Source organism: Brevibacterium sp. LS14 (genome assembly GCF_012027885.1).
GTDB classification, from domain to species: Bacteria; Actinomycetota; Actinomycetes; order Actinomycetales; family Brevibacteriaceae; genus Brevibacterium; species Brevibacterium casei.
The window spans coordinates 459,977-514,776 of the sequence record NZ_SJXG01000060.1 but is presented as its reverse complement, the minus strand read 5'-3'; the positions used below and the strand labels follow the sequence as shown (position 1 = coordinate 514,776).

At 68.2% G+C, this 54,800-nt stretch carries 54 protein-coding genes, 3 tRNA genes, 1 other RNA gene and 2 pseudogenes (1 of these 60 cut by a window edge); 35 read left to right on the top strand and 25 right to left on the bottom strand.

Features of this window, described 5'->3' with window-relative positions:
- Positions 1-180: 180 nt before the first annotated feature.
- From EZE58_RS16875 to EZE58_RS17775, 4 genes and pseudogenes are all read left to right on the top strand, one after another.
- Positions 181-1,602: a Rep family protein gene (locus EZE58_RS16875; RefSeq protein WP_040340996.1), complete on the top strand. Its 1,422-nt coding sequence runs from the start codon at positions 181-183 to the stop codon at positions 1,600-1,602.
- Positions 1,599-2,189: a hypothetical protein gene (locus tag EZE58_RS16870; protein ID WP_006358982.1), complete on the top strand. Its 591-nt coding sequence runs from the start codon at positions 1,599-1,601 to the stop codon at positions 2,187-2,189. The genes EZE58_RS16875 and EZE58_RS16870 overlap by 4 nt, the downstream gene beginning before the upstream one ends.
- Positions 2,186-2,734 (top strand): annotated as a pseudogene (locus tag EZE58_RS17780) (relaxase/mobilization nuclease domain-containing protein); the annotation flags it as partial. The gene EZE58_RS16870 and the pseudogene EZE58_RS17780, both read left to right, overlap by 4 nt.
- 325 nt (positions 2,735-3,059) lie before the next feature.
- On the top strand, positions 3,060-3,959 hold the full coding sequence (locus tag EZE58_RS17775) for a hypothetical protein (RefSeq protein ID WP_040340997.1): 900 nt from the start codon (positions 3,060-3,062) through the stop codon (positions 3,957-3,959).
- A gap of 370 nt (positions 3,960-4,329) precedes the next feature.
- Here the strand turns inward: EZE58_RS17775 and merA are convergent, their stop codons facing one another.
- Positions 4,330-5,751 carry a mercury(II) reductase gene (merA, locus tag EZE58_RS16850; protein WP_006215442.1) on the bottom strand — a complete coding sequence of 474 codons (1,422 nt, stop codon included), beginning with the start codon at positions 5,749-5,751 and terminating at the stop codon, positions 4,330-4,332.
- A 105-nt stretch (positions 5,752-5,856) separates the two neighbouring features.
- On the opposite strand from merA, the gene EZE58_RS16845 reads away from it, so the two are divergent.
- Entirely contained in the window at positions 5,857-6,246 is a 390-nt protein-coding gene (locus tag EZE58_RS16845) for a heavy metal-responsive transcriptional regulator (RefSeq protein WP_009375587.1), read from the top strand.
- A gap of 43 nt (positions 6,247-6,289) precedes the next feature.
- Here the strand turns inward: EZE58_RS16845 and EZE58_RS16840 are convergent, their stop codons facing one another.
- The 4 genes and pseudogenes from EZE58_RS16840 to EZE58_RS16830 form a co-directional block, all read right to left on the bottom strand.
- Positions 6,290-6,658, bottom strand: coding sequence for a hypothetical protein (locus EZE58_RS16840; RefSeq protein ID WP_009375588.1), 369 nt, complete (start codon positions 6,656-6,658; stop codon positions 6,290-6,292).
- Positions 6,655-6,978 carry a hypothetical protein gene (locus EZE58_RS17770; RefSeq protein WP_346773195.1) on the bottom strand — a complete coding sequence of 108 codons (324 nt, stop codon included), beginning with the start codon at positions 6,976-6,978 and terminating at the stop codon, positions 6,655-6,657. Before EZE58_RS17770 ends, EZE58_RS16840 begins: the two co-directional genes overlap by 4 nt.
- A gap of 355 nt (positions 6,979-7,333) precedes the next feature.
- Positions 7,334-7,477, bottom strand: a pseudogene (locus tag EZE58_RS17765) (MerR family DNA-binding transcriptional regulator); the annotation flags it as partial.
- A gap of 53 nt (positions 7,478-7,530) precedes the next feature.
- A complete protein-coding gene (locus EZE58_RS16830; protein WP_167560962.1) occupies positions 7,531-8,034 on the bottom strand; it encodes a GyrI-like domain-containing protein in 504 nt (167 codons plus the stop codon).
- A gap of 181 nt (positions 8,035-8,215) precedes the next feature.
- On the opposite strand from EZE58_RS16830, the gene EZE58_RS16825 reads away from it, so the two are divergent.
- The 10 genes from EZE58_RS16825 to EZE58_RS16780 all read left to right on the top strand — a co-directional run bounded on the left by EZE58_RS16825 (position 8,216) and on the right by EZE58_RS16780 (position 17,708).
- A complete protein-coding gene (locus EZE58_RS16825) occupies positions 8,216-9,025 on the top strand; it encodes an LLM class flavin-dependent oxidoreductase (RefSeq protein WP_009375595.1) in 810 nt (269 codons plus the stop codon).
- Positions 9,026-9,122: 97 nt separating this feature from the next.
- Positions 9,123-10,634, top strand: coding sequence for an MFS transporter (locus tag EZE58_RS16820; protein ID WP_308443540.1), 1,512 nt, complete (start codon positions 9,123-9,125; stop codon positions 10,632-10,634).
- A 90-nt stretch (positions 10,635-10,724) separates the two neighbouring features.
- Complete coding sequence (locus EZE58_RS16815) at positions 10,725-11,978, top strand: EAL domain-containing protein (RefSeq protein WP_009375599.1); 1,254 nt, start codon at positions 10,725-10,727, stop codon at positions 11,976-11,978.
- Positions 11,979-12,047: 69 nt separating this feature from the next.
- Positions 12,048-12,121, top strand: a tRNA-Ile gene (locus tag EZE58_RS16810).
- 134 nt (positions 12,122-12,255) lie between these two features.
- Positions 12,256-12,747: a DUF3145 domain-containing protein gene (locus tag EZE58_RS16805; protein WP_009375600.1), complete on the top strand. Its 492-nt coding sequence runs from the start codon at positions 12,256-12,258 to the stop codon at positions 12,745-12,747.
- 336 nt (positions 12,748-13,083) lie between these two features.
- Positions 13,084-14,043: an ABC transporter substrate-binding protein gene (locus tag EZE58_RS16800; RefSeq protein ID WP_009375601.1), complete on the top strand. Its 960-nt coding sequence runs from the start codon at positions 13,084-13,086 to the stop codon at positions 14,041-14,043.
- On the top strand, positions 14,040-15,071 hold the full coding sequence (locus EZE58_RS16795; RefSeq protein ID WP_009375602.1) for an iron ABC transporter permease: 1,032 nt from the start codon (positions 14,040-14,042) through the stop codon (positions 15,069-15,071). Before EZE58_RS16800 ends, EZE58_RS16795 begins: the two co-directional genes overlap by 4 nt.
- Positions 15,068-16,150: an iron chelate uptake ABC transporter family permease subunit gene (locus EZE58_RS16790; protein WP_009375603.1), complete on the top strand. Its 1,083-nt coding sequence runs from the start codon at positions 15,068-15,070 to the stop codon at positions 16,148-16,150. The genes EZE58_RS16795 and EZE58_RS16790 overlap by 4 nt, the downstream gene beginning before the upstream one ends.
- Positions 16,147-16,947, top strand: coding sequence for an ABC transporter ATP-binding protein (locus EZE58_RS16785; protein ID WP_009375604.1), 801 nt, complete (start codon positions 16,147-16,149; stop codon positions 16,945-16,947). The genes EZE58_RS16790 and EZE58_RS16785 overlap by 4 nt, the downstream gene beginning before the upstream one ends.
- Positions 16,944-17,708 (top strand): GntR family transcriptional regulator, encoded by a 765-nt coding sequence (locus EZE58_RS16780; RefSeq protein ID WP_009375608.1) that lies wholly within the window; start codon positions 16,944-16,946, stop codon positions 17,706-17,708. The genes EZE58_RS16785 and EZE58_RS16780 overlap by 4 nt, the downstream gene beginning before the upstream one ends.
- Positions 17,709-17,818: 110 nt before the next feature.
- On the opposite strand, the gene fabF is transcribed toward EZE58_RS16780, so the two are convergent.
- From fabF to aceE, 6 genes are all read right to left on the bottom strand, one after another.
- Positions 17,819-19,060 (bottom strand): beta-ketoacyl-ACP synthase II, encoded by a 1,242-nt coding sequence (gene fabF, locus EZE58_RS16775; RefSeq protein ID WP_040340998.1) that lies wholly within the window; start codon positions 19,058-19,060, stop codon positions 17,819-17,821.
- 68 nt (positions 19,061-19,128) lie between these two features.
- Positions 19,129-19,380, bottom strand: a complete 252-nt coding sequence (locus EZE58_RS16770) for an acyl carrier protein (protein ID WP_009375612.1) — start codon at positions 19,378-19,380, stop codon at positions 19,129-19,131.
- Between the two features lie 118 nt (positions 19,381-19,498).
- Complete coding sequence (locus EZE58_RS16765; protein WP_009375613.1) at positions 19,499-20,500, bottom strand: beta-ketoacyl-ACP synthase III; 1,002 nt, start codon at positions 20,498-20,500, stop codon at positions 19,499-19,501.
- Positions 20,501-20,505: 5 nt separating this feature from the next.
- Complete coding sequence (locus tag EZE58_RS16760; protein WP_009375619.1) at positions 20,506-21,423, bottom strand: ACP S-malonyltransferase; 918 nt, start codon at positions 21,421-21,423, stop codon at positions 20,506-20,508.
- A 55-nt stretch (positions 21,424-21,478) separates the two neighbouring features.
- On the bottom strand, positions 21,479-22,678 hold the full coding sequence (locus EZE58_RS16755) for a helix-turn-helix domain-containing protein (protein WP_063250479.1): 1,200 nt from the start codon (positions 22,676-22,678) through the stop codon (positions 21,479-21,481).
- Between the two features lie 119 nt (positions 22,679-22,797).
- Positions 22,798-25,560, bottom strand: a complete 2,763-nt coding sequence (gene aceE, locus EZE58_RS16750) for a pyruvate dehydrogenase (acetyl-transferring), homodimeric type (protein WP_009375622.1) — start codon at positions 25,558-25,560, stop codon at positions 22,798-22,800.
- A gap of 273 nt (positions 25,561-25,833) precedes the next feature.
- On the opposite strand from aceE, the gene EZE58_RS16745 reads away from it, so the two are divergent.
- The 3 genes from EZE58_RS16745 to EZE58_RS16735 are packed head-to-tail and all read left to right on the top strand — an operon-like array spanning position 25,834 to position 27,159.
- Entirely contained in the window at positions 25,834-26,277 is a 444-nt protein-coding gene (locus EZE58_RS16745; protein ID WP_009375624.1) for a DUF3052 domain-containing protein, read from the top strand.
- Complete coding sequence (locus EZE58_RS16740) at positions 26,274-26,741, top strand: redoxin domain-containing protein (RefSeq protein WP_009375626.1); 468 nt, start codon at positions 26,274-26,276, stop codon at positions 26,739-26,741. The genes EZE58_RS16745 and EZE58_RS16740 overlap by 4 nt, the downstream gene beginning before the upstream one ends.
- 13 nt (positions 26,742-26,754) lie before the next feature.
- Positions 26,755-27,159, top strand: a complete 405-nt coding sequence (locus tag EZE58_RS16735) for an HIT family protein (protein WP_009375628.1) — start codon at positions 26,755-26,757, stop codon at positions 27,157-27,159.
- A 6-nt stretch (positions 27,160-27,165) separates the two neighbouring features.
- Here EZE58_RS16735 and EZE58_RS16730 read toward each other — a convergent pair whose 3' ends face one another.
- Positions 27,166-27,921, bottom strand: coding sequence for a MerR family transcriptional regulator (locus EZE58_RS16730; protein WP_009375630.1), 756 nt, complete (start codon positions 27,919-27,921; stop codon positions 27,166-27,168).
- Between the two features lie 114 nt (positions 27,922-28,035).
- Entirely contained in the window at positions 28,036-29,190 is a 1,155-nt protein-coding gene (locus EZE58_RS16725) for a PLP-dependent transferase (protein ID WP_227007072.1), read from the bottom strand.
- 154 nt (positions 29,191-29,344) lie between these two features.
- Here EZE58_RS16725 and EZE58_RS16720 point away from each other — a divergent pair, with 154 nt between their 5' ends.
- Positions 29,345-29,818 (top strand): Lrp/AsnC family transcriptional regulator, encoded by a 474-nt coding sequence (locus tag EZE58_RS16720; RefSeq protein ID WP_009375635.1) that lies wholly within the window; start codon positions 29,345-29,347, stop codon positions 29,816-29,818.
- Here the strand turns inward: EZE58_RS16720 and EZE58_RS16715 are convergent.
- A complete protein-coding gene (locus EZE58_RS16715) occupies positions 29,776-30,618 on the bottom strand; it encodes a helix-turn-helix domain-containing protein (RefSeq protein WP_100227349.1) in 843 nt (280 codons plus the stop codon). The two genes, EZE58_RS16720 and EZE58_RS16715, sit on opposite strands and share 43 nt — an antisense overlap.
- Positions 30,619-30,699: 81 nt before the next feature.
- On the opposite strand from EZE58_RS16715, the gene EZE58_RS16710 reads away from it, so the two are divergent.
- Both EZE58_RS16710 and EZE58_RS16705 read left to right on the top strand, forming a co-directional pair.
- Positions 30,700-31,704: an ABC transporter substrate-binding protein gene (locus EZE58_RS16710; RefSeq protein WP_040341002.1), complete on the top strand. Its 1,005-nt coding sequence runs from the start codon at positions 30,700-30,702 to the stop codon at positions 31,702-31,704.
- A gap of 47 nt (positions 31,705-31,751) precedes the next feature.
- The gene (locus EZE58_RS16705) at positions 31,752-32,186 is read left to right on the top strand and encodes a DUF1801 domain-containing protein (RefSeq protein WP_009375644.1); all 435 of its coding nucleotides are present in this window, start codon (positions 31,752-31,754) and stop codon (positions 32,184-32,186) included.
- 31 nt (positions 32,187-32,217) lie between these two features.
- Here the strand turns inward: EZE58_RS16705 and EZE58_RS16700 are convergent, their stop codons facing one another.
- Entirely contained in the window at positions 32,218-32,580 is a 363-nt protein-coding gene (locus EZE58_RS16700; RefSeq protein ID WP_009375645.1) for a cupin domain-containing protein, read from the bottom strand.
- 115 nt (positions 32,581-32,695) lie between these two features.
- A tRNA-Pro gene (locus EZE58_RS16695) sits at positions 32,696-32,772 on the bottom strand.
- Between the two features lie 82 nt (positions 32,773-32,854).
- Here EZE58_RS16695 and EZE58_RS16690 point away from each other — a divergent pair.
- The 7 genes from EZE58_RS16690 (at position 32,855) to EZE58_RS16660 (ending at position 37,747) form a co-directional block, all read left to right on the top strand.
- Entirely contained in the window at positions 32,855-33,343 is a 489-nt protein-coding gene (locus EZE58_RS16690) for a TetR family transcriptional regulator (RefSeq protein ID WP_009375646.1), read from the top strand.
- A gap of 111 nt (positions 33,344-33,454) precedes the next feature.
- Positions 33,455-33,531 (top strand) — tRNA-Val (locus tag EZE58_RS16685).
- 285 nt (positions 33,532-33,816) lie between these two features.
- Complete coding sequence (locus EZE58_RS16680; protein WP_040341004.1) at positions 33,817-34,446, top strand: hypothetical protein; 630 nt, start codon at positions 33,817-33,819, stop codon at positions 34,444-34,446.
- 81 nt (positions 34,447-34,527) lie between these two features.
- Entirely contained in the window at positions 34,528-35,496 is a 969-nt protein-coding gene (locus EZE58_RS16675) for a DUF5996 family protein (protein WP_040341006.1), read from the top strand.
- A 93-nt stretch (positions 35,497-35,589) separates the two neighbouring features.
- Positions 35,590-36,066 carry an ion channel gene (locus tag EZE58_RS16670; protein WP_009375652.1) on the top strand — a complete coding sequence of 159 codons (477 nt, stop codon included), beginning with the start codon at positions 35,590-35,592 and terminating at the stop codon, positions 36,064-36,066.
- On the top strand, positions 36,063-37,274 hold the full coding sequence (locus EZE58_RS16665) for a chloride channel protein (protein ID WP_131247606.1): 1,212 nt from the start codon (positions 36,063-36,065) through the stop codon (positions 37,272-37,274). Before EZE58_RS16670 ends, EZE58_RS16665 begins: the two co-directional genes overlap by 4 nt.
- Before the next feature lie 143 nt (positions 37,275-37,417).
- Positions 37,418-37,747 (top strand): nuclear transport factor 2 family protein, encoded by a 330-nt coding sequence (locus EZE58_RS16660; RefSeq protein WP_009375656.1) that lies wholly within the window; start codon positions 37,418-37,420, stop codon positions 37,745-37,747.
- Here EZE58_RS16660 and EZE58_RS16655 read toward each other — a convergent pair.
- Both EZE58_RS16655 and EZE58_RS16650 read right to left on the bottom strand, forming a co-directional pair.
- Positions 37,731-39,092, bottom strand: coding sequence for a solute carrier family 23 protein (locus EZE58_RS16655; protein ID WP_009375658.1), 1,362 nt, complete (start codon positions 39,090-39,092; stop codon positions 37,731-37,733). The two genes, EZE58_RS16660 and EZE58_RS16655, sit on opposite strands and share 17 nt — an antisense overlap.
- A 99-nt stretch (positions 39,093-39,191) precedes the next feature.
- Complete coding sequence (locus EZE58_RS16650) at positions 39,192-40,733, bottom strand: fatty acyl-CoA synthetase (protein WP_051995476.1); 1,542 nt, start codon at positions 40,731-40,733, stop codon at positions 39,192-39,194.
- Positions 40,734-40,812: 79 nt separating this feature from the next.
- Between EZE58_RS16650 and EZE58_RS16645 the strand changes: the two genes are divergently transcribed.
- Both EZE58_RS16645 and EZE58_RS16640 read left to right on the top strand, forming a co-directional pair.
- On the top strand, positions 40,813-41,646 hold the full coding sequence (locus EZE58_RS16645) for a Nif3-like dinuclear metal center hexameric protein (RefSeq protein WP_040341008.1): 834 nt from the start codon (positions 40,813-40,815) through the stop codon (positions 41,644-41,646).
- A gap of 13 nt (positions 41,647-41,659) precedes the next feature.
- Positions 41,660-42,388, top strand: a complete 729-nt coding sequence (locus tag EZE58_RS16640) for a hypothetical protein (protein ID WP_009375664.1) — start codon at positions 41,660-41,662, stop codon at positions 42,386-42,388.
- Positions 42,389-42,445: 57 nt separating this feature from the next.
- Here EZE58_RS16640 and yaaA read toward each other — a convergent pair whose 3' ends face one another.
- Positions 42,446-43,222, bottom strand: a complete 777-nt coding sequence (gene yaaA, locus EZE58_RS16635; protein WP_009375666.1) for a peroxide stress protein YaaA — start codon at positions 43,220-43,222, stop codon at positions 42,446-42,448.
- A gap of 116 nt (positions 43,223-43,338) precedes the next feature.
- Here yaaA and rnpB point away from each other — a divergent pair.
- Positions 43,339-43,705: RNase P RNA component class A (gene rnpB, locus EZE58_RS16630), an RNA gene on the top strand.
- A gap of 47 nt (positions 43,706-43,752) precedes the next feature.
- Here rnpB and EZE58_RS16625 read toward each other — a convergent pair.
- The 4 genes from EZE58_RS16625 to map all read right to left on the bottom strand — a co-directional run bounded on the left by EZE58_RS16625 (position 43,753) and on the right by map (position 46,543).
- Complete coding sequence (locus tag EZE58_RS16625; RefSeq protein WP_009375668.1) at positions 43,753-44,154, bottom strand: HEPN domain-containing protein; 402 nt, start codon at positions 44,152-44,154, stop codon at positions 43,753-43,755.
- A complete protein-coding gene (locus EZE58_RS17530; protein ID WP_346773194.1) occupies positions 44,154-44,609 on the bottom strand; it encodes a nucleotidyltransferase domain-containing protein in 456 nt (151 codons plus the stop codon). The genes EZE58_RS16625 and EZE58_RS17530 overlap by 1 nt, the downstream gene beginning before the upstream one ends.
- A gap of 193 nt (positions 44,610-44,802) precedes the next feature.
- The gene (gene ppgK, locus EZE58_RS16615; RefSeq protein ID WP_009375672.1) at positions 44,803-45,636 is read right to left on the bottom strand and encodes a polyphosphate--glucose phosphotransferase; all 834 of its coding nucleotides are present in this window, start codon (positions 45,634-45,636) and stop codon (positions 44,803-44,805) included.
- On the bottom strand, positions 45,629-46,543 hold the full coding sequence (map, locus tag EZE58_RS16610) for a type I methionyl aminopeptidase (protein ID WP_009375674.1): 915 nt from the start codon (positions 46,541-46,543) through the stop codon (positions 45,629-45,631). The genes ppgK and map overlap by 8 nt, the downstream gene beginning before the upstream one ends.
- 132 nt (positions 46,544-46,675) lie before the next feature.
- Here map and EZE58_RS16605 point away from each other — a divergent pair, with 132 nt between their 5' ends.
- Positions 46,676-47,401: an FCD domain-containing protein gene (locus EZE58_RS16605; RefSeq protein WP_009375676.1), complete on the top strand. Its 726-nt coding sequence runs from the start codon at positions 46,676-46,678 to the stop codon at positions 47,399-47,401.
- 353 nt (positions 47,402-47,754) lie between these two features.
- Here the strand turns inward: EZE58_RS16605 and ald are convergent, their stop codons facing one another.
- Positions 47,755-48,873 (bottom strand): alanine dehydrogenase, encoded by a 1,119-nt coding sequence (gene ald / locus EZE58_RS16600; RefSeq protein ID WP_009375678.1) that lies wholly within the window; start codon positions 48,871-48,873, stop codon positions 47,755-47,757.
- A gap of 374 nt (positions 48,874-49,247) precedes the next feature.
- Here ald and EZE58_RS16595 point away from each other — a divergent pair, with 374 nt between their 5' ends.
- The 3 genes from EZE58_RS16595 to EZE58_RS16585 are packed head-to-tail and all read left to right on the top strand — an operon-like array spanning position 49,248 to position 53,852.
- The gene (locus EZE58_RS16595; RefSeq protein WP_009375680.1) at positions 49,248-49,451 is read left to right on the top strand and encodes a hypothetical protein; all 204 of its coding nucleotides are present in this window, start codon (positions 49,248-49,250) and stop codon (positions 49,449-49,451) included.
- Positions 49,452-49,454: 3 nt separating this feature from the next.
- Positions 49,455-50,807 (top strand): type I glutamate--ammonia ligase, encoded by a 1,353-nt coding sequence (gene glnA / locus EZE58_RS16590; RefSeq protein ID WP_009375682.1) that lies wholly within the window; start codon positions 49,455-49,457, stop codon positions 50,805-50,807.
- A 3-nt stretch (positions 50,808-50,810) separates the two neighbouring features.
- Complete coding sequence (locus EZE58_RS16585; protein WP_009375683.1) at positions 50,811-53,852, top strand: bifunctional [glutamine synthetase] adenylyltransferase/[glutamine synthetase]-adenylyl-L-tyrosine phosphorylase; 3,042 nt, start codon at positions 50,811-50,813, stop codon at positions 53,850-53,852.
- A 4-nt stretch (positions 53,853-53,856) separates the two neighbouring features.
- Here EZE58_RS16585 and EZE58_RS16580 read toward each other — a convergent pair whose 3' ends face one another.
- Positions 53,857-54,800, bottom strand: the 3' portion of a protein-coding gene (locus EZE58_RS16580; RefSeq protein WP_009375684.1) for a mycothione reductase. The gene runs 535 nt beyond the window's last position; the window shows 944 of its 1,479 coding nt (coding positions 536-1,479); the start codon falls outside the window, past its right edge — the gene reads right to left on this strand; the stop codon is at positions 53,857-53,859.

Here is a 54,800-nt window from a genome sequence, read left to right as displayed (position 1 = left end):
GGCGCGGCAAGGGCTTGTCGATTGCCGCGCCTTGCAACAACGCGCCTGGTCAGAAGCCGATTCCGTCTTCGCTGCGTCGCGTCGCCTCGCGGGTTCATTTGAGGTCTCATTTGGGGGTCAATACGGGGTCATTTAGGCGCCGCACCCCCTCTGCGGCCCTCCACGCCGCCTGCGACGGGGGTGGTCGCCGTGGCTAAGCAGGAGAACAACCCGACGAGCATCGGGCTCACGCAGTACCTCGATCCGTCGTACTGGACCTGGGCTGCCGAGGACCCGAACGGGGCCGCGCTGCTCGAGCAGGGAGCCGGGGCGATCCTCGCCTACGTCGCGCAGCGGCTCGAGGCCATCGGCTGCGAGGTCATCGAGGCCTACGGAATCGTGCACGACAAGGATGAGCGCGAGGTCTGGAGCGACACGGAGAAGGCTCTGGTGGTCGAGCCGAAGCCCGATCACCTGCACGCGGTCATCAAGTTCGCCAGCCGTGCGAAGAGCGCGCCGCTGGCTCGGCTCGCGTTCGGCATCGGCGTCGAGCCCCAGTACGTCGAGAAGCCGGGCCGCGGTCGGTACGCCTTCGACAACATGCTGTCGTACCTGACTCACGTGAAGTATGCGGACAAGCATCAGTACGCGCCGTCGGAGGTCGCCACGGTGCGCGGGCCGGACTACCTCGGGATCGACGCCCAGCGCCGGGAGACCTGGCTCAAGGGGCGCGCCCACGTGAAGAAGAAGGTCGTCGCGGAGAACTTCGAGGACATGCGGGAGCGGGTGCTGCAGGGCGAAATCACGCGGGATCAGATCATGCTCACGGACGAACTGTTCGACATCTACTCGCGGCATCAGCGGGAGATCGACGACGCGCTGTCGGCCTACGGCCAGCGCCGCGCGTACCGGGCGGCCGCGAAGCTGCGCGCCGGTGCCTTCTCGACGCACGTGGTGTTCGTCCACGGGGATGCCGGGATCGGCAAGACTCGGTTCGCAACGGATTTCATCACCGAGGCGATTAGCGCGGCCAATGCACATGGCGAGCGGTGGCAGGTCTACCGTGCCGCGACGGGGAACCCATTGGATGACTGGCGGGGCGAGGAGGTGCTGCTGCTGGACGATCTGCGGGCCTCGGCGATGGACGCGAACGATTGGCTGCTGCTGCTCGATCCGTATAACGCCTCGCCTGCGAAGGCTCGGTACAAGAACAAGGGCGAGGTGGCTCCGCGCCTCATCGTGATTACGGCGACGATCGAGCCGGTCGAGTTCTTCTACTACGCCCGCCAGAAGGGCAACGTGGACGAGGCGCTGGACCAGTTCATCCGCCGCCTGGCGTCGGTCGTGAAGGTCTACCGCGCCGACGACATCAACCGCTACCTCGTGCAGCACATCGGGAAGATCGAGCCCTACGAGTGGCACCAGTGCAGCATCCCGACCGCCGCGCACACGCCCGGCATGTACGGCAACGCGTACCACCAGAACGCCGGGTCGCGGGAACTGACGTACGGTCCGGAGACCTCGGCGGAACACGACGCGGACGGTGCGGTCGCGGAGCTGCTCAGCGGGCTCGCGGTGCGAAGTCCGGACGTGCCGCTGGCGCTGATCGAAGGTGCCGCATGAGCACCGATCAGCATTCGCTCTTCCAGGGGGTCGAGGGGGCCGGAGGCCCCTCGCAAGCAGGGCTGGAGGACACGAGCGTCAGCGATGTGTCCGACAGGCCTACTGCTTGCCACTCTGGCGTACAGGTGGAGCAGCAGACCGACTCCCAGGTGAACACCGGTCGGGCTGATGCGGAGGCTGTGCGTCAGAGTCACGGCGGCGCGAAGCGTCGTCGTGGGGGCCGCGCGAAGCTCGATACCGACTTCGGGGAGGAGACGCTCGCGGCGCTTCGCACTCGTGCGAAGCGGCTCGGGCTGGCTCCGAGCACGTGGGTACGGACCGTCGTACGCGATGCCCTCCACGCCTCCCGCTCGGAGGAGTTGGACGCCGCCGTGGCGGCGCACCTGCTCGGGGTCGAGGCGCGTGTGCAGGCGTCGGCGGACGCTCGTGAGCTGGCTGCCCAGGTGCGCCCGCTGGCGATCAACGTCAACGACTTGGATCGCCGCGCGCGCGCCGGTGAGGCGGTGGCGCTGTCGTCGGAGGTGCCCGAGCTGATCGAGCTGCTGCGCGAGGTCCGCGCCTTGCTCGGGGATCGGACGGCCGCATGAGCACCACCCACTACAGCCCGAGCACCAGCGCCGCCGACACCGAGCGCTATATCCGCGGGAAGGAGGACGAGCGGGGCGTCGCGATCACGTGCGAAGTGCCGGGAGGCCCTGGCGCATTCTCGGCGCGCGCACGGGCGCTCACGCAGAACACCACGCGCGAGGTCGAGGCGCTGCATTACCGGCAGTCTTTCAGCGACGAGGAGTTCGACCCGAAGAACCCGGAGCACGTGCAGCGGGTGAACGATCTCGGCTATCAGCTCGCGAAGAGGATGCACCCCGACTCGGACTGCCTCGTGGTCAGTCACGTGGATGGCCGGGGCAGAAAGCCGCATAACCACATCTTGGTCATCAATCACAGCAACCGGACCGGAAAGGCGCTCTCGGACTACCGGACGTTCCACGATCGCAAGGCCGGGAACCAGCGGGGCGTGCAGTCGGCGAACGACGAGCTGATGCGAGAGCACGGGCTCTCGGTCTTGAAGCGGCTGGAGCACGCGCCGAAGGACTGGGAGCTGCGCCGCGAGGACTTCGCGGAGGGCGGGCTCGACCGCGAGATGGGTGACCGGATGAGCGCCGCACTGGCCGACCCCCGCGTGGTGGACAAGGCCGGTCTCGAAGCGGTGATCGAGGAGCAGAACCAGCAGCTCGACGACGCCGGGGAACGTGTGCCGAGGATGCGGCTGCACAGCCCCGTCAGCAAGAAGGGCAAGCGCGCCGGGCAGGAGACCTGGACGCTCTACATCGAGGACCGCCGCGGCGAGTCCGGCCGCGCCGATCGCCGCAAACGCGCGAGCGCGCTCTCGGCGGACTTCACCCCGGAGGGCGCGCAGGCGTTCTTCGACTACCACCAGCAGCAGAAGGAGCAGGAACATGAGCGCAGCGCTCGACAGGCTGAAGCAGCAGAACGGGCCCGTGCAGTCGCCGCAGCCGCTCGGCAGTCCGGAGACGATGGAGCTGTTGACCTCGATCCTCGCCGCCGTCGAGGCGCAGAATACGAGGATTGCCACGCTGACCGAGCAGCAGAAGAAGCTCGCGGGGTTCGTGAAGGTCATGGACGAGGAGACGACGAGGCGGCTGGAGCGGATCACGACCCCGGCGTCGACCTCCTCGCCCTCCAGCGACGTGTCCGCGAGGATCGCGAGTATCGAGAGCAGGCAGAACGAGATCGCGAGCACGCTCGGCGAGTTCGCGCAGAGTCTCAACGGCGAGAGCTTGAACGCCGCGTCGCGAACCTTGGTCGCGGAGGCGCAGAAGAATCGCGCGGCTACGGCCTCGGCGATTGAGGGTCTGAAGGTGCAGGCCACAACGAACCAGAAGCTTGTGAGCCAGGTCGGCGGCGCGGTGCAGCGGATCGAGAAGCGTACTGAGGAGCGGGTCGAGAAGGCCGTCGAGCAGGTCGCCGGGAAGGCCTCGGCCACGATGACCGCGAACCTCGACGCCTCGAACGAGCGCGCCGAGCGGATGATGGCGGCGACGGCGAAGCTCGAAGCGCGTCAGCTCTGGTCGGCCGCCGCTGCGATGTGCCTCGCCCTGCTGCCGGTGGTCGTGGTCGTCGCCGGGCTCTGGATGGGCATCGCCGGTCTCATCACGGGCGCTCAGTGGGCGCTCGACGTGGACGGGCGCATCTGGCTCGGCATCGGGCGCTGGCTCGTGGTCTCCGTGGGTCTCGCCGGGGCCGGCTACGGGCTCTTCGCGTCCGTCCGCTCGGCCGCCGGTCTCGTGGAGACGTGGAAGGGTCGCGGGGTGCCGAAGTGGCCGAGGTGGCGATGATGGCTGGATCCGCTCGAGCTACCGGTTCCGATCAGCGGTCGAAGGATTTTCGCAGCAGCCGGTCCTGCGGCCTCGGTGCCGCCGCCCTAACCTGACGAGCATCCCCGCCGTGACAGCCATCACGACGGCGATCCCGGCACCGATGATCCAGGGGTTACCGAGGATCCCACCGACGCCCGCGAGTGCTCCGCCCGCCGCGATGAGCGGCAGGCCGCAACAGAGCAGCAACGGAAGCGCGCAGCATGCCAGCAAGAGCAGTCCGGTCCCTGCAACGACGACGGGACCGGCGCGCCGTTCGTCGCGGTCCTGATCGGCGCTCGTCGTCTGCACCTCTTCAGGATGAGATCTCCCCGATTGCCTGCGCTGCCGGTCATGCGCAGCACGACAGCAGCGACGGGTCGGTGGTGAAGGCCTTCGCGGCGATCCGGATGCCCTCGGCCATCGTCAGGTAGGGAGCCCAGGCGTCGGCGATCTCGGCGACGGTCTTGCCGAGCACGTGGACACCGGCGGCGGCGAGCTCTCCGGCGTCCTTGGCGACGGCGGTCAGGCCGAGGATCTCGTTCGTGTCGGCGTTCACGACGATCTTGATGAACCCGCGGGTGTCGCGGTTGACCAGCGCGCGGGGCACGTGGTGCAGCGGCAGGACGCGGCAATCGCAGCGGATCCCCGCAGCAAGCACTTCCTTCTCGGTCATCCCGACCGCTCCGATCGCGGGCCCGGTGAACGTCACCCGCGGCAGGCGGGAATAGTCGACGGCACGATCGGCGTCGGCGAACGCGTTCTCGGCGACGAGGGTGCCGTGGTGGGCGGCGACGTAGACGAACTCGGGGTGCCCGGTCACGTCGCCCGCGGCCCAGATCCGCGGGTTCGAGGACCGCAGCCGGTCGGAGACGACCACCTCGCCGGAGTCCCCGGTCTTCACCCCGACCGCATCGAGGTTCAGGCCATCGGTGACGGGACGGCGTCCGAGGGCGACGAGCACCTGCTCGGCGCGGAACTCCTGCGAGTCGCCGGACACGTCGGCGGTCACGACGGCCTCGCCTCCCGTGCCGCGGGAGACCCGGGTGGGCACCACGCGGCGGACGACGCGGATGCCTTCGTCGGCGAACGCCTCCTGAAGCGCCTTGGACACCTCCGGCTCCTCCTTCGAGGCGAGCCGGGACCGCACCAGCAGCGTGACCTGCGAGCCGAGGCGAGCGAACAGCTGCGCCTGCTCCAGGGCGACGTAGCCGCCGCCGAGCACCAGCAACGACTCAGGAACCTCAGCGAGTTCCATTGCCGTGGTCGAGGTCAGGTACCCGGTCTCCTCCAGGCCGTCGATCGGCGGAGCCCACGGGCGAGAACCAGTCGCGACCAGGAAGTGGTCGGCCTCGATGGTCTCGACCGTCCCGTCGCCGGCGATGATCTCCAGTACCGGGGCGTCTGGGCCGCCGGCGAACGATGCATCGCCGCGGCGGACCTGCCAGCCGTAGGAGTCGGCGACGTCGGCGTACTTCTCGCCGCGCAGCGACTCGACCAGCGCCTGCTTCCCGGCGATCAGCGCAGGCATGTCCACTGTCTCAGCCGTCGCCGCGATCCCCGGGAACCGGCCTGAAGCGTCGGCGGCGACGTGACGGGTGTCGGCAGCGGCGATGAGGGCCTTCGACGGCACGCAGCCGGTGTTCACGCAGGTGCCGCCGAGCGTCCCGCGCTCGATCATCACCACCGACTTGCCGAGCGTGGTCGCACGGATGGCGGCGGCGAATGCTCCGCCTCCGGATCCGATGATGGCGAGGTCGTACTTGGTAGGCATCGCTGCTCCTGTCAGTCCTTGGCTTTCTGCTCTGTCTCAGCCATACTGGACCTTCCAGTGCACGGGAAGGTCAAGCCTGCTCCTGCCGAACGATCGGAGGCCGCGATGCGCATCGGAGAACTCGCCGAACGCGCGGGCACCACGGCGAAGACGCTCCGCTTCTACGAGGGGCAGGGGCTGCTTCCGCCGGCCGAGCGCACGCAGTCCGGCTATCGCGACTACGCACCCGAGACGGTCGCCCGGATCGACTTCGTCCACCGCGGCCAGGCCGCGGGCCTCACCCTCGCCCAGATCCGCCAGATCCTCGACATCCGCGACGGCGGCCATGCGCCCTGCGAGCACGTGCGCGACCTGCTTGACGTGCGCCTCGCTGAGATCGAGCAGCAGATCGCGCAGCTCTCCGTGCTGCGCGACACTATCGCGGACCTCAGCCAGGACGCCGCGCACCCGGACCCTGAAACGTGCAGCACCGATCAAGTGTGTAGGTACTTGTAGACGACGGTAGCCAATGACTCCAACGCTACAACCCCGATATGCGCTAAGCGCACTCGCTGAGATACGTTCGGACCTCCCTAATCTTGGCAGCCTTCGACGTGCTCGCGAACTTGAACACGTGACTGAAGTGCATTCGGACTGACTCACAATCTACGAAGCCATCACAGGAAGCGAGTCGGCCGTGCGTGATGATCGTATTGACTTCGAGGTAGTTGGGCATGCTGCCCGGGCACGCGAAGCCGGCCGGGACAACGTCACTGGCGACCCCTCGCCCGGCGACTGTCCAGGTCACATCATCGGTCAACCATGCGGTCATGGCCTCGGCGTCGCTCTTCGCCCAGTTAGTGACGAACTCTCCGACTATGGCGATTCTCGGCGCATTCCCGCAGTCCGTGGGAAGAACGATTTTCATATGCTCAACTGTCCTTCATTTGCGGTGACCGGCAATGCAACCTCACATCGCGGCACCGAGTCTTGGTTGTCGGGTGTGTAGATTTCTCGAGGCGGTCCCGCATGGGCGAAACCGAGTTGACGAGCACGCATCTGGACCGCTTCGAACGCCGCGAGAATCCTGGGGAACTGCACATCCTCGGAAACGACGCGCGTGAACAGCTGCAAATGCTCCCGTTCCACTCGATGGGCACGCTCCGCGTCGCGGAGCGGCACACAGACCTCGATAGGCCCGTCGGACTCCCAGCCGACTTGGCCGTGGTAGATCACGACGAAGCCCACCGCTTGCACCGCCGCGTCCGTCCGCGAGCTGCAGGAGTCTCGCTGCACTGGAGCGAATGACATCAGGCAGCTCGCGGGCGGACGTGTGCCGGGTCGATGTCAGAACTGCGCTGTCTGGAACGGTTCGCAGCGACACCTCAAACCGGGAGGATCCAGGCTGGCCGTCTCCGTCCAACGAGCCCTCTGCGACCGCGTGCTCGATGAAGCGAGCCAGGGATTGGCGACGCGTGTGCCGTTCCGCTTCGGCTTCCCGATAACGCGTTACAAAGGCTGCTCTTTCGTCTTCAGGCAGTCCCAGCAGCTCCCTGATCTGGCCAAGAGGCATGTCGATGCGCCGGAGCATGGTGACGAGACGGGCGACTTCGATCTGAGACTGGCTGTACTTCCGATAGCCGTTGAACGGATCGACCGCATCGGGCGAGAGGAGGCCGTTCCGGTCGTAGAGCCGGAGCGCCTTCGGCGACAGCCATGTGGCCGCCGCGAACTCTCCAATCGTCATTAGATCGGCCATGCCCCTCCTCAGGAGTCCAGTCTATCGAAGGCTCTGCGCGCTCAGACGGTCTTGAACAGCAGATCGGTGACCCACTTGGAGGGGTCCGGTTCTTCCGCGGGATCGGTAAGGAAGTGCTCGGCGTGGCCGGTCCACAGTCCGCCGTTGTCGTCTTCGAGGACGTCGAGGCGATGCCCGTTGGCCTCGGCCCATTTCTTGGCCTCGCTGTGTGCCGCCGGGATGGCATCGGGCGCGCCAACATGACGGCCGACGACGTAGGTGCCTGCCGGGAGGGCACCGAGAACGAGACCGTCTGTCGGCTTGACCGGTTCGGCGATCGGCACCGCGACGGTGAGGTCAGCCGTGTCATCACTGTTTCCGATGTGACGGTAGACGTAGAGAGGCCCGCCAAGCGGCGTAACCTGGTGCTCGCCCAGCCACTGATAGATCCGCGGGATCGCCTCGTTGGGGCCGCCGGGCGCGCCGAACTCCGAGAATCGGGCGCTGAGGGGAATGCCGATATAGTGAACAGTCTGCCGCTCTTCGGCTGCGATGTTTAGTGCCATTTCAGATCACGTCCTCTTTCCGTATTGCCGGTGGCGTTGTGACCACCTGCAACCACTTGACGCCTTCCCCCAGGGGCAAGGTCAAGCGCCCTCGGTCTGAGGCTTCACCGGACCAGCTGCCCACGATGGCAAGGTCGAGTCATCCGTGGCAGCGCCTGCCTTCGAGCGCTATAACCCAGACATGCGCTATGAGAACCCGCTCTACCTCGCCGAGGAGTCCGCGGCCCTCGACCTCCTCTCCGACGGTCGAGTGGCGATCGGGGTGAGCCGGGGATCACCGGAACCCGCCGAACGCGGCTGGGAAGCCTTCGGCTACCTCGACGCCGAGGACGCCAAGGGTGCGACGATCGCCCGGGCGAAGTTCGGGAAGTTCATGGACGCAGTCCGCGGGGAGAAGGTCGCGCCGGCTGATCCCGCCCAGTACGGTCCCGGCGCGCGCCTCGCCATCGAACCCTTCGCACCGGGTCTCGACAAGCGGATCTGGTGGGGCGCGGGCACGGCGGCGACCGGGGAGTGGGCTGCCGCGCAGGGCGTCAATCTCATGAGCTCGACCCTGCTCACCGAGGCGTCCGGTGAGTCCTTCGGGGACCTCCAGCGTGCCCAGATCGACAGGTTCCGCGACGCCTGGCAGGAGGCCGGCCACGACTGGGCGCCACGGGTGTCCGTGAGCCGGAGCATCTTCCCGATCACGACCGACCTCGACGACCTCTACTTCGGGCGGCGCTCGAGCGCGGACGGCGACCAGATCGGCATCATCGACGACATGCGCTCGACGTTCGGCAAGACCTACGCCGCGGCACCCGACGTCCTCATCGATCAGCTCAAGGCCGACCCGGCGATCGAAGCGGCCGACACGGTGATGCTGACGATCCCCAGCCAGATCGGCGTCGACTACAACCTCCACGTCCTCCAGTCCTTCGCCGAGCACGTCGCTCCGGCTCTCGGCTGGAAGCCGAATTGGGAGGGGCCGGTCACCGGTTATCCGATCTGAGTCGCCTGCGCGGCTTCGGCCCGTGAGTCGGACGCTGCGGGCCCCGTCGTGTCACCAGGGGCTATCATCGCAGGCAGAGACGATGACGTGAAGGAGCGTGGATGCGGTGGCCGGCGGCGAGATGACCCAGGTGCAGAAGCGGATCCTCCTCATCTCTCTCGTCCCGCTCTTCATGTCGCTGCTGTCGGTGTCGATCATCAACGTCGTGCTCTCGGCGATCGGGCAGGACCTCGGTGCCTCGTCCTCTGCGCTCCAATGGGTGCTCACCGGCTACGCACTGTCCTTCGGCGTCGTCCTCGTCGCCGCCGGACGGGCTGGCGACGTCTTCGGCCGCGCCCAGCTCTTCATCGCCGGCGTCAGTCTCTTCGGAATCTCGTCCTTGGTGGCCGGGCTCGCGCCTGACCCGCTCACGCTCAACATCGCCCGCGTCCTCATGGGCTTCGGCTCGGGCCTGCTCAATCCGCAGGTCGTCGGTCTCCTCCAGCAGTACTTCCAGGGTCCGCAGCGGGGACGGGCGTTCGGGCTCATGGGCACGATCGTCGGACTCTCCGTGGCGATCGGGCCCGTTCTCGGCGGCGTGTTCATCGCCGTCTTCGGGCTCGACTGGGGGTGGCGGGCGTCGTTCCTCGTCAACGTCCCCATCGCGATCGTCGCCGCCCTCCTCGCCCGGGCGTGGCTGCCGGACACGGCCTGGCACCCGATCGCCCAATCGGATCCGGCTCCCGACCAGGTCGCCGCCGATGAGCACACTGCGCCGAAGGCTACGGTCGAGCCTGCGACCGGCGGGCGCGGACGCGCGCGTCACGACCTCGACCCCATCGGCACCATGCTGCTCGGCCTCGGCGTCCTCCTCGTCCTCCTCCCGTTCGTCGAGGGCATGCTCGGCTGGTACGTCTGGCTCGCGCTGCCGATCGGGCTCGGAGTCATCTGGTCGTGGACCCGGTGGGAGCGGAGCTACGCCGCGCGCGGACGCACACCTATGGTCGACCTCGATCTCTTCCGGATCCGCAGCTTCAGCAGCGGTGCGGTCATCATCACCCTCTACTTCATGGGCGTGACGAGCGTGTGGGTGCTCGTGGCCATGTACATGCAGCAGGGACTCGGACACACGGCCCTCGCCGCCGGTCTCATGGGTCTTCCCGCGGCTCTGCTCTCCGCGGTCTCCGCCGACGTCTCCGGCCGGTTCGTCTTCCAGATCGGGCGCAAACTCGTCGTCTGGGGCATCGTCACCTGCCTTCTCGGCCTCGTCTCCACGGTCGCCGTCGTCGTCCTCCTCGCCAATGGCATCGGCGGCGAATGGTGGATGCTGCTCACCCTCAGCTTCGTCGGCATCGCCCAGGGCATGGTCATCAGTCCCAACCAGACGCTCACCCTCCAGGAGGTGCCGCTGCGCTACGCCGGATCCGCCGGCGGAGTGCTCCAGACGGGGCAGCGCATCGGCATCTCGATGGGTTTGGCGATCATCACCGCCCTCGCCTTCGCCGCCGTGGCCGGAGGCGACTGGAGTCGGGGGATCGTCGTCGCCTTCGCAGCAATCGCTGTTGTCGTCATCGGTGCCGGATTCGTGGGAATCGCCGAGGTCAGGCGGGGGCGGCGTCCTCAGCTCTGAGCGCAATAATGTTCCCGAATCGCAACAGCCGACTCATCTGTCATGTGGAAGACTGTGAACGCGAGTTCCCACATGGAAGGACAGACGGTGGTGCAGACGGTGAAGGATGAGGACCTCGACCTTGAGGAGCTGGTGCGCTCCGGAGGGATCGAGACCCGCTTCGCACCGGTCGTCGATGCCTTCACCTTCGACACCATCGGCTATCAGGTCCTCCAGGCACCCGTCGGCGACCCTGCGCTCGGCCATGCCGAATCGGAGAACCTGCGCCGCGCGATGCATGCCTCGCCGATGATCGGCGACCTCGACGCGTCGATGCGCGACACCGCTCTGCGCACCGCCGAAGGAGCCGGCCTGCCGAACTCGAACCGTCTCTTCCTCCACGCCGAGGAGGAGTCCTTCGCCACTCTCGAGGACCGCACGACGGCGCCGGACCGATCCGTCATCCTCCAGCTCGATGCCTCCCGGGTCTCGTCCTCGCCCGCTTCGGTGCTCCGCTCGGTGCGACAGGCCCGCTCCATGGGCTGGGGCGTCGGGATGTCCTCGGTCGGACCGGATCTGCGCAGCACCTCGTTCGTTCCGCTCGTCAATCCCTCCGTCGTCGGTCTCCACCCCGACGTCCTCACGGTCGAGTGCAACGCCCAGCTCGCCGAGCTGAACCGGCTCCTCCATGCCCACCTCGAGCGTACCGGTGCCGTCATCCTCGCCGAGGGGGTGACGACCGAGGACGATCTCGACCGTGTGCGTGCGCTCGGGGCGCGCTTCATGTCCGGGCCCTACTTCGGCCGCGCCACCCGTGAACCGACCCCCGTGCCCCCGCCTGCCGAGGACGGTCTGGCAGACCACCATTCGCGCAACCTTCCGGCGCTGGGCACCCCGTACTCGATCGCCCAGGGTCTGCGACGCGAACCCCTGGTGATGAACCGCGAACTCCTCATCGCCCAGATCGCCGCGCTCGAGGAGCGCGCCCTGGCCTCGGGGGCGGCGACGATCGCCCTCGGCGTCTTCGGTGAGGAGACGACCTTCTCCCAGGCGACCTACGACCGGTACGAGCGCATCCGCGACACCGTCGGACTCACCGCGATGTTCTCCGGCGGCTTCACCACCCCGCCGGTCCCGGGCGTGCGCGGGGGAGTCGTCGACGCCTCCGACCCGATGCGCAACGAGCACGGAGTCGTCGTCGTCGGTCCCGACTGGTCGGGGCTCGTCGCCGCGTCGAAGCGCAACGATCCCGGCAGCGACGGGCAGACGGTCTACGACGTCTACATCACGACCGAACGCTACACGTGCGTCGACGCCGCGAGGAGCGTGCTCACGCGGATCTCACCGACCGCCTCGGCGGGCTGAGGCGACACCACGGCCGACGACATGGGAATGGGAGGCGGGCGACCTCCGGTGCTACTCTGGTCTCGGCTCGCCCCCGTAGCTCAGCTGGTCAGAGCAGGGAACTCATAATTCTTTGGTCGTCGGTTCAAGTCCGACCGGGGGCACTGGCGATCAAGAACCCAGGTGAGACGGCATTTCGGTGCTTGGCTCGCAGGGCATCGTCGACTATCATGAGCCGTGTACCTCCTTTCGGATCGTAGGGGAAGACGTATCCGAGTCAGGAGGCACACAAATGGATATGACACAGGGCGTACTCTTCGTCCACTCAGCACCTCGCGCGCTCTGCCCGCACATCGAATGGGCAGCGGGCGGGGCGATCGGTGCGCAGGCGCGCTTCGACTGGACACCCCAGCCGGCAGCGCCCGGCCTTGTGCGCGCCGAGGTCTGCTGGCGTGCGCCCGCAGGCTCCGGCTCTCGCATCGCCTCCGCGCTGCGCGGGTGGGACTCGCTACGCTACGAGGTCACCGAGGAACCCTCCACCGGAGTCGACGGCGGACGCTGGAGCCACACGCCCGACCTCGGCATCTACCACGCGGTCACCGATTCCGTCGGCAACATCCTCGTCCCCGAAGACCGCATCCGCTCGGTCATGGAACGCGCCGGCGGCGACCCCGCGAAGCTCGCCCATGAAATGGCCCTCGCCCTCGGCGAAGCCTGGGACGAAGAGCTCGACGCCTTCCGCCACGCCGGTGAGGGTGCTCCTGTCCGCTGGCTGACGAAGGTCGGCTGACGCCGCACTCCCGCGTGACTCCCCTCACATCTGAGGAACCCTGACCGCCGTTCGGTCCGTCGCAGACCGACCCCTCACCGATCCCGTATGACGACAGCGGGCATGTCTCTGCCTCCGACGTGCCCGCTGTCGTCGTCGTGCCCCGCCTTCGCCGCCGTCGTGGGGAATCGGGAGAGCGCCTCCGACAGCCCGGCCTGCCACTGCCGCACCGACTCAGCTGCCGCCGGCGGTGACAGTCGGCCCTGACAATCTGCCTGGTCCGGCCCTTTCCCATTCAACGGTGGCTGTGACCTGCGTCATCTTTACAGTCGACTGGATAAGGTTAGGGTAACTTTCATGACTACAACACCGCGGCTGCTCGCCGCTCTCGCCCTGGTTCCCGCCCTCCTCGCCGGCTGCACTGCCACCGCCGGCGCCTCCGGATCCGACTCCTCTTCGGGTGGCACCCGCACCGTGGAGACGTCGCTCGGTACGGTGTCGGTGCCCAAGGAGATCGACTCCGTCGTCGTCCTCGAGGGCCGCCGCGACCTCGACATCGTCCTCTCGCTCGGTCTGCCGCTCACCGGCTTCCCCTACGAGGAGGAAGGCGTCCTCGATCTCGAGTCCCCGGTCAGCGATGAACTCGAGGCGGCCAAGAAGGACGGGGCCAAGGAGCTGTTCCTCGACGACGAGATCAACCTCGAGGCGATCATCGGCGCCGCCCCCGACCTCATCGTCTCCCGGGCCGAGGACGTCGAGCCGATCCGCGCCGAGCTCGAAGCCATCGCCCCGGTCATCGCGATCGGCGACCAGAGCACGAGCACCTGGCAGGAGGACCTCGAACTCGTCGCCGCCGCCACCGGCACCGAGGATCGTGCGAAGGAGCTCATCGCCGGCTACGACGAGCGCGTCGCCGCCCTGAAGAAGGACTATGCGGAGGAACTGACCTCGAACACGTTCGTCCCGCTCAGCTACAACGAGGAGAGCCTCGAAGTCCGCCCGAACCGTCTGCTCTCGTCGAACCTGCGCGACCTCGGGGCCACCCCGGCGAGGTCCTTCCAGGATGCGATCGACGGCAAGGAGGTCTCCTACAGCATCGAGCAGACGCTCGAGAAGTTCGAGGACGCCGACGCGATCATCGCCCTCGTCAACGACAGGCAGGTCTGGTCGCAGTTCCAGGACAACGGCCTCTACCAGCAGCTGCCCGCGGTCAAGGCCGACAACGTCATCCGCTCCGACAAGCAGACCCACGAGGGAGCCGCGCTGACGGCCGACCACAACCTCGGCATCATCGAACAGCTCCTCAAGACGCTTTGACCGCGACCGCACTCGCTCCTGCACCAGCATCGCGTCGCCATCGCCGAGGCGGCGGGCCGCTCGGGCTCGCCGTCCTCGGCGTGGTGGTCATCGTCGGACTCAGCGTCCTCGTCGGATCACGCTCTCTCGATGTCGCCGCCGTCGCCTCGGCGCTGTTCGGTCAGGGCACCGCCGAGGCGACGGCCATCGTGTGGGAGCAGCGGGTCCCGCGCACCCTCTTCGGACTGTTCGGCGGGGCCGCCCTCGCAGCCGCCGGAGTCGTCATCCAGGGTCACACCCGCAATCCGCTCGCCGATCCCGGGCTGCTCGGAGTCACAGCCGGTGCGTCGCTGGCCGTGGTGCTCAGCATCGCCGTCCTCGGACTCGCCACACCGGCGGAGTATCTCTGGTCGGCCTACCTCGGCGCCGCCGTCGTCCTCGTCATCGGGGTCGTCGCCAACCGCCGCCGGGACGCCTCTCCTGCCTCACTCGTCCTCGCCGGTGCTGCCGTGTCCGCGCTCCTCGGGGCGATCAGCGGAGTCGTCCTCCTCCTCGACCAGGCAGCCCTCGACGTCTACCGCTTCTGGACCGTCGGCTCGTTGGCGGGCAGTCGGGGACTCGACTCACTCAGCCTCGTCGCCCCGCTGATGATCGCCGGCGCCATCCTCGCCGCCGCGCAGTCGCGGTCCCTCGACGCTCTCGCCCTCGGCTCCGACATGGCCCGATCGCTGGGCCGCAGGCTCCTGCCCGTTCAGATCGCGGGCCTGCTCAGCGTCACGCTGCTCGTCGGCGGGGCGACCGCTCTCGTCGGTTCGCTCGGGTTCGTCGGCCTCGTCGCCCCGCACATCGCCCGGGGGATCGTCGGACCCGCCCACGGTCGGCTCCTGCCGCTGTCGGCGGTGCTCGGTGCCGCCCTCGTCCTCGCCGCCGATGTCCTCGGCCGCCTGCTCGTGGCCCCCGCAGAGCTGCCGGTCGGCATCGTCCTCGGCATCATCGGCGGGCCGGTCTTCCTCATCCTCGTCATCAGGCTCTACAGGAGGCGGCCATGACCACCTCGACGCTCTCGGCACCGCGGACGCTGCGCATCGGCGCGGTCTCCCTCCGGTGGTCGCCGCGGACGTTGTTCGTCACGCTCGTCGCGGCGATAAGCACCGTGGTCCTGGCAGTGCTCTCCCTCGGCGCGGGAGAGATGTCGCTTCGCCCCGATCGGGTGCTCGCAGTCCTCACAGGCGGCGGCACAGAGCAGGAGCAGCTCATCGTCCTCACCCTGCGCCTGACCCGCACGGTGCTCGGCATCCTCGTCGGGGCGATGCTCGCCCTCTCCGGGGCGATCGTCCAGACGACGACCCGCAACGGCCTCGCCAGCCCCGACCTCCTCGGCGTCACCGCAGGTGCCGGAACCGGCGCGGTGGCCGTCATCGTGCTCGGCGGAACCGGTCCGACGGCGTCAGGCATGTCGACCCTCCTCCACGGCCTCGGCACCTCGGCGGCCGCGCTGCTCGGCGGTCTCGCCGCCGCGCTCACGGTCGCGGCGATCCTGCGCCTGGCCGCCGGCGGGGGACTCCAGATGCTTCTCATCGGCGTCGGCACCTCGGCGCTCTTCGGAGGACTGACGAGCTGGATGCTCATCACAGCGAACATCAGCGATGCCGCCCGGGCGAACGTGTGGCTCGCCGGTTCCCTCAACGGGCGCGGGCCCATCGAAGTCGTCCTCGCTGCGGTCACCCTCGGCATCGTCGGCGCCGTCCTCGTTCCGCTCTCCACCCGCCTGCCCGCACTCCACCTCGGCACCGACCTCGCCTCCGCGCTCGGTCAGGACGCCCCCGTGACCCGCAGCGGCCTGCTCCTCGTCTCCGTCGTCCTCGCCTCCATCGCCGCCGCTGTCGCCGGGCCGATCGGCTTCGTCGCCCTCGTCGCGCCCCACATCGCCCACCGGGCGACCGGTGCCGCGCGACCGCCGCTGTTCACCTCGGCGCTCATCGGGGCCGGCATCGTCGTCGCCAGCGACCTCGTCGCCCGCACCATCGCCTCTCCCATCCTCCTGCCCACGGGCGCGATCACCGCGATCATCGGCGCCCCCTTCCTCATCTGGCTCCTCGTCCGCCAGGGAAAGGACTCCGTCCGATGAGCTCGGCCTTCCACCTCACCGACGTGCGCGTCAGCCTCGGCGGGCGCACCATCCTCCACGACCTCAGCCTCGACATCCCCGCCGCGTCGACGACGGCGATCGTCGGTCCCAACGGCTGCGGGAAGTCGACGCTTCTGCGCACGCTCTCCCGACTCCAGGAGCGCACCGGCGGCATCCACCGGGAGGGGAGGGACATCGGGGAACGCAGGCCACGGGAGTACGCGAAGGACGTCGCGCTTCTGCCTCAGTCCCCGGAGGCACCGGAGAACCTGCCGGTCATCGATCTCGTCTCCCGCGGCCGCGACCCGCACCGACGCTGGTACGACCAGTGGTCGGAGGCCGATGAACGGGTCGTCCGGGAGGCCTTGGCGGCGACCGGGCTGACCGACCTGTCCGAACGTCCTCTCGGCACCCTCTCCGGAGGACAGCGCCAGCGCGCGTGGATCGCACTCACGCTCGCTCAGGCCCCCGAGGTCCTCCTCCTCGACGAACCGACGACCTACCTCGACGTCGCCCATCAGATCGAGGTCCTCGAGACCGTCACCGACCTCCAGCGCAGGCGCGGCATCACCGTCGTCATGGTCCTCCACGACCTGGGGATGGCGGTGCGCTACGCTGACCACATCATCGCGATGCAGGACGGGCGGATCGCCGCCGCGGGACCGGCCGACTCGACGCTGACACCGGAGGCCATCCGCGAGGCGTTCGGCATCGACAGCGTCATCCTCACCGACCCTGTGACCGGACGCCCGGTCATCGTCCCGCACCGCGCACCCCAGACCGTGGAGGGCACATGAGGACGACGACCGGACGCGGCAGGCGCGTGGGCACGAGGATCGGCGGTCCGCGCAGCGCTGTCGCCCTCGCCGTCGACGCCCTGCGGCTGCGCATCCTCCGGGGTGATCTCGCACCGGGGGCGCATATCGGGGAGCAGAGTCTCGCCGATGAACTCGGCGTCGGACGTGCCACCCTGCGTGAGGCCCTGCGCGACCTCGAGCACGACGGACTCGTCGTCCGCGTCCCCGGCGTCGGCACCCGGGTGATCTCGCTCAGCCTCGAGGACGCCTACGAGATCGTCACCCTCCGCGAGCACCTCGAGGACCTCGCCGTCGACCTCGGCGTTCCCGCCTCCCCGGCACGGGTGGAGAGGCTCATGGCCGCCGTCGCGGACCTTGAGAGGGGAGCAGCCGACGGTGACGAAGCCTCCTCCGTCCCCGACAGCCTTGCTTTCCACCGCGCGTTCATCGCCCTGTCCGGCAACACCAGACTCACCGCTGCCTTCGAGACCATCCTCTACCCATTGGGGCTGCTCATGCAGCTCAATCGGCGGGCCAGCTCCGCGGCGGAGTCGCTGAGCGAGCGGGCCGCCCGGCACCGCCGACTAGCCGAACTCGTCCGCGCCGGTGACCCTGAGGCGGTGCGCGCGGAGATGAGCAGCCACCGGACCACGGCATTCCTCCGTTCAGGCGAGCTGTCGACCGAGGAACTCAGCGATGCCGCGAAGGCCTGGGTGGACTACCGGACGACGCTCGACACGCAGTCCCCGACGAAGCGCTGAGGATCCGCCTCTCGCCGCCGACACACGAAGCGCCCGACGAAGCTGGGCGCAGAGACAGCGAGGGCCCCAGCGCAGACGCTGGGGCCCTCGACTCTGTCGCCGGATCGGGATCAGACCGACTTGAAGGCGACGACGGCGTTGTGTCCGCCGAAGCCGAACGAGTTCGACAGGGCGGCGATGTCGCCGTCGGGCAGCTGCGCGGGAGTGTCCCGGACGATGTTGATCGACACCTTGGGATCGACCTCGGTGATGTTCATCGTCGGGGGAGCGGTCCGCGTCTCGAGCGCCTTGACCGTGAAGATCGCCTCGACCGCACCGGCACCGCCGAGGAGGTGGCCGGTCATCGACTTCGTGCCGCTGACGAGGGTGTCCTCGATGTGGTCGCCGAGGAGTTCGGCGATTGCGACGGACTCCGGGATGTCGCCGACGGGCGTCGACGTGGCGTGGGCGTTGACGTGCTTGATGTCGGCGGGGGTGAGCCCGCCGGCCTCGAGCGCCTGCTCCATCGCCTGCAGCGCGTACTTGCCCTCGGGTTCGTTGCCCGTGATGTGGTAGGCATCGTTCGAGATGCCCCAGCTGGCCACCTCGGCGTAGATCTTCGCTCCACGTGCCTTCGCGTGCTCCTCGGTCTCGAGGACGAGCGCGCCGGCTCCCTCGCCCATGACGAAGCCGTCACGGTCGACGTCGTAGGGCCGCGACGCGGTCTCCGGGGAATCGGTGCGACGGGAGAGCGCCTGCATCGAATTGAACGCGGCAAGGGTGATCGGGTGGATCGCCGCCTCCGAACCGCCGGCGATGACGATGTCCGCGTCGCCTTCTGCGATGAGATCGTAGGCGTGGCCGAGGCTCTCCGTCGACGAGGCGCAGGCCGAGACCATCGTCTGCACACCCGCCCGTGCCTTGAACTCCATGCCGATGGCGGCAGCGGGTCCGTTGGGCATGAGCATGGGGACGGTCAGCGGCATGACGCGGCGCGGACCCTCCTCCTTGAGCGTGTCCCAGGCGTCGAGCAGCGTCCACACGCCGCCGATGCCCGTTGCCCACGACACGGCGGTGCGTTCGGGGTCGGTCTCGGACAGGCCCGCATCCTCCATGGCCTCACGGGCGGAGATGAGGGCGAACTGGCTTGAGGGGTCCAGCCGCTTGGCCTGGACGCGCTTGAGCTTCTCGGGCACGACCTCGGGGTCGACGGTGGCGGCGAAGTCGACGGTGAGGTCATACTTCTCCGCCCAGTCATTGTCGAGGGTGCGGACGCCGGACTTCCCGGCCAGCAGCGCCTGCCAGGTCTCGTCGACCGTCGCGCCCAAGGGTGTCACCGCACCGATCCCGGTGACGACAACTTTTGGTGTCATGGTGGAAACCTCGTCGATAGTGTGGGACACGGCCCGTCGGTGGACGGGCCGTGTTCGTCCTCAGTGGTTCAGGCTTCTTGGGCCTTGTTGATGTAGTCGACGGCATCCTGGACGGTGACGAGGTCCTTGACATCGTCGTCCGGGATCTTCACACCGAACTTCTTCTCGGCGTTGACGACGATGGTCATCATCGAGATGGAGTCGATGTCGAGGTCGTCGGTGAACGACTTGCTCGGCTCGACGGCCTCGACGGCCAGGCCGGTCTCTTCGTTGACGATCTCTGCGAGTCCGGCGAGGACTTCAGCTTCGGTGAATGCCATTTCTTTCCTACTTTCTAGTGACGACCGAGGTGCCCCCGGTCGGAGTGGAACCGTTTCGACGAGTGTCCCGCCGAATATCTTAGGACATTCACGGAGTGTTTTCCGTGAACGGGCGGTCTCAGGGGAGGCGGACGACCTGGGCGCCGTAGACGAGTCCCGCACCGAATCCCATCTGCAGGGCAAGGCCCCCGCTGAGCTCGGGCTGCTCGCGCAGCAGGCGTTCGGTGGCCAACGGGATCGACGCCGCCGAGGTGTTGCCGTTGTCGGCGATGTCCCGGGCGATGACGACGGACTCCGGCAGGCCCAGCTGCTTGGCGAGTTCGTCGATGATGCGCATGTTCGCCTGATGGGGGATGAACGCGGCGAGGTCGGAGGCTTCGACACCTGATTCCTCGAGCGCCTTCTTCGCCACCTCGGCGCCGTCCCAGACGGCCCAGCGGAAGACGGTGGGCCCGTCCTGGCGCAGGGTCGGGAACGGCAGTTCGCGGTCGTCGCGAACGTCCATGAGCGAGTCGGTCATCCGGATCGTCGACCAGTTCTCGCCCTTCGAGCCCCACACCGTCTTCGAGATGCCGGGCTCGTCGGCCGAGGTGATGACGACGGCGCCGGCGCCGTCGCCGAGGATGAACGAGATCGACCGGTCGGTGGGATCGATGACGTCGGAGAGCTTCTCGGCGCCGATGACGAGGATGTTGTCCATCGTCCCCGAGCGCACGAGCGCATCGGCCTGGGCGATGCCGTAGCAGTACCCGGCGCACGCGGCGCTGATGTCCCAGGCGGGCACCGGGCCGGTGCCGATGCGGTCGGTGAGCGCGGCTGCCGCCGAGGGTGTGAAGTACGGGAAGGTGACGGTGGAGATGATGATCCCGCCGATGTCCTCGGGCTTGAGCCCCGCCGAGGCGATCGCCTCGAGTGCTGCCTCTTCGCACATCTCGAGGACGCCGACGTCCTTGCTCGCGCGCCTGCGGGTGACGATGCCGGTGCGCTGGCGGATCCACTCGTCGGAGGAGTTGATCGGCCCGGCGATGTCGTCGTTGGTGACGAGGTTCTCGGCACGGTAGGCGCCGATGCCGGCGATCTTCGAGAAGCGGCCGGTCTCGGCGGTGTTGAGAGTGGGCATGGCGGTCATCCTTCTGCTCCGGCGTGGGCTGCGGCGAACTCACGGGCACCGTCGAGGTCGGCGGCGGTCTTGATGGGATACGTCTCGACGCCCTTCATCGCCCGGCGGGCGATGCCGGTGAGCGTGCCGCCGGGGACGAGCTCGATGAGCCCGGTCACACCCATGTCCACGAGCGTCTCCTGGCAGAGGTCCCAGCGCACGGGATTCGTGACCTGGGCGACGAGGAGGTCGACATACGCCTTCCCGGATTCGACCACGGAGCCGTCGGAGTTCGTGAGGATCGGCAGGTCCGGGTCGGCGACGCCGAGACCGGCCGCGGTCTCGGCGAGAGCGGGAACGGCGGGAGCCATGTAGTCGGTGTGGAAGGCACCAGCGACCGGCAGCGGGATGACCCGGGCGCGCTCGGGCGGGTTGTCCGCGAGTCGCTCCAGGTCCGGAAGGGAGCCTGCGGCAACGGTCTGGCCGCCGCCGTTGACGTTGGCGGGGCTGACCCCGGCGGCTTCGATGGCGGAGAGGACATCGGCAGGTTCGCCGCCGACGACGGCCGACATCCCGGTCGGTGTCTCTGCGGCGGCCGCGGCCATGCCGGATCCGCGGACGGCGACGAAGCGCATCGCATCAGCGGGAGAGAGGATACCGGCGATCTGGGCAGCGGCGATCTCTCCGACGGAATGCCCGGCGACGACGTCGGGAGTGACCCCGAGTTCGGCGGCGCACGCGATCGCCGAGGCGACGAGGAGGGGCTGCGCGAGCGCGGTGTCCTTGATCGTCTCATCGTCCGAGGTCGTGCCGTGCAGTCGCAGGTCGATGCCGGAGGCCGACGCGAGGTCGTCGATCTGGGCGGAGAAGGTCTCGAGTTCGAGGAAGGAGGAGAGGAAGCCTGACTTCTGGGCGCCCTGGCCCGGGCAGGTGATGACTAGCACTCAGTTCTCTTTTCGTTCGACGTCGCTGTTCAATCTAGTGGATGGTCCAAGTCGCCTATGGCATTTTGTCGCCGTTCGACAATAGCCCGGCATCTGACAGTCGCCCGTACACCAAGGCGATGTGGATGACGAAGGCGTCACGGGAGACCGTGGGATCGAGGCCGATCGCCTCGGTGATCTTCCGCAGGCGGTAGCGCACGGTGTTGGGGTGCACGGAGAGCGCCTTGGCTGTGGCCTCGAGGGACGAGCCGAACTCGACGTAGGCGCTCACGGTCTTGAGCAGCTGACCCGTCCCCGTCGTCAGCGGCTCGTAGTAGCGGGAGATGAGTTCGCCCAGCGCCACGGTGTCCCCGGCCAGCGCACGCTCCGGAAGGAGTTCGTCGGCCTTGACCGGGCGTGGTGAGTCGGGTCGGGCGGTGGCGGCTTTGAGTGCTCGGATCGCCGCCTTCGCCGAGGTGGCCGCTTCGGCGAGGCTCGGAACGCTGGGTCCGACGATGACCTCGGAGGGGCCGAAGCAGTCCGAGAGGTCCTCGACGGCCGTGTCGAGGTCGCCGACGCCGCCGAGGACGATGAGGAGGCGGTTGTCGTGGACGCCGACGAGGGCGTCCTCGGCCCATTTGCGGGCCTTGCGGCGGATGACTTCGATGCCTTTCTTCGCCGAACGCTGTGGGGCGCGGCCGACGAGGACGGTCACGGGCTCCTCGGACTGCCAGCCGAAGGCCGCGGTGCGGCTGGCGAGTTCGTCGACGGAGTCCCCGCGGACGAGGGCGTCGACGACCATCGCCTCGAGTCGGGCGTCCCAGCTTCCGCGGGCTTCGGCGGCCCGGGCGTAGACGTCGGCGGCGGCGAAGGCGATCTCGCGGGAGTAGATGAGCACGGCCTCCCGCAGCGCCGACTGTTCGGCGGTGCGGGCGATGTCGGGCACCCGCTCCTCGACGACCTCGACGACGACCTTGAGCAGCTGGAGGGTCTGCTGCAGGCTGATCGCGCGGATGAGGTCGCGGGGCGCTGATTTGAAGATCTCGCTGACCACCCGCAGATCGGTGTCGGGGTGGCGGTACCAGTCGATGAAGGAGCTGATGCCCGACTGGGCGAGATGGCCGACCCACGAGCGGTCGGAGGGCGCCATCGAGCGGTACCACGGAAGCCGGGCGTCGAGCCTCTGCAGGGTGACGGTGGAGAGGACTCCGACCCCTGCCCGCAGGCGTCGTCCTGTCTCTGCGCGACGGCGCAGCGTCTCGGTGTCCGAACTCATGGACTCCAGCTTAAAGCCTCGGCGACAAATCCCTTGTCCGCAACGCACAAAACTTCGTGAGATACGACAAATGCGGCCGGAGTCGCATCGACTCCGACCGCATCGGTCTCAGCTGATGATCAGGCGCCGGCGCCCTCCGTGGAACCGGTGGATCCGGCACGCGGATCGTCGAGCTGGTACTTCTTCGCCGCCTCGGCGGCCTTCTCGATCGGGATCACCCCGGTGTCCGCGAGCGAGATGAGCGCCTGGGTGGCCATCGAGGGACCGTCGACGAGGTAGTAGCGACGAGCCGCGGGACGGGTGTCCGAGATCGCGTAGCCGTCGGTGCCCAGCGACGTGAAGTGGTTGGGCACGTACTGGCGGATCTGGTCGGGCACCGCACGCATGAAGTCCGAGGTCGCGACGACGGGGCCGTCGGCGTCGAGGAGCTTCTCCGTGACGTACGGGATGCGCGGTTCGGCCTCGGGGTCGAGCAGACGCTCGTCATCGGCGGCGAGGCCGTCGCGGCGCAGCTCGGTCCACGAGGTCACCGACCACACATCGGCTGAGACGCCCCAATCGGCATCGAGGAGCTCCTGGGCCTCGAGTGCCCACGGCACACCGACGCCCGAGGCCATGAGCTGGACCTTCGGCCCGCCGTTGTCCGGGCCCTTCTTGAGCAGGTACATGCCCTTGAGCAGGCCGTCGACGTCGAGGTCCTCGGGTTCGGCCGGCTGGACCATCGGCTCGTTGTACATCGTCAGGTAGTAGAGCACGTTGGGGTCGCGACCGTCGTCGGAGCCGTACATGCGCTGGAGGCCGTCCTTGACGATGTGGGAGATCTCGTAGACGTAGGCCGGGTCGTAGGAGATCACCGAGGGATACGTCGACGAGAGCAGATGCGAGTGTCCGTCACCGTGCTGGAGTCCCTCGGCCACGAGCGTCGTGCGACCGGCGGTGGCGCCGAGGACGAAGCCGCGGGCCATCTGGTCGCCGGCGGCCCAGAAGAAGTCGCCGGTGCGCTGGAAGCCGAACATCGAGTAGAAGATGTAGAACGGGATCATCGGTTCGCCGTGCGTGGCGTACGACGTTCCCACCGCCGTCAGCGCCGCCGTGGCGCCGGCCTCGTTGATGCCGACGTGGAGGAGCTGTCCGTCCATCGCCTCCTTGTAGGCGAGGAAGAGGTCACGGTCGACGGAGATGTAGTTCTGCCCGTGCGGGTTGTAGATCTTCGCGGTCGGGAAGAACGAGTCCATGCCGAAGGTGCGGGCTTCGTCGGGGATGATCGGCACGATGCGCTTGCCGAACTCCTTGTCGCGCATGAGGTCCTTGAGGACACGGACGAAGCCCATCGTCGTCGCGATCGTCTGCTTGCCCGATCCACGGCGTCCGGCCTCGTAGGTCTTGTCCCCGGGCAGGGCGAGATCGACGTAGGTGCTGCGACGTTCGGGGGAGTACCCGCCGAGGTCGGCGCGACGCTGCTGGAGGTACTTGATCTCCGGGGCGTCGGGTCCCGGGTGGTAGTACGGCGGCAGCTTCGGGTTCTCCTCGAGCTCCTTGTCCGAGATCGGGATCTGGAAGTGATCACGGGCGAGCTTGAGGTCGTCGATCGTCATCTTCTTCATCTGGTGCGTGGCGTTGCGCGCCTCGAAGTGGGGCCCGAGCGAGTAGCCCTTGACGGTCTTGACGAGGATGACGGTCGGCTGACCGGTGTGCTCGAACGCCGCCTTGTAGGCCGCGTAGACCTTGCGGTAGTCGTGGCCGCCGCGCTTGAGCTGCCAGATCTGCTCGTCCGTGTAGTCCTCGACCATCGCCTTCGTCCGCGGGTCACGGCCGAAGAAGTTGTCGCGGACGAAGCCGCCCGACTCGCCCTTGTACGTCTGGTAGTCGCCGTCGGGGGTCTCGTTCATGAGGTTGACGAGGGCTCCGTCGCGGTCCTTGGCGAGCAGGGCGTCCCATTCGCGGCCCCACACGACCTTGATGACGTTCCATCCGGCGCCGCGGAAGTAGGCTTCGAGCTCCTGGATGATCTTGCCGTTGCCGCGGACCGGTCCATCGAGGCGCTGCAGGTTGCAGTTGATGACGAAGTTGAGGTTGTCGAGCTCCTCGTAGGCGGCGACGTGGAGCATGCCGCGGCTCTCGGGCTCGTCGAGCTCACCGTCGCCGAGGAAGGCCCACGTCTGCTGCTGCGAAGTGTCCTTGATGCCCCGGTTGTGGAGGTACTTGTCGAACTGAGCCTGCGCGATCGCGTTCATCGGGCCGAGCCCCATCGAGACCGTCGGGTGCTCCCAGAAGTGCTCGAGCTGGCGCGGGTGCGGGTACGAGGGCAGACCGGCGGGCTTGCCGTCGATGAGGTGGGACTGCTGCTGGCGGAACCCGTCGAGCTCCTCGGCGCTCATCCGGCCCTCGAGGAAGGCACGGGCGTACATGCCGGGGGAGGCGTGGCCCTGGTAGAAGATGTGGTCGCCGCCGCCGGGATGGTCCTTGCCGCGGAAGAAGTGGTTGAGGCCGACCTCGTAGAGGGTGGCGGAGGAGGCGTAGGTCGAGATGTGTCCGCCGACCTCGATGCCGGGCCGCTGTGCACGGTGGACGACCATCGCCGCGTTCCAGCGGTTCCACCGACGGTAGCGGCGTTCGACCTCTTCGTCGCCGGGGAACCAGGGCTCGTTCTCCGGCCCGATCGTGTTGACGTAGTCGGTGGCCGTGAGGCTGGGCACCCCGATCTGCTTCTGCCGGGAGCGTTCGAGCATCCGCAGCATGACATAGCGTGCACGGGTGCGCCCGCCTTCGTCGATGAGGGAGTCGAGAGAGGCCAACCACTCCTCTGTCTCCTCCGGATCGATGTCGGGCACCTGGCTGGGCAGGCCGTTGAGTATCGGTCCGCCCTGATTCCGATTGTCCACGGTGTGGTCCTCTCTTCGCTCCACGACCTGCACAGGTGGTCAGGCCGCGTTCTGCCCGGAGGAGTGGGGATCGGATCGGATCGGATCGGTCCCAGGGTCCACCGGATTCACTCATCAGCGTAGTACGCGCAGGCTTTCTTCGCTCATCCGTCCGCTTGTGATCTCTCTGACGGACCCGGGGGCCTCGCCTCGGGGCTCGCGAGACCGACGTTCGGCAGGTTCAGGGGCGCGCCGACATTTGCGCCCCGGCCACTGGGGCGGAACAATGAGAGCATGAGCAACTCCGCTTCTGAAAGGACATCGTCCACTTCGACCCTGGCGACCGAACTGGGACAGAATCTCGGTCTCGAGTCAGGGGACTACGTGCAGGAGATCGGCTACGACGACGACGTCGATCTGCAGCTGTGCCAGGCGATCGAGACCATCATCGGAGAGAAGATCGCGGACGGGGACGTCGACGACGTGTTCGACGTCATCCTCATGTGGTGGAGGGCCGACGACGACGACCTCATCGACGGCCTCGTCGATGCGCAGGTCACCCTCAAGGACGGCGGCGTCGTCTGGCTGCTCACGCCGAAGGCGAGCCGGCCCGGACACATCACCCCCGCCGAGATCTCCGAGGCCGCACCGACTGCGGGCATGCACGTGACCTCGACCGTGAGCGCGGCCGAGGACTGGGCGGGCTTCCGCCTCGTCGGCAAGAAGAACTACTCATGATCCTGGGGCCCGGCGATGCGGCCCCCGACTTCTCCCTGTCCGATCAGTTCGGACGGGACCTCCACCTCGCCGAGGCGGCCCGCCGCGGCCCGGTCATCCTCGCGTTCCTGCCCTACGCCTTCTCACCGGTGTGCGGGGACGAGATCCGAGCCCTCCAGGAGATCCAGGACGATGCGGACGCCGGGGGTGTCCCGCTCACCGTCATCGCGGTGACCGCCGATGCGAAGTACACGCTTGCGGCCTGGGGCGCCGAACGCGGGGTCTCCCTGCCGATCGGCTCGGACTTCTGGCCCCACGGCGAGGTCGCCCGTGCCTACGGGGTCTTCGACGAGGAGCACGGCGTGGCCGAACGCGGTGTGTTCGTCATCACAGCAGACGGTACGATCGTCAGTGGCCGACAGGTCGCACGCACGGAGACCCGTGACTTCGCGATCGAGGCCCGCACCGCCGCCGCCAACGCCTGAGGAGGACCGCACCATGGCCACCATCTTCACGAAGATCATCAACGGCGAGATCCCTGGCACCTTCGTCTACGAGGACGACGAATGTGTGGCCTTCCTCGACGTCTCCCCGCTCACCGACGGCCACACCATGGTCGTCCCGCGTGCCGAGATCTCGCAATGGACCGACCTCGACGAGGGCCTCCTCGACCACCTCATGAACGTCGCCCGCCGGATCGGTCGGGCGCAGAAGGAGGCCTTCGACTGCGAGCGAATCGGTCTGATGATCGTCGGCTACGAAGTCCCGCACGTCCACATCCACGTGTGGCCGACGACCTCGATGGCCGACTTCGACATCTCCGACCGCGCCCCGATGCAGGACGCGGAGATGCTGGCAGGACCCGCCGAGAAGATCCGGCAGGCCCTGGCCCAGCAGTCCTGATCTGCGTCAGCTCGCGTCGAGGTAGGACACGAGCGCGTCGCGGACGAACTCGGCGCCCCGCTGCCCGCCGTACGCGGCGGCGAACCGCGGGTCGGCGACGTACATGTCCGCAAGTCCGCGAACGTAACCGTCTGTGTCACCGTCGGGATCCGCTGCCGGAGTGCCCGGCACCGAGGACAGCCACTGAATGTGGCGGCGGGAGAGATCCCTGGCCTCGGGCGAGTCCGGGGCCACCCCCGCCTCGGCGGCCTGGGCCCAGTCGGCGGAAAGGTCACGGACCCGGGCCTGCCAGTCGGCCCGCTCGCTCGCGGTCATGCCCGTCCACCATTCCTCCGAGGTCTCATAGGCGCGGTCTCCCCACGTCTGCCGGACCTCGTCTTCGTACTTCCGATGGTCGAAGCCATCGAACATCTCCTCTGCCATGAGAGGCTCACCTGCCTTCATTCTCTCGATCGTCGCGGTGACGGCTCGGATCTGCCTCGTCAGGCGCGCTCGCTCGCGTCCGAGCGAGCGCACATGTTCATCGAGGGCGGCGATCGGGTCCGCGGTGCTCTCGAGCACCTCGGCGATCCGGGGCAGCGGCAGTCCGAGGTCCCGCAGCAGCAGGATCCTCTGGAGGCGGACGAGGCTCGCCTCGTCGTAGTGCCGGTTGCCGTTCGCCGTCCGCGATGACGGAGGCAGGAGGCCGATCGCGTCGTAGTGACGCAGGGTTCGACTCGTCGTCCCCGTCAGCCGCGCTGTTTCCTGTATGGACCAGTCCATGTCGACCAGCCTAGAAGTTGACGTCGCGTCAATGTCAACAGTGCGGGACGGGTTCGCGGTCGATGCCGGACCGGCGGCAGAGCCTCAGGCTGCAGAGCCTCAGGTGGCAGAGACTCAGGCAGCGGCGCGGACGGAGTCGAGGGCGGAGAAGAGGTCCTCGGCGAGATCGTCGATGTGCTCGAGGCCGACCGAGAGGCGGACGAGTCCGTCGCCGGGCTTCGCATCGGCGGTGACCGGGCGGTGGGTGAGCGATGCCGGGTGCTGGATGAGGGTGTCGGCGCCGCCGAGGGAGACGGCGTGGACGACGAGGTCGCAGGCCTCGACGAATGCGCGGGCCGCCTCGAAGCCGCCGGCGACCTCGAGGGCGATCATCGCGCCCGGGCCTGCCATCTGCCGGCCGAGGAGGCCGTGGGGATCCTGCCCCTCGAGTCCCGGGTAGTGGACGGCGGCGATCGCCGGGTGGGCGCTCAGGCGCTCGGCGAGCTGAGCTGCCGTGGCCTGAGCGGCGCGCATCCGCACCCCGAGAGTGCGCAGACCGCGGTGGAGGAGGTAGGCGCCCATCGGGTGGAGGAGTGCGCCGGTGATCGCGCGGACCTGGCGCAGGCGCATCGCCCACTCGGAGTTCGTCGCGATGATCCCGCCCATCGCATCGCCGTGGCCGCCGATGTACTTCGTCGCACTGTGGAGGACGAGGACGGCACCGTGGCGGATCGGGCGCTGGAGGACCGGGGTGGAGAACGTGTTGTCGACGAGGACGGGCACGGATCCGGCTTGCGCGACGACGGCGTCGAGGTCGACGAGGTCGAGGCTCGGATTGGCCGGGGTCTCGACGATGACGAGACCGGTGTCCGCCTGGATCGCCTCGGCGATGGCGTCCTGGGTCGTCCACGTCACGGTGGTGCCGAGCAGGCCCGAGTCAAGCAGGTGGTCGCTGCCGCCGTAGAGGGGGCGGACGGCGACGATGTGCGGGGTGCCTGCGCTCACGGCGGCGAGCAGGGTCGCAGTGAGCGCCGCCATGCCCGTGGCGAAGGCGACGGCCTCCTCGGCCTGTTCGAGGTCGGCGAGCGCGGATTCGAAGCGGGCGACGCCGGGCTGCCACAGGCGCTGGTAGACAGCGGAGTCGCCGTCGCGCAGCGGATGACCGGTGGCGAGCCATTCGTAGGACTCGCCTCCGGTGTCGATGTCGCCGACAGGGTTCGTCGTCGAGAGGTCGATCGCGGGGACGTGGACGCCGGCGTCGGTGAGGCCGTCCATGCCGCCGTGGACCATGAGTGTCTCGGGGTGGAGGTGGGATTCGGGGTGGAGTGAGGTCATGCCAGCATTCAAGTCATCTCTGCGGTCAACCGCAATGGATCCTCACGAATCTGCGAAGAACACGTTTCTCATCACAGAAGCTCCACCGAGGTGTGGGAGACTGTGAGGCATGTCGCAGAAAGTCGAACTCGATGATGTCGATCTCCGTCTCCTCCGCGCGCTGCGGAGGAATGCGCGGGCCTCGGGCTCGGCGCTGGCCGCCGAGGTGGGGATCTCCGAGTCGACGGTGTCGCTGCGCCTCAAGCGCCTGCGCTCCTCGGGAGTCATCCGCGGTTTCAGCGTCGACATCGACACCTCGGCGCTCGGCATTCCGCTCCAGGCACTCATCTCGATCCGGCTCGCCCAGCACGATCGCGCAGAGATCGACGCCTTCACCGCGGCGGCGCCGAAGTTCCCCGGGGTCGTGCGGATGTACCACATGGCCGGGGCCGATGACTATCTCCTCCACATCGTCGCCCCCGACACCGAGGCCGTGCAGTCCTTCGTCCTCGACTACCTCACCCGGTACCCGGCGGTCGCACACACGCGCACGAACCTGATCTACCGGGTCGAGGATGGTACGCAATGGCTGCCTGAGGGCTGAAGGTGGGCACCGGAGACCCGCCAGGCGTCGATCGCCTCGGCGAGGCCCTTGGCGAGGACGGTCCGCGGCAATCCTGTGCACCGACCGGCTGCCTTGATGAGTCCGTCGGCGCTCTCATATCCCACGGCGCGAGCCGACGTCCGGTGCGAGGCGCCCGCCCGCAGATGGCGCATAGCCGTGTTGAGCCGGGCCCGGGTGCGCCAGCCGACATAGCTCATCCCGAGATCGGCGCGGAACCGGCGCTCGAGATGCCGGGGGCTCACCGCCTTCGCCCGGGCGAGATCGGCCAGGGGCAGGTGCAGGGCGAGCGGGTCGGTGACGATCGCGGTGATCAAGGGGTCCGAGGATGAGGGGATGGGGAAGGCGTCGACGATGAGTTCGCCGAGGCGGGCGTCGAGTGCGGTGCGGAACCGGTGCTTCTCGGCCTCCGTGCGCGGGGACGTCGCGAGGATGAGCAGGGCCAGCTCGTGGATCTCAGGGGAGGTCCGCACCTCGAGGGCGCCCCCGGGAGGGTCGAGGGTCACTCGGGGGCCGATGAGAATGCTCTCCCGGCGGACCGTCACCGCATGGTCGACGTGCGCGCGCAGCCACAGGCCGGCGCCGGACCCGACGGAGATCGTCTCGGGCGGCGCACCACCTCGGCGATGGACGGCGATGTCGACCGGCCCGCTGACGACGTGGACGAGGAGGGGATGGTCGTGGGCATGACGATCGTGGCCGACGAACGTCACCGGACCCGACAGCGGACGGGCCGGGGTCGCAGGGCGGAGCAGAGTCTGTCGGGCTGGTCGCGGAGTCATGTCGCCTTTGTCGAAGTCGGGACGTCAGGTTTGGTTAGCCTTGGCTATGTTCCCAATCGTAGCCGTCCGCAGAGGTCTCGCATGTCTCCACTGTCCCGTTCGTCCCTTCGCCGCGGAATCACCGCTGCCGCTCTCACCGGTGCCCTTGTCCTTCTCAGCTCCTGCGGGTCGTCGGGCTCGAGTGCGGACGCGGGGCCGGCGCAGACGCGCACGGTGACGACCGCCGAGGGTCCGGTCGAAGTCCCCGTCGATCCGCAGCGGATCGTCGTGCTCAACTACGCCCTCGCCGGCTACCTCTACGACATCGACGAGCCGGTCGTCGCGACGACCCCGGAGGTGACAAACACCGACGGAGAGTACTCGGAGTTCTGGGATGAGAAGGCAGAGGCTCAGGGAACGGAGTTCCTGCCGTGGAGCAACGACGGATTCGATCTCGAGGCGGTCATCGCCTCCGACCCCGATCTCATCATCGCCGGCGGGCTCGGCTTCCCGGGCAAGCATGCCGCGGATTCGTACGACCGTCTGCAGGAGATCGCGCCGACGGTGATCGTGTCCGGGGACAGGCAGACGTGGCAGGATCAGTTCGCGTTCATCGCCGGTGACGTCCTCGGCAGGCAGGATGACTACGACGGCTTCGTCCGCGATTATGAGAAGGGGGTCGCCGAGGTGAGGGAGAGCATCGAGGTGCCCGCAGGGGAGGTCTCGTTCCTCACCCTCGACAAGCCGGAGAGCCCATACATCCTCATTGAGGGCAAGAGCCTGTCGGCCGAGCTCGCACCGCTCGGCTTCACGACCGCCCCCTTGTTCGAGCGCAACGACATCGACCCCTATGTCGCCGGCGGCGACATGTTCGGCCCCTCACTCGAGACGCTGCCCGACGTCCTCGATGCGGACACCGTCTTCGTCGTCGGGTTCAACAGCCCGAAGATGACCGTTGCGGCGCTCGAGGACCGCGCCCCGTACGACCGGGTGCCCGCGTTCGAGACGGGCCAGGTCTACGACCTGCCGTACTGGGCGCTGCGTGCCGACTACGACGAGTCGCGGGCGCTCCTCGACCTCATCGAGAACATGTTCGCGAAGGCGTGAACCGCGCATCGGCTGACAGGAGGGGCCGCCTCGGCGATAATCGGGGCATGGCCGAACAGAAGACGAAGCCCACCGACGCCGATGTCGGGGCGTTCATCGACGCGGCGACCCCCGCGAAGCGACGCGAGGACGGCAAGCGCCTGGCGGAGATCTTCACCGAGGTGACCGGGGTCGACCCGGTGATGTGGGGTCCGTCGATGGTCGGGTACGGCGAATACCATTACCGATCGCCGGTGAATCCGCGCAATCACGGGGTGTGGCCGAAGACGGCGTTCTCACCGCGGAAGGCGCAGCTCTCCCTCTACGGGCTCAAGGACCTGCCCGAAGGGGCCGCGCTGCTGCCTCGGTTGGGGAAGTACACCGAGGGCGCAGGATGCGTGTACGTGAGGAAGCTCGAGGACATCGACGAGGGTGTCCTGCGCAGGCTCATCGCCATCGCCTTCGCGCGGGAGGACGATCCCGAACCTGGCGCAGCTCACTGAGGCAGGCTCAGCTCACTGAAGTGGGCTCAGCTCACTGGGGCGGGGCGATGCCGATGCTCAGCCCGGGTTTGCGCTGGTGGACCGAGAGGTAGCTCAGTCCGTGCTCGCAGGCGGTGAAGGCTCGGGGCGTGCGGCGCGGGAGCCAGACGATGGCTCCGGGGGAGAGGGCGATGTCCTCGTCGTCGGTTGCCAGCACTCCGGAGCCGGAGATGACGTGGATGAGGACATCGAGGGCCGGGCCGTTGTGCCGGTCGATGGTGTCGCCGGGAGTGAGGGCGATGATGTTGGCATCGAGGTCGCGGGCGGGTGAGTCGAGCCTCCAGGCCGAGCCGGATGCCGGCGGCACTCGGGCGAAGTCGGTGGAGTCGGCGACGCGGCGAGGGGTCTCGGTCATGGCAGGTCCTTCCGTTCGCCCCGCCGGGATCGGTCGAAGCTCGACGATGCTGGTGAGAGCGGGGCAGAGATGAAAAAATCTCGGGCCGTCGCACTGCGATGACCCGAGATCTCACTGGTCGGGATAGCGGGATTTGAACCCACGACCTCCTCGTCCCGAACGAGGCGCGCTACCAACCTGCGCCATATCCCGTGACCAGCAACTACTATAGCGAGGGGAACGCATTCTGAGAAATCGAGTGCGCCCCGGAACGAAAAATGAAAGGAACGTCTCATTGCCGCTCAGTGCTGAGAGCATCACGACGACCGCACTCGACGTGCTCTCGCGCTACGGATTGGGCGATCTGTCGATGCGGCGGCTCGCCCGTGAGCTCGATGTCCAGCCGTCCGCGCTCTACTGGCATGTGAAGAACAAGCAGGACCTGCTCGTCCTCATTGCCAAGCAGATCTGCGCCGAGGTCGACGCCCGGTGCCCGGCGAGCGCCGATCCACTCGTCGCCACTCTCGCGCTGCGCGATGTGCTCCTGCGGTTCCGCGACGGCGCCGAGATCGTCATGCTCGGATATTCACTCGCCCCCGAGGACGTCACCCCGGCGGCACTGAGCCCGGACCGGTTGGGGGCGACCGCCTCGGCGGGGGTGATGGCTCACGCCCTCGGTGCGGTCGCGATCGAGCAGAACCGGGCCCTCTTCGAGGTGGCCGATGAGACGGCAGGGGAGCGCTTCGCCGAGGTGGCGGCAGGTCTTCTGCGCACCCCGGCCTGACCGCGGGGTCGGGGACTCTGTCGGTGAGGGCGCGACGTCCCGGCTTGTGCGGCTGCCCACGGAGGATTCGGAGGCCTCTGCCGCGTATGGCATACTGAACTCGCACGTTCGGGGCCTATAGCTCAGTTGGCTAGAGCATCTCGCTTACACCGAGAGGGTCGGGGGTTCGAGTCCCTCTGGGCCCACCACGCAGACCACACGCTCGACCTGGTCGCCCACTCCTCCCAGAGCTTTCGACAGTCGTCAGCTCCCCGCGCCATGCCGGTGAGCCCAGCCGTGATTGAATGAGCACCATGTCCAGACAGCGAGCCGCGAATCCGTCTGATCGTCGGGCCGCGGTCGTCGCTCTGGCCGAAGCCGCACCGACCTGGGAGCCGCGCGATTGGTGGAGGCTCGAAGGCCTGGCCTGGGCCGGAACGAAACGCGTCCCCCTCGCCTTGGCGCAGGTGGCGCCTCCGACCACACTTCATGCGATGGCTCCTCCCGGTCGTCCGACCCTCCTGACCGTCCTCAACGGCATCTGGATCATCGCCGCCTTCGTCGGCGGTATCGTCCTCCACATCTTCGGTCTCGCCCTCATCGCCGGGCCCCTGCTGCGCGGCGACGGCGACGTCGTCGACCTCAGATGGGGTGGCCTCTGCTTCGCCGCGGCGGCAGCACTCGCGCTCGTCGATCTGGTGCGCAGCGCCTCCCGGCCTGACTTCGGCGAGGGGTCATCCATCGTCGCGGTGCTCTACCTCGTCCCGGCAGTCCTCGCTCTCATCGCGATCGCTGCAGCGGCTGCGACCGGGTCACCCATCCACGGATGGATCGGCATCCTCGGCGTCATCAGCGGACTCGCCATCGGCCTCATTACCTGGTTCGCCTCTGCCCGGGCACGTCGCACCGGTCACCCAACACCGCTGGAGCGCCTCGAACGAGCCGTGGCGGGCACGCCTCCGACGACCCGCGACCGCGTGCTCGCCGACATCCGCGCCGGCGTCGACGTCCTCGCCTGCCGAGAGCTCATCAGCGTCGCCGTCGCGGACCGGGCACGATCCGTCGAACCCGGCCACCTGGGACTCACCATGGCACCTCAGGTCGCGTCGCGCCCGCAGGGTTGACGCCTCCGTCACGCACCTTCTAAGTTGATCGCACCTCCCCGTGCCGACGATGGCATGGCACACGAAGAGATCAGGTGAGCGATGGCATCATCAGCATGGCCCGCATTGCGCGTCGACGACTGGACGGAGACACGCGAGTGCCTCCACCAGTGGCTGCAGATCGTCGGGAAGATCGAACTCGTCTCCACCACGCTCATCAACCACTGGTGGAACGTCACCTTCGACGTCAGCGCCCGCGGACTGCGCACCCAGATCCTCATGCACCAGAGCGAGCGCACCTTCGACGCCGAATTCGACTTCATCGACAGTGTCTTCGTCCTCCGGGCGAGCACCGGCGATACCGAGACAGTCCCTCTGACCTCGCAGTCGGTCGCCGACTTCTACCATGCGGTCATGGCCGCACTGCTCAAGCTCGGCGTGCCCTGCACGGTGTGGGCCTGGCCGAACGAACTGCCGCACGCGACTCCCTTCGCCGAGGACACCCGCCCCCGCACCTACGACCCTGAGTCCGCGCGCCTGTGGTGGCGGCAGCTGCAGCGGATCGAGAAGGTCTTCGCCTACTGGCGGGCCGGGTTCGCCGGAAAAGCCAGTCCCGTCCAGCTCTTCTGGGGCTCGATGGACCTCTCGGCGACCCGGTACTCGGGACGGACGGCACCGCCGAGCCACGCCGCACCCCCGAACTGCCCACCCTGGGTGATGGCCGAAGCCGAAGACCGGGAGAACGTCGCCGTGGGATTCTGGGCCGGCGGCAGCGACGAGGGATCGTTCTATGCCTACGCCTATCCGGCACCCGAAGGCTACTACGACGGCACCCTCACCGCCGGCGGATACGATTCGACGCTGGGGGAGTACCTCCTGCCCTACGCCGATGTCCGCACCGCCGCTGACCCCGAGGCGACGCTGCTCACCTTCCTCGACGAGGTCTACGCACGCGCCGCCGACCTCGCCCACTGGGACCGCAAGGACCTCGAGGTCGACCAGGACCGGCTCATCAGATATCTGCCCCCTGCCGATCTCTCAGCCCACGACCACGGTGCGAATCCCGCCTAGCGGACCCCGCAGCGTGCGTACAATTAACGTGTGAACGGCACCCCCTCCGACGATCATCCCCCTCCCCGCCGACTCCGACTGAGATCGGCCCGTATGCGCGTGCTCGCAGCAATGCTCGGCCCGGTCGCTGTCCTTGCGCTCTACTTCACCGTGCCCCTGGCCAGCTCCGAGATGGGCGCCGTCGGGCGAATCATCGCCACGGCCGCAGCGCTCTCAGTGCTCGGCTTCGCCCTGCTGTGGCTGCGCCGGCACGACACGAACCTTCCTCTGCTCATCCTCCTCTTCGTCCTCGTCGCCGCGATCTTCTCGGCGGTCTTCTTCGTCATCGCCATCAACCGTCCCGGTGAGTTCGACGGGATCACCACCCGCATCGACGCGCTCTACTTCACGCTGACGACGATGACGACGACCGGGTACGGCGACATCACCGCCGTCGGGCAACTCGCGCGGGTTCTCGTCTCCGCGGTCTTCGTCTTCGACCTCGTCTTCCTCGGCCTCATCGCCGCTGAGCTCTCCCGACTCATGTCCCGCCGACGCCGAGGCGGCGCTGACCCCGAAGACGCACCGTGAGGACCCGATTCGCCGGGGTGACCGGGCGGCTCGCCCTTCTCGCCCTCGTCTACGGGGGCATCGCCGGTCTCGTCGCCGCGCTCGTCTTCGCCGGCATGACCTGGTTGCAGGAGATCGTCTGGGGTGCGTCGGGGGCACTTCTCGGGGAATCCCCGCTGCAGATCGTGCTCACCATCCTCCTCGGCGGGATCCTCCTCATCGTCCTCGACCGTGCCGCCCCGACCGAAGACCTCCAGACCCTGCTCGAGCAGTCACGTGACCCGGATGCCCTGCCTCGGCGGGCGGTGGCGACGACCGCGCTCTCAGCGATCGTCGCCGTCGCCTTCGGGGGAGCGATCGGCCCCGAAGCCGGCATCATCGCCGTCGTCGCCCAGCTCTCGACGATCGTCGCGCACCTCATCGGGGAGGACGTCGAGATGCGGAAGATGATCGGGCAGGCCGGAAGTGCCGGTGCCCTCGGCGGGTTCTACGGGTCACCGCCGGGAGCTGCGGCCATCGACGGGGACGAACTCGGTCCGGGCAAGGCCCTGCAGTTCGCCGCTGCCCTCGCCGGTTTCTTCGTCTTCCTCGGGGTGACGAAACTCGTCACCGGGGGAGGCGGCGCCCAGATCACCCTGCCGCCGATCGACGCGGGCTACTCGGATCCGTGGCTGCTCGGAGTCGCCGTCGTCGCGGCGGCGGCCGGTCTGGCCTTCCGCGGACTCCACCACGGGCTCGAGCGCCTCGTCGGCCGGCTGCGTCGACCGTGGCTGATCATCGGCCTCGGCACCATCGTCTTCGGCCTGCTGGCGGCGGTCGTGCCCCTTGTCCGGTTCTCCGGGCACCACGAGCTCCACGATCTCCTGGTCCTCACCGAGACCGGAGCGTGGGCGACGCTCCTCGTCGTCGCTGTGGCGAAGATCCTCGCCGTCGCCGTGTGCCTGGCCAGCGGGTGGAGGGGCGGCGAGTTCTTCCCGCTGGTCTTCATCGGCTCCGCGATCGGCGGGGCCGTCGCCGTCGGCGTCCCCGGACTCGAGATCGGTGCCGCCATGGCCACCGGCATGGCCGCGACCGTCGCCGTCGGATGGAAGCGCCCACTCGCCGTCCTCCTCATCCTCATCCTGCTCATCGACATCCCCGTGGCACTGCCGCTCATCATCGGCGCCGGCGTCGGATTCTTCGTCAACCTCCTTGGCCGAAAGCGCCCGGTCGAGGCCGAAGCGGCCTGAAGGCGCAGACCATCCGACTGCCCTGGCAGATCCCACCGAATCGCGTCTGCCTGTTGTCATCGGCAGGATATGTTGCCATGATCACACCAGGTGCGTGGGATCCCCACACCGCCGTGCACCACCCACGCAGGAGGACAACGCCCATGGCCACCTCAGATCTCGCCGCACAGTTCCACACCGCGCTCTCGAACGGCGACGCCGACACTCTCGCCTCCCTCGTCACCCCAGACGTCACGTTCTCCGGCCCGCTCGCCCGAGCCTCGGGAGCCGAGGACGTCGTCAAGGGCCTGACCGAGATGGGCGCGATGACGACGTCTGACGATGTCGCCGTTCAACTCGCCGACGACGACAATGCCCTCACCTGGTCGGTGCTCAAGACCACTGTCGCCCCGTCGACGCCGGCCGCCACCTGGCTGCGGTTCGAGGGCGGGAAGATCGCGGAGATCCAGACGGTCTTCAACGCCGGTCGGTGACCTCCGGCTGGCCCGCCTCGGGGGCGGAGTCGGGGATCGGTGCCGTGCCCCGCCACTTCGCGATCGCCCGCATCACCTGATAGATGACGATCGCCGAGGCGGTGCCCAGAGCGATGCCCGCGAACTCGAGTCCCGCCGGGGACCACGTGTAGTTCGCGATCGCGACGATGAGCGAGACGGCAGCGGTGTTGAGGTTGATGGGGTTGGAGAAGTCGACGCGGTTCTCCGCCCAGATGCGCACGCCGAGGAGGCCGATCATCCCGTAGAGGACCGTCGCCGCTCCGCCGAGGACGCCCGGAGGGATCGTCGCGATGATCTCGCCGAACTTCGGCAGCAGGCTGAGGATGAGGGCGATGATCGCTGCACACAGATAGGCGGCCGTCGAGTAGATCTTCGTCGCTGCCATGACGCCGATGTTCTCCGCGTACGTCGTCGTCCCCGACCCGCCGCCGGCTCCGGCGATCGTCGTCGCCAGGCCGTCGGCGAAGAGCGCGCGCCCGGTGAGTCCGTCGAGGTCGCGGCCGGTCATCGCCGCCACCGACTTCACATGCCCGATGTTCTCCGCGACGAGGACGAGGACGACGGGCAGGAAGAGCCCGAGGTAGCCGAGGTCGAAGGCCGGGGCATGGAAGGTGGGCAGCCCGACCCATGCGGCGGTCTCGACGGTCGAGAAGTCGACCTCGCCCTGGACGAGTGCGGCTCCGTACCCGATGAAGACGCCGATGAGGATCGAGAGTCTCCCGAGCATACCTCTGAAGAGGACGGAGGAGACGATGATGGCGGCGATCGTGATCACCGCGGTCAGAGGTGCCTGCTGCACCCAACCCCATGCGGCGGGGGCGAGGTTGAGCCCGATGAGGGCGACGATGGAGCCGGTGACGACCGGCGGCATCGTCACTTCGATCCACCGCACCCCGGCGAAGTGGACGACGATGCCGACGAGGGCGAGGGTGACCCCGACGGAGATGATCCCACCCTGGGCGAGCGCCATCGCCGAGGGGTCGAGCTTCTCACCCGAGGTCGCGGCGAAGCCGGTGACTGCTCCGATGGGGGCGAGGAGACCGAAGGACGAGCCGAGGTAGGACGGCATCATCCCCTTGGTGATGAGCAGGAAGAGCAGGGCGCCGATCGCGGTGAAGAACAGCGTCGTCGACGGCGGGAACCCGGTGAGCAGGGGGACGAGGAACGTCGCACCGAACATCGCGACGACGTGCTGAGCGCCGATTCCGATCGTCCTCGGCCAGGTCATCCGCTCCTCGGGGAGGACGATCTCCCCGGGCCTGATCGACTTCCCGTCGCCGTGGAGTCGCCACGGCCACCCCTTGATGCTGTCCTCAGCTCTCATCCGCAGCCTTCCCATCTCCGTGCGGCCAGCACTCTGGCCCTAGTGCAGTGTATGCGAGGCCGGGCACCGTACCGCGCCCACCGCCGAAGCGGTGTCCGGTCACGCCTCGCGGAGGGAGCGCTTGAGGATCTTCCCAGCGGAGTTCTTCGGCAGCTCGGAGACGAACGCGACCCGTTTGGGCACCTTGAACCCGGCCAACCGGTCCCGGACATGGGCGATGACGTCCGCCTCGGCGATCTCACCGGCATCGTCGCGGACGACGACGAACGCCGAGATCGCTTCGATCCACTTCTCGTCGGCGATGCCGACGACGGCCACCTCGGCGACTCCGGGCATCTCGAAGATCGCGTCCTCGACCTGTCGGCTGGCCACGAGCACCCCGCCGGTGTTGATGACGTCCTTGACCCGGTCGACGACCTCGACGAAGCCGTCCGCGTCCATCCGCACGAGGTCCCCGGAGTGGAACCATTCTCCGTCGAACGCCTCGGCGGTCGCCTCCGGCTTGTCCCAGTAGCCCGAGCACAGCTGCGGGGAACGGTAGAGGATCTCCCCGAGCTCACCGGGGGCGACGTCGTCACCGGCGGCGTCGACGACCCGCGTCTCGACGAAGAGCACGGCGCGACCGGCCGATCCCGGGTGGTCATCGTGCTCCTCAGGTCGCAGCACCGTGCACAGCGGACCGAGTTCGGATTGGCCGAAGCAGTTGTAGAAGCCGAGCTCCGGAAGGCGCTCACGCAGCTTCGTCAGAACCGGACCCGGCATGATCGATGCCCCGTAGTACGCCTTGCGCAGGCTCTCGAGGTTGCGGGTCTCCAGCTCCGGCCTGTTGGCCAGCGCCACCCACACGGTGGGGGCGGCGAAGAACGAGTTGATCTGCCGCTCCTCGAAGAGGGCGAGCAGGTCACCGGGCACGGGCGCGGGGACGATGATGTTGTGCGCGCCGACGGCGAGCAGAGGGAGGAGGAAGACGTGCATCTGCGCCGAATGGTAGAGCGGCAGGGCGTGGACGGCCCGGTCGTTGCCCGCGAAGTCGAGGCTGGTCAGGCACGAGAGGTACTCGTGGACGAGGGCGCGGTGGGTCATCACCGCGCCCTTCGGCGCTGAGGTCGTCCCCGAGGTGTAGAGGAGTTGCGCGATGTCGGCGTCGGTGACGTCGAATTCGCCCGAGGCGGCAGGGTCGATGTCGCTCGCCGAGGCGGGGCCGAGAAGCGAGGACAGGGTCCGCACCTGCCCTGCCGCACCCGAGGGCGTCGCGTTCACCGCCTCGATGAGGTCGTCGTCGGCGAAGACGATCTCGGCCCCGGAGTTGGCGAGGATGTAGTCGAGTTCGTCACCGGTGAGCTGGAAGTTCACGGGCACGTGGATGAGTCCGGCCCGTGCGCACGCGAGGAAGAGGATGAGGTAGAGATCGGAGTTCTTCCCGTACGCGGCGATCCGGTCGCCCTTCGCCGCACCGAGGGCGAGGAACTCGCGGGCGACCGCGGTGACCGCGGCGTCGAGGTCGGCATACGACCACGCGCGGTCGGAGAACTCGACGGCGGTCTGTGTGGCGAAACGGCCGGCGCTGCGGGCGATGATGTCGGCGACGGTCGAGCACACGGGCTTCACTGGGAGCGTCGTCGGTGACGCGTGAGTGCTCATGGTGCCAATCTAGCGGCCGACGACCTCGGTGAGAAGATTCGTCGCCGAGGAGCGGGGGAGCATCGACTAGGGTGGGCGTATGAGGTATCCGACGGTGAGTGAGTGCGTGGACGTCTTCGACTCCCTGTGGCCGCCTGACCTGGCCGAGGACTGGGACACCGTGGGTCTGGCCGTCGGGGATCCCGACGCCGAGGTGCGTTCAATCCTCCTCGCCCTCGACCCGACGGATGCCGTCATCGCCGAGGCGGTCGTCCTCGGCGCCGATCTCCTCTTCACCCATCATCCGCTCATGCTCCGACCGGTGAATTCGGTGAGCGCCGGCACCCTCAAAGGCGGGGCCGTGCACACGCTCATCACCAACGGGATCGCCCAATTCAACGCCCACACGAACGCCGATGCCGCGGTCGGAGGCGTCTCCGATGTCCTCATCGAACTGACCGGAGTGAGCGATTCCGCACCCCTCGTCCCCGACCCCGCCGCACCGCAGCGCGGCATCGGACGGGTCGGCGACCTCGGGGAGGCGACGACCGTGCGCGACATCGCCCGCACACTGGCCGAGCGTCTGCCGCGGACGACGACGGGGGTGCGCATCGCGGGCGACCCGGCCGCCGCAGTCACTCGTGTCGCCGTATGCGGCGGAGCGGGCGATTCCCTCTTCGATGCCGTCCGGTCCAGCGGTGCCGACGTCTACATCACCGCTGATCTCCGTCACCATCCGGCGACGGAGGCCCTCGACACCGCCAATCGCGCCGAGGCGCGGCCGCAGCTCATCGACGTCTCCCACTGGGCCTCGGAGGCCGTGTGGCTGGCGGCGGCACGAGCAGAGCTCGAAGCGGAGTTCGAGCAGCGCGGACTCTCGGTCGCCCTCCAATCGTCTGCAGTCAACACCGATCCCTGGGTCGAACGCTACTGAAAGGGACGTGACCATGATCCTCACCGCCGCTCAGCGCACCGCACTCGACTCACTCATCGATCTCACCGCACGGTCGCGGGCTCTGCGACACGAACATGACTATCCCGTCGACGCCCCGAAGCTCCAGGAGCTCATCGACCGGCACAAGGCGCTCGGAGCGGAGCGGGACGGTGTTGCGAAGGTCATCGCCGGCCTCGAGGCCGAGACGGCCGAACTCACCGCGGCCATCGACAAGCAGACGGCGCAGATCACGAAGAAGACGGACGAACTCAACGACGGCACCGGCCTGACCAGCCGCGACCTCGTCCACCTGCAGGAGGAGATCGCCGCCCATGAGGGCCGTGTCGCCGAATTCGAGGAGACCGAGCTGGCGACGATGGAGCGTCTCGAGGCCGTGCAGGGCGAACTCGCCCGCGTCGAGGCCGACATCACCGCGGTGACCGCCGAGGGCAAAGCCACGCAGACCGGGATCAAGGAGCGCAAGGCGGCGCTGGCTGAAGAGCTCGACGAGCTCGGCAGCCAGGAGGCGCAGCTGAAATCGGATCTGCCGCCCGACCTCGTCCGGCGCTTCGAAGCCAATGTCGCTCAGGGTGGTCCGGGGGCCGCGATCATCGCCGGCCCGCACTGTCAGGCGTGCGGTCAGGAGATCAGCGGGATGACCTGGCACGAGTGGCTTGCCGAGGACGTCAACGAGGTCCACGCCTGCGAGGAGTGCGAGGCCGTCCTCCTGCGCAGGGGGTGAGCGGGCGCTGCGCTGCGAACGCCGAGGTGTGGGCTCAGTCGACGCTGTAGGGCTGGCTCAGTCGCGGAGGACGATCGTGAGCCCCGCCGGCCGTGACCTGGTGGCGGCCGCGAACTCGACCTCGTAGTGCTCGCCTGCCCGCTCGACGAGGGCGTTGATGTCCGCCGGAAGTTCGCGTTCGTCGCGGAGCAGTCGGCCGACGAATTCGCCCCGGTAGAACTTCGCCCAGTGGGAGACGACGCTGCGCTTGGCACCGGTGTCCTTGACCGCTCCGAGCGTGACGACCTGGCTGTTCGGTCCCGGCCACGCGGCGCGGTAGTCGCTCGAGCGGCAGTCGAGGACGACTTCCTCGGACCCGACGGAGAACGACTTCGCGAGGATCGGCTTCCACCACGTCGAGAGGCGACCGAGCTGCCCGAGGTCGGTTTTCATCGCCAGCCGGTACGCGGGAATCGGGTCGAGGCCATTGACCTGGCCGAAGACGGCGGAGAAGACATGGACGTCGCGCAGGCGCTCGGCCATCGACGCATCGGCCTCGGCGGCGGCGACGAGGTCGGCGGCCCCCATCGCCTCGTAGAGGACACCGGTGTAGGTGAGCAGTGCGGGAGCGCACGGCTGGAAGTCGATTGTGACGTTGCGGGCGACATCCTCGGTCAGCGAGGCCCCGACTCCGAGAGCGGTGAGTGCATCCCGACGCTTCGAGACCTTCTTCAGGGCCCCGAGGACCTGCTTGCGCTTGGGGTTGAGATCCGGGGACGACAGCGCCGTAAGGTCGAGCGGATCGCCGGTGGCCGGCGGGGTCTTGCCTTCGGACGGCGGGAGGAGGATCTTCACGCCTCCATCGTATTCGGCGGCCCGGACACGCAGCGAAGCCGTCCATGTCGGATTGGTCACGGGCGGCGGCGACTCGGTGCCGGGGCGGGCGCGCGCGGGTAGACTGACCTGTGAGGACAGGTCACCAGACGGCCGCGGCCCTATGGGCTGAGGAACGTCCGGGCTCCGCAGAGCAGGATGGTGGGTAACACCCACCCGGGGCAACCCGCGGGCAAGTGCAACAGAGAGCAGACCGCCTGTCGACCGCGTCGGCAGGTAAGGGTGAAACGGTGGTGTAAGAGACCACCAGAGTGCCGGGTGACCGGTGCTGCTGGGTAAACCCCATCCGGAGCAAGATCAGACAGACGGCGTTCGAGGCTGCTCGCCGAGCCGTCGGGTGGATCGCTTGAGGCCGGTGGTGACATCGGTCCCAGATAGATGGCCGTCAGTCGAGGAGGGTGACCGACTCGATGACAGAACCCGGCGTATCGGTGGCCTGTCCTCACTCACATCCGGGCCGCAGCGCTGAGCCGATGCCCTGTTGCCTGTGGTCAGCGCCGCAGCACCACAATGTCCTTCGCCGTCGCGACAAGGGTGCGCGCCCGTCGCACCAGCGTCTCTGCTTTTGCCTCAGACATGAGGCCGGTCCCGTACTCGATCTCGCTCTTTGCGGAAACGAGTTGTCGCAGGCACCGTTCGGCGTCGGCGGCAACGGCCCGACTCCCAAGCACGTCGCGCAGTTCTCGGGCTGCGCGAGAATGGTCCTTCGCCTTTCCTGTCGTTCCTGAAAGCGCAGTGACGAAAGCGTCTTTGGCGCAGATTCCAGCATGGACGGCGTCACCGCCGGCTACGGTGAGGCGTTCCAGAACGAGGTTGTCCTCCGCCGAGTCCAGGTACTCCTGCGCCTTTCGCAGGAACAGCCGAGCGGAATTCTGCTGTTCCGACCGCGCCATCAGCCGACCCGCGGCTCGCGATGGGGGAGGGCACCGACGAGCGGAATGCCGTCACGAAGGATATCCCTGACGACGGGTTCGCCTCGTCTGACTGCCGCGTCAAATTCCTCCGGCGTGAAGACGAGAACGTCACATGGGTTGCCCATGCCGGCGTGCACGTGCTGAGCCAGACGGCCGGATTCGTCCCAGTCACTCGAGCCGATGACGGCAAGATCGATGTCACTGTCGGCGCTCGCTGCTCCGGTGGCTGTCGATCCGAAGAGAATGACCGCGTCGACAGCAGTCGTGTCGATGTGCGCTTCGATGACCTCGGTCAGCATGCCGACAGGATCGACGAGCCTGCGGAGCGAGGGCACTGTTGCATGGTCTTCGTTGATCGAGTAGATGATCGACGGCCCCACCGTCGTCTGCTCGACGATTCCCAGCTCGACTAACGCTTTGAGCGCCTGCTGCACAGACCAGAGGCTGTGGTCACCGTCGAGAAGCGAGTGGACCCTGCGACCCGTCGGGTGGGCGCCGGTCCGTAGGAGGAGAGCGAGCACTGCGCCGCGTGCGCCGGTGATCAGTCCTCCGAAGGGCTCGTCGACATTCATGTGACCAGCATACCGATCACGTGACTGGCTGAACAGTCAGACGGGACTGCAGTGCTCAGCCGAGGCCCTTCTTCACCCGAGGCTTGCCGTCGTTGACGGCCAGTATTGCGGCACCGACGATGCCCGCGTTGTTGAACATCTTCGCCGGGCACATCACAGCCCGAGTCGTGATGAGCGGAAGGAACTCGTCGTGGCGCTTCGAGATGCCGCCGCCGACGATGATGAGATCCGGGGCGACGAGCAGCTCGACCTGCGAGTAGTACTGCTGCAGCCGCTTCGCCCACTCGTCGAACTCGAGCTCCTCACGGACCTTGACCGACTCCGCTGCCTGCGTCTCCGCGTCACGGCCATTCATCTCGATGTGGCCGAGCTCGGTGTAGGGGACGAGGCGACCCTGCGTGAACAGCGCCGTGCCGATACCGGTGCCCAACGTCGTGAGCAGCACCGTCTTCTTCCGGTACTTCCGCCCGGCACCGAAGACCATCTCGGCCAGACCCGCGGCGTCGGCGTCGTTCATGATGAAGAACTGCCTGCCCATGCGCTTGCGCAGGATCGCCTGGATGTTCGAGCCGATCCAGCTCCTGTCGAGGTTCGCCGCGTAGTGGACCTCGTCGTCGAGGACGACGCCGGGGAACCCGCACCCGAGCGGCAGCGCGTCGAGGACGCCGCGGTCGGCGACGACCTCGAGTTCGAGGGCACGCTCGACGAGGAGGTCGACCACCTCGGCGATGGCATCGGCCACGGCATCCGGGGTGCTCGGCTTCGGAGTGAGCACGCGCACGCGCTTGAACGCGAGCTGGCCGGTCTCCGTGTCGACGAGGGCGGCCTTGATCCCGGTGCCCCCGATGTCGATGCCGATTGCGAAGCGGGCGGGGGTGTCCTCAGTCATCTGCGTCCTTGGGCGTCGGGCCGCCGGCGATCGCCGAGGCGGGGTCGGGAAGGGTGAGGATGTCGGCGCCGGAGTCGGTGACGACGATGGTGTGCTCGAACTGGGCGGAGCGCTTCCGGTCCTTCGTCACGACCGTCCACGAATCGTCCCAGACGTCCCAGGCCTCGGTGCCGAGGTTGAGCATCGGTTCGATCGTGAAGATCATCCCCGGCTCCATCACCTCGGCGTGGGAGGGTGCGGCATCGTAGTGGGGGACGATGAGGCCGGAGTGGAACTCACGGCCGACGCCGTGGCCGCTGTAGTCGCGGACGACCCCGTAGCCGAAGCGCTTGGCGTATTTCTCGATGACCCGGCCGATGACGTTGATCTCCCGGCCTGGGCGCACCGCCTTGATGCCGCGCATCGTCGCCTCCCACGTCCGTTCGATGAGGAGGCGCGACTCGTCGTCGATGTCTCCGACGGCGAATGTGTAGTTCGTGTCCCCGTGCATGCCGCCGATGTAGGCGGTGATGTCGACGTTGACGATGTCGCCGTTCTCGAGCACGGTCGAGTCGGGGATGCCGTGGCAGATGACCTCGTTGACCGAGGTGCACACGGACTTCGGGAAGCCACGGTAGCCGAGCGTCGACGGGTAGGCGCCGTGGTCGGCCATGAACGCGTGGGCGACCCGGTCGATCTCATCGGTCGTCACCCCGGGGGCGATGATCTCTCCGACGGCGGCCAGGGCGTTGGCCGCGATGCCGCCGGCGACGCGGACGCGCTCGATCTCCTCGGGCGTGTACTGGTCGCCGCCGCGGCCTTCGTCGGCGTCGGCGCGCCCGACGTACTCGGGTCGGGTGATCGAAGCGGGGACCTGACGTTCGGGGGAGAGCGTTCCGGGCGTGATGAGGCGAGGATGGGCTGTCATGATGGTCACGATTCTAGAGCCCCGGCGCATCGAGAATCCACTGACGAGCACCCCACCGACGTCCCGCCTCGGCGGTGGGAAAGCTTAGACTCGGAGAAGACACAGAACCGGGAGAGCGAAAGTGGAGGTGCGATGAGCGAGCGGCCTGACCTGCCCGGCAAGGAGTTCTCCGGGCTGAGCGAGGTCGTCAGCCTCACGAGCGCCCCGCAGCAGATCGCCGACCACATCCTCTCCGGCATCGCGGTCGGCGCCCTGCCCGAGGGCACGCTGCTGCCGGGGGAGCGCGCGCTGGCCGCCGACCTCCAGGTGTCGCGATCGAGTGTTCGGGCCGCCCTTGAGCGCCTCGAGCGGCTCGGCGTCGTCGAACGCCGTCGCGGCCGTGGCGGCGGCACTTTCGTCGCGAGCGCCGCACCAGCGACCCTCGCCCCGATGGCCGAGAGGATCGAGGAGTTCCACGCCGAGCGGCGCAACCTCCTCGACGCCCGCGCCGTGTTCCAGAACAGCCTAGCCGCGACCGCGGCGCTGCGCCGCACCGACGACGAGCTCGACGAGCTGCGCGATCTCGCGGATGCCTACTCCGAACGCGCCGAGGCGTCGGCCGCCCGCACGGCCGACGCCCGGTTCCACTTCGCGATCGCCCGGGCCGGACACAACCCCGAGCTCGTGCGCATCGCCATCGACATCGACACCCGCATCAACGCCGGTTTCCGCCACGACCCGTTCTCCCACGAGCTCTTCGATCGGGCCGTCATCGACCACGCCGCGATCGTCGAGGCGATTGCCGCCGGAGACGCCGAGGCGGCGGGTCGCTTGTGCGAGGAGCATTTCCGGCAGACGACGATGCGGGAGACCCGGTAGGCGGCCGCGAGCGTCGACACTGATCGTTCGCGGTCGCGCACGAGACCGTCTGCGATTGCGCCCGCGGTTGTGCACGGCGGCGGCCCTGTAGACGTCCCCACGGGGACGTTCTCCCTCTCACCCCCTACTTCAAACGGCACGTCCTACCCCAAGCGCGGAAGCGCACCCGAACCGACGCTGCGCACCTGCACTGCCACAACCTCGGCGGGGGAATGCACAACGCACCGCCGGCGTCTGTTCATCCCGGTCTACGGGGTGGAGAAGACGCTGACGGTGCGTTGTGCGCCCAGCGGCCGGCCGAGCGACTCAGAGCCGCCCGGGCTGGAGCTCAGGCATGGGCCGGAGCCGCCGCCTCAGTTCGCGAGCGCGTGCTCGACGGAGACGGCCTGGAGGCCGAACGCCTCGGCGACGTTGTCGTTCGTCACGTGGCCGTTGTGGGTGTTGAGGCCGCGGGCGAGACCGGTGTCGTTCGACAGCGCCTTGTGCCAGCCCTGGTCGGCGAGCTTGACGGCGAACGGCAGGGTCGCGTTCGTCAGCGCCGCGGTCGCGGTGTTCGGCACGGCGCCGGGCATGTTCGCCACGCAGTAGAAGATCGACTGGTGGACGACGTAGGTCGGGTCGTCGTGGGTCGTCGGGTGCGAGCCCTCGAAGCAGCCGCCTTGGTCGATCGCGATGTCGACGAGCACGGAACCGGGCTTCATGCCGGCGACCATGTCGTCGGTGACGAGCTTGGGAGCCTTCTTGCCCGGGATGAGGACGGAGCCGATGACGAGGTCGGCCGTCGAGAGCGACTTCGTGATCTCGTACCTGTTCGACACCTTCGTTGCGATCGCACCATTGAAGGTCTCGTCGATCTGGCGCAGGCGGGGGATGTTGATGTCGATGACCTCGACGTTGGCGCCGAGGCCGAGCGCCATGCGTGCGGCGTTCGTGCCGGCGACGCCGGCGCCGATGACGACGACGTTGGCCTTGTCGGTGCCGGGCACGCCGGAGAGGAGCACACCGCGGCCGCCTTCGGCCTTGAGCAGGCTGTGCGCACCGACCTGCGTCGAGAGCCGACCGGCGATCTCCGACATCGGAGCGAGCAGGGGCAGGCCGCCGCCGTCGGGCTGGACGGTCTCGTAGGCGATGGCGGTGGTGCCGGCCTCCATGAGCGCCTTCGTCAGCGCCTCATCGGCGGCGAGGTGGAGGTAGGTGAAGAGGATGAGGTCCTTGCGGAGGAAGCCGTACTCCTGCGCGATGGGCTCCTTGACCTTGAGGACCATGTCCCCGGCGGCCCAGGTGCTCGCGGCGTCGGGAGCGATGGTCGCACCGGCTGCGGTGTATTCGTCGTCGCTGATGAATGAGCCTTCGCCGGCACCGGCCTGAACGGTGACCTCGTGACCGCGGGAGACGAGCTCATGGACGCCGGCAGCGGTGATGGCGACCCGGAACTCGTTGTTCTTGACCTCTGTGGGCACTGAAATGCGCATTGGATTCCTTCTCTCATGGCGCCCCGGCAGCGGGGCAGGTCCGGCCGCGCGAGGCAACGGCCGAGGGTACATCTCACTCTAAGCTTCTGAAGGTCTGGGAGGCAAACCTTTACATGCCCATTTCGTGCCGAGTCTTGCGGAATCGGTTGTCCACGATGCGAAAGATTACGGAATGGTTCGATCGACGGCAGCGTCGGGATGCCTCGGCGGGAGACTCCGCCTGCAGTGACACGGGCGGTCAGATGACCGCGTCCAGCTCAATGCCCACAGTCGCCGACACGGCGCCGACACCTCGGCGAACACCCCTGTCAGGAGGGCTGCGAACCGGTAAGCTGACATCGTCAGGGCACCACAGCAACGACGGAAGGCCGGCCATGGGACTGTTCAAGGATATCGACGAGGCGAACTCCAAGTGGTACTTCAACACCGCGACGGGTGAGGTCGAACAGGGTCTCGTCAGTGACTGGACCCACCGGATGGGCCCCTACACCACCGAGGCGGAGGCACGCGACGCCCTCGAACAGGCGAAGAAGCGCAACGAGGAGTGGAACGAAGACGACGAGAAGTGGAACGGCTGATCGATGTCGCGACAGGAAGAGTTCGTCCTCCGCACCGTCGAGGACCGTGAGGTCCGGTTCATCCGCCTCTGGTTCACCGACGTCCTCGGCGGACTGAAGTCGGTGGCGATCGTGCCCGCCGAACTCGAGGGCGCGTTCTCCGAGGGCATCGGGTTCGACGGCTCGGCGGTCGAAGGACTCTCCCGGGTCTACGAGGCCGACATGGTCCTCAAACCCGACCCCTCGACGTTCTCCCTGCTGCCGTGGCGCGGAGAGACCGAGCCGACGGGCCGGATGTTCTGCGACATCCACGTCCCCGGGGGCGAACCGGCCAAGGCCGACCCGCGCAACGTCCTCAAGCGCACCCTCGAAGCGGCGGCAAAGAAGGGCTTCACCTTCTATGTCCACCCGGAGATCGAGTTCTACCTCTTCCGCTCCGGCAACCTCGATTCCGGCAACGGGACCCTCGGTGCGCCCGTGCCCGTCGACACCGCAGGCTACTTCGACCACGTCAACGGCGGCACCGCGAACGACTTCCGCCGCTCGGCGGTGACGATGCTCGAGGCGATGGGTCTGTCCGTCGAGTTCTCCCACCACGAGGCGGGACCAGGCCAGAACGAGATCGACCTCCGCTACGCCGACGCGCTGACGATGGCCGACAACATCATGACGTTCCGGTCGGTGATCAAGGAGGTCGCGATCGCCCAGGGCGTCTACGCCTCCTTCATGCCCAAGCCGCTCTCCGACCATCCCGGCAACGGGATGCACACCCACGTCTCCCTCTTCGAGGGGGAGAACAACGCGTTCTTCGAACCGGGGGCGACCTACCAGCTGTCGAAGACCGGGCGCCAGTTCATCGCGGGCCTCCTCCATCACGCGGCGGAGATCACCGCGGTGACGAACCAGTACGTCAACTCCTACAAGCGGCTGTGGACCGGCCACGAGGCTCCCTCGTACATCTGCTGGGGCCACCGCAACCGCTCCGCGCTTGTGCGTGTGCCCCAGTACAACTCGGGCAAGTCGTCCTCGGCTCGCGTCGAGTACCGGGGGCTGGACTCCTCGGCGAACCCGTACCTCTCCTACGCCCTCATGCTCGCCGCCGGGCTCAAGGGCATCGAAGAGGACTACGAACTGCCCGAGGAGGCCGAGGACAACGTCTGGCTGCTCTCGGACACCGAACGTCGGGCGATGGGCATCCGCGCCCTGCCTGCCAGCCTCGCCGAGGCAGTCGAGATCATGGAGGGCTCCGACCTCGTCGCCGAGACGCTCGGTGAGGAGGTCTTCGACTTCTTCCTCCGCAACAAGCGCCAGGAATGGACCGAATACCGGGCGCAGGTGACGCCGTACGAGCTCAGCAAGCACTTCTCGTCGATGTAGACCATGGCTCGGATCACCTCACGGACCCCTGCCGGCTCCACGTCGGCCACCCGCTTCCTCGGCGACATCGACGGGATCGTCGGAGCGCCGCTGGCCACGGATTCGCGGTTCGTCGACCTGCTCGAGGCGACCCCGGACCCGCACCAGGCCGCTCTCGGCCTCCTCCGCGTCCTCGAACAGTGCGAGGACGATGGACGCGCCCTCGTCGAGGCGGTAGGAGCGGGCGGGCCGGACCCCGTCGCCGAGGCGGATCTCGACCGCCCGCTGCTCGCGCGACTGCTTCGGGTGCTCGGCACCTCCGAGGCGATGGTCGATCATCTCGTCCGCCACCCCGACTCGCTGGGCATCCTGCTCAACCGTGCCCCGTATCTCATGATCTCGACCCCGCAGGCCTCGGCGAGCGCCCTGCGCGAGACGCTGCTGGAAAGCGTCGGCGCCGACCCGGATGATCCGGCCCCGGTCGCCGCTCACACCGGCAACGAGGGGATCGCTCGCCTGCGCCGGGCCTACCGGGACGTGCTTCTCGCCCTCATGGCCGACGACCTCTTCGCCGACCAACCCGAGGACATCGTCGACCTCGTCACCGCAGTCCTCTCCGACCTCGCCTCGGCCGCGATGGAGGCGGGCCTGTCCATCGCCCGGGCCGAGCTCGACCCGGACGCGGACGTCCGGATGGCCGTGATCGCGCTCGGGAAGACCGGGGCAAGGGAGCTCAACTACGTCTCCGACGTCGACGTCGTCTTCGTCCTCGCCTCCGAGTCGACCGACGCTCAGCGGCGCCTGGCCACCGAGGTGGCGCAGCGGATGCGCTCGATCCTCTCCGACCCCGGTGCCGAACCGGCGCTGTGGGAGGTCGACACCGCCCTGCGTCCCGAGGGCAAGGCCGGAGCGCTCGTGCGCACGATGTCGGAGTTCGAGCACTACTACGCCGATGTCGCGAAGAACTGGGAGTTCCAGGCTCTCCTCAAAGCGCGGCCCGTCGCCGGCGACTCCGAGGTCGGCACCGCGTTCACCGACACGCTCGGCCCTCTCGTCTGGGAGGCTGCCGGCCGGGAGGGCTTCATCGACGGGATCCGGGCGATGCGCCGTCGAGTCGTCGACCTCATCCCCGCCGCCGAAGCGCCGCGGCAGATCAAACTCGGACGCGGGGGACTGCGCGACGTCGAGTTCTCCGCGCAGCTCCTCCAGCTCGTCCACGGGCAGAGCGACGACGAGATCCGGTCCCCGAACACGCTGCTCGCCCTGTCCGCCCTCGGAGAGCACGGCTACATCGGCCAAGACGATGCCGCAGCGTTCTCCGCGGCCTACCGTTTCATGCGTGTCGTCGAACACCGTGTGCAGATCCCGCGGATGCTGCGCAACGCCCTCATCCCCGACGACGAGGCGAAGCTGCGGACTCTCGCACGCTCCGTCTTCACCTCCGGCACCCGCTCGGGGGAGCGGCTCGAGGAGACGCGCCGGGACTTCGCCAAGCAGGTCACGCGGCTGCACGAGCAGATCTTCTACCGTCCCGTCCTCGACGCCGCCGTCGGCGTCCACGGTGCCGTCGTCGACGCCCATCACCGGGGCACGAGCCTCCAGGCGGCCGCCGACCGGCTCCGCGCCTTCGGCTACCGCGACCCGCAGGGTGCGCTCGGCCACATCAAGTCGCTCACGGCGGGCATGTCGCGCACCGCCCACGTCATCCGGCAGGTCCTGCCGGCGCTGCTCGACTGGTTCTCCGACGGCGTCGATCCCGATGCCGCCCTGCTGTCGTTCCGTCGGCTCACCGACTCTCTCTCCTCCTCGGGCTGGTTCCTCAAGATGCTGCGCGACTCCGGGCTCGCCGCGAAGTCCGTCGCCGAGGTCCTCACGCTCTCCGGGTACGCGACGGAACTCCTGCTGCGCCAGCCGGCCGCCGTCGCGTGGCTCGACGACTACCAGAGTCTCCACGCCCGCGACCTCGAGGTCCTCGGCGCCGAGATCGAGGGACTGCTCTCCCGGCACGGCGGGTCAGCGGTGTCGCGGATTCGGGAGACGTACTCCCGGGAGCTGCTGCGCATCGCCCTGCGCGACGTCCTCGACGTCGGCGACCGGGCCGAGGTGCCCGGCGATCTCTCCGACCTCATGGACCTCACGGTCTCCGGTGCGCTGGCGGCCGTGCGTCTCGACCTCGACGAAGAGTCGACGCCGGACTACGAGTTCGCGGTCATCGCCATGGGGCGGTGGGGCGGCCGGGAGATCGGGTACTTCTCCGACGGGGATGCGATGTTCGTCTACCGTGCCCGCGACGAGGACCTCGACGCCGAGGCGCGGGCGAAGCTGAGCAAACACGTCAACAAGGTCGCCCTCCAGCTCACTTCGCGCCTCAAGGCGAGCGAGGGGGCCAAGGGCATCGACCTCGACGCAGATCTGCGCCCCGAGGGCAAGAACGGTCCGCTCGTGCGCACATTCGCCTCCTACCAGTCCTACTACGCGAAATGGTCGGAGCCGTGGGAGGCCCAGGCACTCCTGCGGGCCAGGCCCGTCGCCGGCGACTCAGCGCTGACAGAGGAGTTCACGGCCCTCATCGACCCTCTGCGCTACCCCGAGCAGATGACCGGGAAGGCGCTCACCCAGGTGCGCACCCTCAAAGCGCGGATGGAGGACGAGCGGCTGCCCAAGGGCGCGGACAAGCGCCGACACCTCAAGCTCGGCCGGGGGAGCCTCTCCGACGTCGAATGGACCGTCCAGCTCCTCCAGCTGCGCTTCGCCCACTCGGTTCCGGGCCTGCGGACGACGTCGACGCTGCCGGCCCTCGAAGCCGCGGCGGCCGCGGACCTCATCCCCGCAGAGGACGCCGCGGAGCTCGCCGTCGCCTGGCAGCTGGCCACGAACGTCCGTTCAGCGGTCATGCTCTTCCGCGGGCGCACCGCCGAGTCGTTGCCCGACGAGCACTCCGAGCTCGAAGCCACGGCCCGTCTCCTCGGGTATCCGGCCGGGGGCGGACGGGAGCTCGAGGACGACTACCTGCGTGCGACCCGCCACGCCCGCTCCGTCATGGAGAACCGGTTCTACGAGTTCTGAGGCCTCACCGCGGGGAGAAGTCGAGCCCGAGGAGAGCGTTCTCGATGACCTCGGGCAGGGCAGGATGGATCCAGTACTGCCCGCGGGCCACCTCGTCGGCCGGCTGGTCGAAGGCCATCGCCTGGATCACGGGTTGGATGATCATCGACGCCTCGTGGCCGACGATCTGCGCACCGAGGATGAGCCGGGTGTCCCGGTCGGCGATGATCTTGACGATCCCCGGGTCGTCGGCCATCGCCCACCCGTAGGCGACGTCGGAGTAGTTCTGGACCTTGACGGTGACGTCGTGGCCGGCGGCGCGGGCTTCGTCCTCGGTCATCCCGACCGCGGCCACCTGGGGCGAGGTGAACACCGCCGCGGGTACGGCCTTGTGGCTCGAGCGCGTCAGAGCGGTCTCCGGCGCGGCACCGGGCGCGCCGGCGGCGACGTCGACGGCGAGGTTGTCGCCGACGACGCGCGCCTCGTGGTTGGCGACGTGCTTGAGCTGGTGCTCGGAGCTGATGTCACCGAGGGCGAAGACGCCGGGAACCGGCCTCCCTCCCGCGTAGACCCGCTGGAAGTCATCGACGACGAGCCTGCCGTCGGCCGTCGTGTCGTAGCCGACCGCGGCCGCGTCGAGGCCCTCGGTGTTCGGGTGGCGGCCGATGGCGATGAGGACGATGTCGGCGTCGACCGACGCGGGGATGTCGACGTCGTCCATCCGCCCGCTGGGCTCGAGGTCGATCGTCACCGGAGCTCCCTCGCCCTCGCCGAGGCGGTAGGCAGCCGGCTGGGCACCGAGGATGACGTTGTGGTCGGCCGTGAAGATCTCTGTGAACTCCGCCGAGGCGGTGGCGTCGAAGTCCTGGAGCAGGCGGGGTCCGCGGGCGACGACGGTCACCTCGGTGCCGAAGCTCGAGAGGATATGGGCGAACTCCATCGCGACGACGCCCGAGCCGACGATCGCCA

Excerpts from the sequence above, each read along its gene's own strand:
- EZE58_RS16870 (WP_006358982.1), top strand. The coding sequence starts at position 1,599 with ATGAGCACCGATCAGCATTCGCTCTTCCAGGGGGTCGAGGGGGCCGGA.
- EZE58_RS17775 (WP_040340997.1), top strand. The coding sequence starts at position 3,060 with ATGAGCGCAGCGCTCGACAGGCTGAAGCAGCAGAACGGGCCCGTGCAG.
- merA (WP_006215442.1), bottom strand. The coding sequence starts at position 5,751 with ATGCCTACCAAGTACGACCTCGCCATCATCGGATCCGGAGGCGGAGCA.
- EZE58_RS16845 (WP_009375587.1), top strand. The coding sequence starts at position 5,857 with ATGCGCATCGGAGAACTCGCCGAACGCGCGGGCACCACGGCGAAGACG.
- EZE58_RS16840 (WP_009375588.1), bottom strand. The coding sequence starts at position 6,658 with ATGAAAATCGTTCTTCCCACGGACTGCGGGAATGCGCCGAGAATCGCC.
- EZE58_RS16830 (WP_167560962.1), bottom strand. The coding sequence starts at position 8,034 with ATGGCACTAAACATCGCAGCCGAAGAGCGGCAGACTGTTCACTATATC.
- EZE58_RS16825 (WP_009375595.1), top strand. The coding sequence starts at position 8,216 with ATGCGCTATGAGAACCCGCTCTACCTCGCCGAGGAGTCCGCGGCCCTC.
- EZE58_RS16805 (WP_009375600.1), top strand. The coding sequence starts at position 12,256 with ATGACACAGGGCGTACTCTTCGTCCACTCAGCACCTCGCGCGCTCTGC.
- EZE58_RS16800 (WP_009375601.1), top strand. The coding sequence starts at position 13,084 with ATGACTACAACACCGCGGCTGCTCGCCGCTCTCGCCCTGGTTCCCGCC.
- EZE58_RS16790 (WP_009375603.1), top strand. The coding sequence starts at position 15,068 with ATGACCACCTCGACGCTCTCGGCACCGCGGACGCTGCGCATCGGCGCG.
- EZE58_RS16785 (WP_009375604.1), top strand. The coding sequence starts at position 16,147 with ATGAGCTCGGCCTTCCACCTCACCGACGTGCGCGTCAGCCTCGGCGGG.
- EZE58_RS16780 (WP_009375608.1), top strand. The coding sequence starts at position 16,944 with ATGAGGACGACGACCGGACGCGGCAGGCGCGTGGGCACGAGGATCGGC.
- fabF (WP_040340998.1), bottom strand. The coding sequence starts at position 19,060 with ATGACACCAAAAGTTGTCGTCACCGGGATCGGTGCGGTGACACCCTTG.
- EZE58_RS16770 (WP_009375612.1), bottom strand. The coding sequence starts at position 19,380 with ATGGCATTCACCGAAGCTGAAGTCCTCGCCGGACTCGCAGAGATCGTC.
- EZE58_RS16765 (WP_009375613.1), bottom strand. The coding sequence starts at position 20,500 with ATGCCCACTCTCAACACCGCCGAGACCGGCCGCTTCTCGAAGATCGCC.
- EZE58_RS16755 (WP_063250479.1), bottom strand. The coding sequence starts at position 22,678 with ATGAGTTCGGACACCGAGACGCTGCGCCGTCGCGCAGAGACAGGACGA.
- EZE58_RS16745 (WP_009375624.1), top strand. The coding sequence starts at position 25,834 with ATGAGCAACTCCGCTTCTGAAAGGACATCGTCCACTTCGACCCTGGCG.
- EZE58_RS16740 (WP_009375626.1), top strand. The coding sequence starts at position 26,274 with ATGATCCTGGGGCCCGGCGATGCGGCCCCCGACTTCTCCCTGTCCGAT.
- EZE58_RS16735 (WP_009375628.1), top strand. The coding sequence starts at position 26,755 with ATGGCCACCATCTTCACGAAGATCATCAACGGCGAGATCCCTGGCACC.
- EZE58_RS16730 (WP_009375630.1), bottom strand. The coding sequence starts at position 27,921 with ATGGACTGGTCCATACAGGAAACAGCGCGGCTGACGGGGACGACGAGT.
- EZE58_RS16725 (WP_227007072.1), bottom strand. The coding sequence starts at position 29,190 with ATGGTCCACGGCGGCATGGACGGCCTCACCGACGCCGGCGTCCACGTC.
- EZE58_RS16720 (WP_009375635.1), top strand. The coding sequence starts at position 29,345 with ATGTCGCAGAAAGTCGAACTCGATGATGTCGATCTCCGTCTCCTCCGC.
- EZE58_RS16715 (WP_100227349.1), bottom strand. The coding sequence starts at position 30,618 with ATGACTCCGCGACCAGCCCGACAGACTCTGCTCCGCCCTGCGACCCCG.
- EZE58_RS16710 (WP_040341002.1), top strand. The coding sequence starts at position 30,700 with ATGTCTCCACTGTCCCGTTCGTCCCTTCGCCGCGGAATCACCGCTGCC.
- EZE58_RS16705 (WP_009375644.1), top strand. The coding sequence starts at position 31,752 with ATGGCCGAACAGAAGACGAAGCCCACCGACGCCGATGTCGGGGCGTTC.
- EZE58_RS16700 (WP_009375645.1), bottom strand. The coding sequence starts at position 32,580 with ATGACCGAGACCCCTCGCCGCGTCGCCGACTCCACCGACTTCGCCCGA.
- EZE58_RS16680 (WP_040341004.1), top strand. The coding sequence starts at position 33,817 with ATGGCTCCTCCCGGTCGTCCGACCCTCCTGACCGTCCTCAACGGCATC.
- EZE58_RS16675 (WP_040341006.1), top strand. The coding sequence starts at position 34,528 with ATGGCATCATCAGCATGGCCCGCATTGCGCGTCGACGACTGGACGGAG.
- EZE58_RS16670 (WP_009375652.1), top strand. The coding sequence starts at position 35,590 with ATGCGCGTGCTCGCAGCAATGCTCGGCCCGGTCGCTGTCCTTGCGCTC.
- EZE58_RS16660 (WP_009375656.1), top strand. The coding sequence starts at position 37,418 with ATGGCCACCTCAGATCTCGCCGCACAGTTCCACACCGCGCTCTCGAAC.
- EZE58_RS16655 (WP_009375658.1), bottom strand. The coding sequence starts at position 39,092 with ATGAGAGCTGAGGACAGCATCAAGGGGTGGCCGTGGCGACTCCACGGC.
- EZE58_RS16650 (WP_051995476.1), bottom strand. The coding sequence starts at position 40,733 with ATGAGCACTCACGCGTCACCGACGACGCTCCCAGTGAAGCCCGTGTGC.
- EZE58_RS16645 (WP_040341008.1), top strand. The coding sequence starts at position 40,813 with ATGAGGTATCCGACGGTGAGTGAGTGCGTGGACGTCTTCGACTCCCTG.
- EZE58_RS16640 (WP_009375664.1), top strand. The coding sequence starts at position 41,660 with ATGATCCTCACCGCCGCTCAGCGCACCGCACTCGACTCACTCATCGAT.
- EZE58_RS16625 (WP_009375668.1), bottom strand. The coding sequence starts at position 44,154 with ATGGCGCGGTCGGAACAGCAGAATTCCGCTCGGCTGTTCCTGCGAAAG.
- ppgK (WP_009375672.1), bottom strand. The coding sequence starts at position 45,636 with ATGACTGAGGACACCCCCGCCCGCTTCGCAATCGGCATCGACATCGGG.
- map (WP_009375674.1), bottom strand. The coding sequence starts at position 46,543 with ATGACAGCCCATCCTCGCCTCATCACGCCCGGAACGCTCTCCCCCGAA.
- EZE58_RS16605 (WP_009375676.1), top strand. The coding sequence starts at position 46,676 with ATGAGCGAGCGGCCTGACCTGCCCGGCAAGGAGTTCTCCGGGCTGAGC.
- ald (WP_009375678.1), bottom strand. The coding sequence starts at position 48,873 with ATGCGCATTTCAGTGCCCACAGAGGTCAAGAACAACGAGTTCCGGGTC.
- EZE58_RS16595 (WP_009375680.1), top strand. The coding sequence starts at position 49,248 with ATGGGACTGTTCAAGGATATCGACGAGGCGAACTCCAAGTGGTACTTC.
- glnA (WP_009375682.1), top strand. The coding sequence starts at position 49,455 with ATGTCGCGACAGGAAGAGTTCGTCCTCCGCACCGTCGAGGACCGTGAG.
- EZE58_RS16585 (WP_009375683.1), top strand. The coding sequence starts at position 50,811 with ATGGCTCGGATCACCTCACGGACCCCTGCCGGCTCCACGTCGGCCACC.